Origin of the sequence: Shewanella sp. SM29 (genome assembly GCF_025654245.1) — a bacterium.
Lineage (GTDB): Bacteria > Pseudomonadota > Gammaproteobacteria > Enterobacterales > Shewanellaceae > Shewanella > Shewanella oncorhynchi.
The window spans coordinates 1-57,671 of sequence record NZ_JAKKRN010000024.1; the positions used below are offsets into that span (position 1 = coordinate 1).

Sequence of the window (57,671 nt, forward strand, 5' to 3'; positions counted from 1 at the left end):
GGTGTGCCACCCTGGCGTTCTAGTTTTAACTGTCTCACCCATTTATCCATAGTGGATTTACCTACGTTCATCGCCTTTGCAGCTTCGATGATGCTATGGTTTTTATCGAGGACTAATTGGGCAGCTTCAAGTTTGAATTCAGCACTAAATGTTTTTCTGGTTGTCGATCTCATGTGTTCACCTAAAGTCATCTACGAGGTAATAATATCACCTCTATTTAGGTGGCCAAAATTAGTGTGCCACTACAGATAAACCTAAGTCATACAGCGATGGAGATGGGTTGAGCATTCGTGTCTCTCCGTCAAAAACATCTTCTGTCAATAATTTACAGTGGCAGTTTCGCTATAGATTAGGTGGAAGGGAATCAAATCCATTGACCCTAGTCTTAGGGAGATATCCCGATTTGACTTTGGCAGCAGCAAGAAAAGATCGAGAACAATGCAGAAAGTGGCTTGCTGAAGGAAAAGATCCTAAAAATGAACGTAATCTAGAGCGCCAAGAGAGTTTGAAACCACTAACGGTTGAAGATGCGCTTTTACTATGGATTAATAACTACGCGGAAAAGAATCGGAAAAACTCAAAAACACATCTGCAACAATTTAACAAATGGATTATTCCTAATGTTGGCCAACTTCCGCTATCTCAGATAACTAAACATAACTGGATTAACTGTTTTGAAGCCAGAGCAAAAGTATATGGCGTAGCAGCTGGATATGTTTTGAGAAACGTCCAACAGGCATTGAAGTATGCTAGAAAAAGAGGGCACGAGGTCAATAGTGACATTTTCGAAATCGATTTTGAAAGTATCGGCGCGCGTGCGCAGTCTAAGAGGTCTAGGCGCCTAGTGAGTGATACTGGTTCAAAAGAACTAGTAGATCTGTTGTGCTGGCTAGAGGACGGGAAGTTACTGCCATACTATAAAGAGTTAATAACGTGTCTAATTATATTTGGTTGCCGAACTCAAGAAATTAGATTGTCTAGAATCAGCGAATGGGACTTTGAAAGAATGATTTGGACAGTCCCTCCTGAGAACAATAAAAATCGAATCAAAGACCAGCAAAATGGTTTGAGTGGTGAGATATTGCGACCTATTCCTGAGAGGCTCAAGCCATGGCTTATGGAGTTAGTATCGAATAGTCGAAATGGCTTCATGCTTGGAGAATTAAAGACTGATACTGCAGTGAGTCAATGGGGTGGGGGGATTCATCGAAAACTTGGCCACGAGAAGCAATGGGGATTACATGACCTACGACGTACCGTAGCCACTGGAATGAATGATTTGGGAGTGGCCCCTCATATTGTTGAATTGATGCTAGGGCACACAATACAAGGTGTTGGAGGCATTTATAATCGAAGTCAAAGATTACCCGAAAAGCTCCAAGCCCTCGAGTTGTGGTTAGACAGGTTGGAACTTTTACGTTCAGACTCAAGTAATGTTGTCATGTTAAAGCAAGCCAGAACAAAAGGTTTTTAATGAAAATCCCCTTGAAAGTTAAAATGAACCGTGTTGATGATATAAAGAGAATACTGTTACCAGAAATGGTGTCAGAGATGTTGAAATTGGTCGACGACACCTTTTCTGAAGAAGAACAACATCAATTGGACCTTATCAAAGGTAGTGACGCTCCGGGGATTGGGATTATTAAGTTAGTAGGAACCAGGGCCAATGAAGTGAGGTCAAGTGGCAATGAGCTCTATGCCGAGAGGGCATCTAAACATCAACCCTCGCAACTAGGGTTAGTCATCGACAACACAAACATTTTTATGAGGCAAGCGGAGACCTTACATCATCAGTTAACTGCAGTTATAAAAGAAGGTGGTGTAGAGGCGTTAAAGCAGGTAGATATAATTATTGAGACAGTCTTTCATATTGGCTACTACGCAGGTAGCAATGATTCATTAGCCATAACTGACCGATATACCAATGCTGGTTACACTACTAAAGTCACTCAACCGCAAAGAGGTGGTCAGTCAAAAGCTAAAGCCATTGACCCTGTCAAACAATTAGTTTGCGAAATGGCTAATCATATATATCAAAATCAATCATTGTCTAATACACCTAAATTAATGTTGGGAGGAGCTATTTATAGCTTATTAAGGGGGTTCTCCCAAAAAGGAGACAACAAAAACATCCCATCATTAATTAAATTTGCCAGTAGATCTCCCGAGCACGCGACTATCAATTCATGGCTTAAAGGTATTAAGAAGCCTTACAATCTTCTGCAACCACCGAAACCGAGTCTTTCTGCAGTACAGCAGGCTTTAAATGCAGCTTACACAATGCAAAAGATTAAAAGTGCGCTAATATGCAATATTAAATAAAAACAATGTATTAGAGCCGTTAAAAAGAGGCCCTGCTCAGTAGGACCTCTTTTTTTGCCAATTATTTTCTCCCACAATCACTTCCGAACAGACTTAAACGGGAGTGAGCATGAACTTATTAAATCAACTATCTACAGACCGCATCGTTCGTGAAGCGGAACGCAAATCAATCACCTCAATTTCACGTACTACTGCATGGTCACTTGAGCGTAGAGGCCTTTTCCCTAAACGCAGGCAGCTCTATCCACAGAGTACTTCTGTTGGCTGGCTTTTATCAGAGCTAACTGAGTGGGTCGCTTCTCGTCAAACAGTTAATGGCGGTGGAAAGTGCTAATGCAGAACCCAAACGACGATCACTTAGCGCTATTTATTGATGAGTATCGGATAGTCAAAAAACCTGAAATCCAGCGACTACTCGGCATCAGTCGGTCAACTTTAGGACGAAGAATTAAATCAGGGAGGTTTCCCAAACCGTCATTGATTGAGAATGGTCGCTCATGCTGGCTGTTCAAAAATGTGCGCGAATGGCTGTTGAAGTAAGTATGTTGTCTACCTACGGGATTAAAGCAGGCTTAGCCTGCTTTTTTACCAAACGAGATGACACAGTTTGACCCACTATTCGCGCTAATCAAAACCGACTAAAAAGCCTTAAAACCCCTTAGGGCTGCAAGAAACACCATAGATCAAACACGATAAAACGGCGGATATTAAATAATATATGGTCGCCTATTATTGGGATGTCAAAAATAGAAGGCAAAGCTATGTTCTGTATCAGTAAGCATAATTCAACATTAATGGCGTATAAGAATCATGCGTACCATGTCTATAAACCTAAATCTCAAGGGCTTAAGCCACAGCTGGTGAACAAAATCATCTCAAGTTGTGAAACGATGCTAAGTCACTACAGCAAAGTGATGGTTGTCAGAATTGATCTACATCCACAGCAGTTTTCTGCTGATAATAATCAAATTTCTCAGTTCCTTGATCTGCAGGTCGAAAAGCTATCAAAGCAATACAAATGCAAAGTGCAATACCTTTGTGCAAGAGAGCGACATCATTCAGAAACGCAACACTATCATGTTGCACTCATGCTTAGCGGACACAAGATCCATTATCCACACAAGCTGTTAAATCAGCTTAAATCACAATGGGAGCGTGCTGGTGGAACGGCTTCATTAGTTGATAGCCCTTTCAACATTATGCGCCGAGGAAATAAGCCATCACTCAAGAATGCCATTTACCGCCTTAGTTACTTTGCGAAAGCATTTACAAAGGAGCTCAATATCAAAGCGCGCACGTTTCTCAGCAATAAGCTCCAGCCATCAGCAACATTTGATGACACCAAAGACATTCTCTTGGTTAACCCTTTGATCACATTTGAAATAAATCAGCGCAAGAAGAAGCTAGAAAACACTGATAGCACAGTAAAGGCTATCAATAACAGAAGGTGGGCAACATTTGCTTGGTTTAACGAGCTAAGCCATGCCCAGCAACTCAAAGAATCCATTAGCTCGAGAACATCAAGTTTACATCACATAGTGGATCAGCTTTTGAGTGGATCACAGCTTCAGCACCCTATGAACCGATAAAAGTTCATGATCCATTTACGGAAGATGATCCACCAGCAGATTTGCTTAAAACAAACTAAAACGCACAAAAACCAATAGCTCACTGCTGTCAGAGGTATTTGACGATGTTATCCCAGCGCGTATTTGTTTGAAATGCAAAACAAAGCCCATGAACCGAAGCAGATCCAACAGTTGTAGATCCACTTTTGTTGATCCAAAGAGAAAAATATTAATGAGTAGATTTAATTTAGAAACGCTTCCCCGCTGCGGAGCAAAGACCCGAAGTGGCAACCCATGCCAGCGTTATGGCAACAAAACTAATGGGCGCTGCAAATTGCATGGTGGGCGCTCTACAGGTGCAAAAACTAAGGAAGGAAAGTTGGCGGTACGAGTTAACGCATTACTTAATCCATTCATGTGGCATTTTAATAAACGGTTCAATCTTGAAATAAAACAGGCATATATAGCAAACGCCTTAAGTGCTTACCTACGTTTAATTGAGCTAACTAAACTCCAGGCTCGTGGACTAGATGAGATCACAGAGATAGTCAGTCAATACAGATTTGAATTAGAAACCACAAAATATTACATCGCTGAATTTGATGGTTCTGAGGCGCTGCTCATTATCCAGTCCGCGCTGGATCATTATTATAAGGATACGGCGGCTGAGCACCTTAAATTCCACATCTACTCAGCAGTCTTCCCAACCCCTTATTTCAATCGATTAAGCGGCTCTAATGCAGAACTAACACATGAAATGAGGGTGTTTTCTAAAACTGAACGGAAAAAGGGTTTTGGTTACGTTGGCCGTATAACTATTGACCCTATACACAAAGCACTAAAAAGGCAGCTAAAGAAATCCAAAGCTTCCAGCTAGGTATAATCTAGTCGCTCTATCTAAGAGAAGTTGGCACCCACTTTTATGGTGCCAATGTCCGACTTGATTTAAACCAACAGCTTTATTCAAATTTTATTTTCAAATAATGGCGGTAACGTTCCGTTGAGGAAATTCGCGTGAGCGACTGGCACAGATCGTTCAACTTACTCGCGTAAACCGATCGGCTATAGCACCTTATATCTACTCAAGCCTTATATAAGGCATAGTAACCTTCCTGACCCTATTGAGCGTTTTCTGTAAGGAGCTAGGATCATTGTTCTCAATTTCTTGTATGTAATGATATTGAATGACGTTATCTCTGCTAGAGCTAGTATCATTTAAATGTTTAAAAAAATTAGGTATATCAAAAGCATGCAATGGTATGTCTGTAGTGTAAAATTCATTTAAGAACAGGAAGAACATATGCTCTTTTAGCTTTTCATTGTCATCTATCAACTCTGGAAAAAGGCCTTTTAATAGCGTTACTGAATTATGCAGTCTAATCAAAGTTCTAGGGGTTCCAACATTGAAAATTCCAGTGAGAAGAGTAAAGTATTCAACTTCAGCTAAGGTGCTTTTCAGATAGGTATTTGAAACCTCACTTACCTGTTCCTCTTCAGTTTCAGCTTCATCCCAATCGACTTTAAATTCATTGAAAGATTGCGCTTTAGCCTGTTTTTTTAGATGCTCGCTACGCTTGAATGAATCTACTACTTCCTCACCAACGTCAATCGAGTCGTAAAGTCGTTTTTGAATAAACTGAGATAACTTAGAAGGTGTTGGCTCATCTAACTCAATAACTAACTGAAATAACTTACCTAAAAAATCACGGGCTATCTGCTGAGACTGCTTCTGGTCTACAAAGCTGTTCAAGCTCTTTAGAGCAACGGCATTCAATAATTGTTCACCATCAACTGCAAATACCACAATGACATTATCTAGGTTTGCCAGGAGCCTTATCGCCTCTAAAGTATTAACAATGCGCTCAGGAGAGCAACGATCTAAATCCTCGATTACGAGTATGATTTTCCTTCCAATATTCTTCGTATTGTCAGGAGTCTCATTTTTTTTCGAGGCAAATAAAGAGTTAAACTTTGTTTCAAAGTAGCGTTGAGCTGAAAAGCAGTACGAATCGATTAAAGCCCGTATATCGTCTTTAAGATACTGAGCAACACCTAAGTGCTTAGAATAGTCAGGGGAGTTACTTATAGAGTTTATTTTTTTCAAAAAAGGGCTTGCCCAGAGATTTTTAGCTATCCCAATGATGGTTAGAGCGAAACCTGATACTACTCCAGAAACAATGATTGGTGATTTATCACTTTCGGCCAAAAAGCTGTCGATTAGGCCTGTACTGATTATCCCAAGGGCAGCAATTCCAATGAGCACCCACCAAATTAAGGCATTTCTTAGAGTGTCCTTCTGCAAGAAAACCCTATATTTACCAAGCATGTAAATTCGTTTTAAAAGGCTTTTTTGGGAGTAAAGATCCGTAGCTAAGTGATGTGCTAACGCACCCGCCATAAAATCGCAATGTTCATTTTCCCAGGCATTAAAAATGCTGAAGCGATAATTAGAATTTGCTTCAAAATCCTGCTTTAACAAATTGATGATCGTACTTTTTCCTGTCCCCCATTTACCAAATAGTCCTACAGTAAACGGTTTGAACTTAGAGTCCGATTCGATTATTCCCTTCAATACATGGACCAGTGTACCTCTACCCAGTAGATCCGTTTTATTCTCTTGATCCCCTTTAGGTTCTATCCGATAAGCTCTATTGGTAACGGATAGCTGAGAGTTCTCAAGATTGACCACTAAGCCTAAGCTAGGTTCACTCCAGTTGAACCCTGCATAATCCCAAATTGTTCCGAAGGATTTTCCTTTAGATGGTCTTGCAACTATACCTACTAATCGATGTGCTTGTGCTAGAGATAAGGGTCTAAAATTTACCAAATGAAGGACGTTTGGCGGAAAGCTCCCAGCCTCTAAAAGTAAGCTAACACTAAAAGCTATGTGAGCAGATTCGTCATTTTGGAAAGTATGAATAAGTTGTATGGGATCAGGACTATCAGAAGTAATCAATGAGGAGTTAATAGCAATCCCAGCTATGTCGGACAGTAAACGATTCAAGATTTGATAATAATCGCCAGCCTCCTTAATATTTCGGCAGAGGATAACTATCTTGTCTCCATCGTTTATTTTGACTTTGCTAAGCCAATGGCTTAACTGCACCTTGATTTGGCCTAGATATATACTCGGTGACGGGATATCAAAATCTATATTACTAGGTATTAGATCCAAAGAAGGTTGAATGACATTAACGGGTATGAGGTACCCGTCATTAATGGCTTGAGAAATTGAGTATTCATATATGATATTGCTATCAGCATATTCAACCAATTCTAATGAAGGACAAGGTGTTGCAATAATTATTTTAGCTGCTTCATTGCTACTTCTTATGAGTTCGCTTGCCGTAATGGATGCTTTGTTACCAAGGTCAATTAAGTAGTAAACATCTGAATTTGAATGTTTTTCTTGATTATCCAAGAAGCTTTTATAAGTGATAACATTAACAGAAGTGCTCAAGCCTCCTAAATCATTGAAAAGCAAACTAAACTGAGTCTGCAGCTCTCGAAGCTTTACTACAAGAGTGCTTTTACGAAAATTTGTATTAGATGTGATTGTTTGAGCTACCACTCGGCTTTGTCCTGTACCGATAGCCATACTCAATAACCCAATATTGGGCCCAGATTGCAAAGCTTTAGAGAGCGCATCAACGGCCGCTTGTTGGTGATCTAGGAGTCTAGTCATTTCACGGTATTGGCCATCTGCGTTGTCTGAGCTATGCATTTCAACTTCCATTTTGGTTAATTATTAGGTGTTGGGATTATCGATTACCACTTAAACTTTTAATATCTAAAACAGTGTTTTTGTATGAAGCTTGAAAAGCTTGCGCTACTTTTATCAACGGAGCAGAATTCTGATTACCGCAATATCTTGCCATTCGTTCCTCTTTAACCTATTTCAAACCTAAAGCGTTTAACCACACAAGCTTTAAATGAGCGCAGATTTAACTTTCAGTGCTCAATGTAGGTGTTAGCTCTCTTGGCATTTGGCTTCATTTTCAAGAATAAATAATTGGTTTATTAGTAAAAACTCTCTAATCGCATCATCTAGCGTTGTTACGTTTTCTTTGTGCGCACGGCTGTTGCGGTAAGCCATGTAAACACCGGTAAAAAGGGCGGCTCGGCCTCTTGCCTCTGCTTCGGGTAACTCAGGCCAGTACAGCGGTGCATCGTTGCTAAGGAATGATTGCGAAAATAACTTAGAGCCGCTTTCACCCTCCAAACCCGTTCTTCTTCGGATTATGTCTTCTAAACGGCGATAGCAAGTCATTAGATTGGCATCTGGGTTATTAATTAAATCAATGGCTAAATCCATAATGCGGTTATCAATGAGTGAAAAAGGAATGTTTTTAACAAAGAGCGCTTTGACTAGATTGTCATCGTAAGAGCGTTGTTCTTCTCTAAGCAGGATGTAGCCGTAATAGCGTACAGGTCTTATTGGCTGTAGTGTTTCGAACATAGCCAAATCGACTATTGTCAAACATGAGCTATCGGCTCTTTGGATAAAATCTGCATCGACTGCATATTCTTTAATTTCAATATTGTGGCGAATCAGAAGCTGCAGCGCACGGGATAGCCCTCTTGGGCCTTCTCCGCCATATCCAGATGAAAAACCAGATTTAATGACTATCGGGTCACTTGATTCTGGCCACAATAACAAGCAATGCGTGCCGCACTTGGAGTTGCTATCAACGTCGGAAAGCAAAAAGACTCTAGAGATGATGTCATCACTAGCTTGAATCAACATTGTCAAAGCTGTTAAACAACGGGCTGTTATCCCTGAGCTTCCGTAGTATTCAATACCGGCGAGTTCGTCGATTTTTAGTGTTTGGTTTCCCATTAATAATTCAACTCCCTGAAGCTATTCAAACCTTTCGCCTTCCATATACTTGTTCGACAGTCTCCAAATAAGCACCAAAATCATCGTCAGATTTACTTGCTATAGTCTCGAAGCACAAAGCCTTAAAATAAGCTTCTCTCTCATGTTTCATTGAAGCACGACAACGAGAAACTTCTTCACTTAGTTTGGCTCTAGCAGTATCAGCATCCTGCACTCTATTCAGCATCGGTGCTAACAACGAAGCATTAAAACCATTGAGTCGCTTGTTGATTCGCGACAAAACTTTGAAAGTACGATTCCATGTATCGGCTTTTTGATTTTGAAAATCATCAGCATCTGCGATATCAATCCGCATCACTAGAGTTCCATTATTAGGCTCATATGAAGCAGCAAGGGACACTGGTTCGAGATCAGTGAAAGGATTAAAAGCTAAAGTTCTAACATCATCACTATGTAAGACATCTTGCTCACCTTTAGCTTTCTCATTACATTTTTGACAGCTAGGGAAAAGATTATCAAAATCTACGGCTAAAAATGGATAGTGTTTTTTCGGTAAGTAATGATCATAAGATGCTCGCCATTGCTGCTCATCTGCAGTTGTTGCCCCTTCTTCCGGTTGAATTTCCCGCTCTTCCATCATTTCTTCTGTACCACAGAAACAGCAAACTACCCCATTATCATTTTTGAACTGCTCATAATGAGAATCCATGCTGTCAACAGGATTATGGCTGGCATTTTTATAGCAAACCAGATCTAAAGTTGTAGAGTAAAGGTACCCACCCAGTGATTTGACATCGTCCCAAATACCAGTCAACGCGGCACTAGGAAAAAATACAGCTCGCCCAGCATTATTTAAATACTGCAACCACTGCATGTGATTGTTAAATAAATTATTAAACTCGATTTTTAGTGGTTGAGATAACAGATGGTAATTATCATAAACCGTTTGGAATTTCACCCTTGTTTTAGCGCTTGCTTGCAGGACTGGACTGAAAGCTTGCGGAAAGCAGTTAGGAAATGCATTCCCCGCAAACATTAATCGATAAAAGTCTTTATGCACATTATCAAGCCAGTAAAGTGCCGATTTTGGTGGCTTAACAACAGACCACAACATTAATCTGTACCTCGAATTTTTGGTGTCGTTTTTCTGAGAATTTGGTTTCTTCTGAGGTTTAATTCAAACGAATCACCAAAGGGCTTAAGCCTTTGCAAAGTCTCGTTTTCATCCATTAGCCCCTCGTCGTATGCCCTCAAACCTGCCCTAATTTCGATAAGCGGTCTTTTTGAAATGAGCACATCTAAATCAAACACCGACGTTAGCAGTGAATCAAAAGACGCTCCGTACGTTTCAACTTCTAAGGGGATTATTGAAACATTGCCGACACCATCCTTTTCAAAATGCAGTACTCTCTCCGCTTTACATGCAGATAGCACAAATGGAGAGTGAGTTGAAATCATTAATTCAAGGTTGGAGAGATTGACATACTTACTAATGATATCGATAAACTCGATACGCCATTCAGGGTTAAAATGGCTTTCAGGCTCATCAAGTATGAACAATGTTTGTTGGTGGTCAAACAGCATTAAACTACCCAAAATCTGAATCAGCTGATGTTCACCATCACTAAGCCTGTCATATAAAGTAGTGACATTAGGACTTTTGAGTTTCACTTCAACGTTCAAGATCCGCATTGGCATTAAGCCACCGGAAACACTCGGCACATTTCGCTCATATTTACTGCTTTTTAACGTACGTTTTTCATCATGGCTCCACCTTCTGGCTGTTAAGTGGTGAAGAGTGAATAAGTGCTCCAAAAATACGGTTTCATCGAGATAGAGACGTTCCATTGCTTTTGAAAATGTTTCCCCCACCTTAAAGTGTAACTTCGGAGAGTAGTTAATTTCCTCATCAACACGAGGGTTAGAGATTCCTTGTGATTCACAACTTAACTCAGTAAGCCTTCTGACAATATTACCTATTGTTTCAAACTCTTTATATTCAGTAAGTCGTAAATCAATATCAAAACTACAAATATCATCAATGTTTACATTTTCAGATAAAAACTGTCTAAATGTCTCTGATTTAGCTTTATTTACACCGCGGCACGACATCAAATAAATAAAAAACACATTGCTTAACGAATGGTCAGTATATAAACCTATAGGGAGATTTGATTCATTAGCTTGAAGTGGCTCTTCAGGGAATCTAAAGTATGAATCGAGATCATCTTGATAAGCTCGCGGGACAGAAAATAAACTTTCATTTTGCTTATAAGTATTATTTACATATTTTGATAATACTTGCCACACATCATCATTTTCAGCATCCTGCTCCTCCATCACTTTGTCATACCGAGGTTTGTATTCACGATAAAAAACACCTTGTTTTCGAATTACATCAAAATACTGTAGTTCTGTTTTAGCAAAAACAGAGCTAAGCCCTTGGTTATGGCCAGATGAGTATGCGACTACATTTGCAGGTAAGAAATGACGGTGTTCTAGCTCAACTAAATTTAAACCTACCATCGCTTCACAACGATTTTCTTGCCTATTCCCAAACGATAAAAAGTCTATGTATTCGCTATTATCATAACAATACAGTTTCAGTTTAGAGGCGTTGGATGCGAGCTTGACGAAGACAGTCCGCCCTTCAAACATGATCTGATAATCTAAGATAAAATCGTAATCTAGATCTTTTTTGCATTTATATTGGGGATTAAAATATCTATCTGCATAGCCGAATATATCCGCAATTAATTCGATGAAATTAGACTTACCAGAACCATTTAAACCCACTAAACATAGCGGCGAGTCACTGCCTTCACTTTCTTTAAAGTGATAAATAAATGGCGATTCTAAAGTGCCTTTTATCGACTTATAATGACCAACCAGTTGTATCCTGCTTAGTCTCATTTTTTCTTGCCTTTGGGTTTAGGATGCTCTGCTTTTATGTTTTTTAATAATTTATCAGCAGATTCATCATTGGGATCTTGAGAAACAAGCTCTCCGCGGAAGGCTTTAGCTAGAATGGATTGCGTCAAACGGTCTAAACGAGCTTTAGCATCGAGGTATTGCTTTTCAATTTTGTTAGCACGAGAAAGAAGCTGTTCTATACGCGAGGATATTTCCGACTGTTCTACTATGCTTGGCAAATGAATCGGCAACTTTTCAAAAACGCCCTTTCCTAAAGTCGGAACACCTGTATTTGAATTCATTTCTTTTACAAGCCATTCTAGTGAACGCTCATCTTTCAAGTACCATAACAAATAGTCAGATTGCACTTTATCAGATGCACGTATAATAAAAACTGTATGGCTGAAAACGAACTCCATATTTGTGGGGGCGAACCGAGCTAAACCAAGCCGTCCCTTTCTAGCAAAAATAATATCGTTCTCAAAAAATCCCGTTTTCTCTTTCCTCTCCTCATAAAAATCACGGTTAACTAATTTAGCTTTATCTGTCGTCCACCCTGACTCACCTACAAATTGCTGAGTCGACAAAATCGGCACACCTGAGGTATCCGATTTAGGGTAACGATGTGAAGGATTTGGGTCGAGAGCAGTCGCGACTTTTGAAAGCGTAGTGTTAGCCCAATCATCTATTCTTAATCCTTCTTCCTCACGCCATTCTCTAGTTAACTCACCAGACGTAGCGGCGGCGAGGACGGATTGGCGGAAGCGCTTTAGGATATGGGGGATTTTTTCAAGGCGTGCTTGGGCTTGGTCGACTTTGGCTAAAATCGAATCGAGTTTGTCAGCGATGCGAATTTGTTCGTTTAGTGGGGCGAGCCAAAAATCAAAATTTGAAAGATCCGTTTTATTAAATCCATTCTGAGCAGAACGAGACAACATCGCTAAGGGGTTTTGAAATAATTCGGATTTCAAATAATATTTTAAGAATTTACTATCTATTCCTTTTGGAGTTACAACTTTCGCCAAAGCAACATTGAATGCACCTTCCATCCCAGTACAAATACGGCCTATAGATGCACCATATCGTCCAATTAAAATATCTTCTTGTGTACATTTTCTCAATTTATGAGTATCTGGAATATATGTAGGTACTGGTTTGCTCCCAAAATCTCTTATTTGTAATAATCTTATGTATCCTTCTTTAGGCTCAGCGATGAACTCACTCTTAGGTGGCTGAGTTCCGCCACTCACATCTAATACCTTTGTGAACTTAGTACTTGCCCAGCCTTTAGGTAACTCACTCACAGCATCACCTCATCTGATTCATCTGATTCATCTGATTCATCAGCAGAACCAAGCTCAACCAAAATGGCTTGTAATTCATGCATGGCACCAGCCATATCTTCTAAGGCTTGATGAATCAATACGTCGGGCTCTGGCAGGTTAGCACTATCCTCAGTGCTGTCGTCACGGATCCAGGCTAAATCGAGTGAATCGTCTTTTTTGGCGACTTCCTCACGGCTAAAACAACGTAAGCGGCAAGTATCAACGTTACCAATTTCACTGCCATGTTTATGGTTTTTAATAAAGGCATGCCGTGCTGCGTCATCGACTTGAGTCAGGTCGCTACCCACGGCTTGATAGAACTCATCAAAATGGGCTTTGGTTAATACCGTACGTTTACCAAATTGCGGCATGTTCGAGCGTAAGTCATACACCCAGACATTCTTGGTTTGGCCTTTGTCTTGTTTCGGGTCCTTTGATTTTGAGAAAAATAGCACATTGGTTTTCACCCCAGCGGCATAAAAGATACCGGTTGGCAGGCGCAAAATGGTGTGCAAGTTACACTTTTCCATTAGATCCCGGCGAATAGTTTGGCCGGTAGAGCCTTCAAACAACACGTTATCTGGCAATACTACGGCAGCACGACCACCGGGCTTTAACATGCGCAGGTACATTAAGTGTAAAAACGCCAACTGCTTGTTACTGGTGTAGATAACTAAGTCGTCGCGGGTGGGTATGCCACCGCCTTGCTTGGTACCAAATGGTGGGTTGGCCAGGATCAGGCTGGCAGGCGGTAAATCTTTGCCTTCGTTAGATAAGGTATCGCCAAACAGGATGCCGGAGTTTTCGTCGTCTACTGCTAAGTCGTGCAGCATTAGGTTCATCATGGCTAGGCGGCGAGTATCTGGCACTAACTCCATGCCGAAAAAGGTTTCATGCTGATATTTGTCGTAGGCAACAGGCTCTAAAGCATGTACGTCGTGATGCGCTGTAATGTAGTGATGTGCACTAATTAAGAAACCGCCGGTGCCAGCAGTGGGGTCGACAATGACGTCATCAAGGTTTGGCTTCATTAAGTCGACCATAGCGTTAATGAGCACGCGGGGGGTAAAGTATTGGCCAGCTCCTGATTTTTTCTCGCCAGCGTTGATCTCTAGTAACCCTTCATACATATCGCCCAAACCTTCAGTTTTGGCGTTGTACCAGTCTAGCTTATCAATTTCACTCACTAACTTGCTTAACGTGGCAGGTTTACGGATCACTGTGCTAGCGTTGGCATAAATAGCGTTGGTGATTTGTGAACCATGTGTACCTAAATGAATAAGCAATTTTTTATATTCTTCAAGGCGTGTGGCCGAATCGTACTTTTCTAAATCAGTCCAACGGTAACCTTTGGGAATATTATCTTCTCTGCCTGTCTCATCCACCATTTTAAGAAAGACTAAATAGGTCAATTCATTGATATATTCGTGATAGGTTACGCCGTCATCTCGGAGTAAGTTACATAGGTTCCAAAGTTTGGCGACCAGATCTTGAGTGCTCATGTTATTACCTAATTTTGCGCGTTTTATAGAATGAATGGCTAATGCAAATATCGCTACGCAGACTTACTCATATCAGCCCCCCAAAGGGCCTTATTAAACATGAGTAGCACATTGGATATGGGCTGTTCAAATAATTTATTGGCTCGTTTCGTGCCACCTTGATGCAAAAAGATGCCTTGGTCTAACGCTGCATCATCGACTATGGTTGTCGCTTTCATTTGCTTGGCTATGGTATTGAGCCATTGAATTTGCGGTGTTTTCCATTGTTGACTCGTCAGTATTTTGGCCAAAGCGTTGTCGACGCGTTGCTCAAATGGTATTAATGCCTCGCCAATGGCTGCCTGGCGAATGAAACCAATGATGCGTGCTGCTATATCTTCCTTTTTAACTTCGTGCCATGCAACTTGCAGATCTTGTTCTCTAAACTTATTTTGTTCAAGCACTAAAGCCAGTTCTTTTAAGCTTTGACGAGTTAATTCCCATGGCGCTTGTACAACTGTCTGAATTGCGAGCAAGCGGTTACTGTTAGCATTCACAAAGTCATTAAAAGAACGTAAATAGTCTTCAGGTTTTTGTCCCTCACCGTAACCCGTCGTGATATGAGTCACTTCATCGCCATGGTCTGAAATGTAAAGCGGGTTACCTCCACTGCCACCTTTGATTTTTTCATCAAGCAGTTCGCCTAAACCAGGGTGATTGGTAAACCACTCAGCCACTTTCTCGACTGACATGGCTTTCAGGTCTTTAAGGAATTGTGCTGGTGATTGACCGGTAAGCGTTTCAAACTTATCTTGTTGTTCTGGTGAAAGGTGACGTCGCTTTACTTGTAACTTAGCGATAAACTGATTTTTAGCCAGAGTTTGTAAGTCTTCATTTGTAGCATCAGCCATTTCACGCTCTAAATCAGTAAAGCTAATATCCACATTAGTGACTATGGGCTTCATGGTGTTTACGTTTTCTAGCTGCTTATAAATATCGACAGCATCAAAAATACGAAATGGTCCTTTACCTATCTCTGAACACAATCGAGTAGCTCGCCCAAGCATTTGCTCGAATAAAATCCGACTGTTCACCCTTCGTAAAAATACGAGATTACAAATTTTGGGTACATCGATACCCGTGGTGAGTAAATCCACCGTGACCGCGACATTTGGCAGACGATCATTTTTGTATAAACGAATTTTTTCTAGGGGTTTATCAGTCTTTCCCGTTATTTTTTGAATGGCATCGTCTTCAACTTCACCATGATAGTCTTCACACGCTTGCTTAAGCGCCTCAACAACTTCATCTGCATGCGTGTCTGTTACACAAAAAATGAGTGTTTTGGCTTCTGAGTAGGGATTAATAGAATCACTTTCTATCAACCATTTAGTGACTACTTTAGTAAAATTAGGTGCAATGACTTTTTTGTTAAATTCAGAGACATCAAAGTCTAGCTCATCAGGGGTGTTATAAATTTTGACGTTATTATTTGCAACATCATAAACCTTTACCTCTTCGTTCACGTCGTAATGTATACCTTGCTCGGCAAGCTTGGTATGAATTCGGACTGGTGGTAAATGATCATTCAAGTGTCCATCGAGTACCGCTTCGGTATAGCTATAACTGAATACGGGCTCGCCAAATATATCAACTGTGTGAAGTGCTGGCGTTGCCGTTAGACCTATCTTAAAGGCATCAAAGTAATCTATGACCGAACGGTACTTTGATTGATAATCTTTCTGGTCGCGAAATAGGATTTCAGTATCGCTGAGCTCACGATCTAGCAAGTAGCCACGATGGCACTCATCAACAACAATACAATCGTACTGTCCAACGCCCGGTTTAGTATCCTTATCGCTAGGATATAAAATACGTTGCACTAAACCTTGAACGGTTGCCACATGGACCTTTGTGCTGTCGTCCGGCTTTTTATCATCAAGTTCCATTAATTCAAATGTATCTGCAAAAGTTTGCAGGTGTTCCATTCGAACTTCTTTAAAATCGTTTGTTGCCTGCTCACCTAAAGCTGAACGGTCAACGAGAAAGAGTATTCGCCTAAATCGTTCAGCTTTAAGTAAACGATAAACTAATGCAATACAGGTTTTTGTTTTACCAGTCCCCGTTGCCATGGCAACTAAAGCACGATCTTTGCCATCTTTGATCGTTTGCTCTACCGCCTTAATTGCATCGACTTGATAGTCTCTAAGTTTAAGGTCGTAATCAAAAGCCATAGCATCGAGCTTGTGTTCTGCTTGCTCAGGCGTCTGCTTTAAAATCATCTTGATTTCAGCTGGTGAGTACCATCCTTTAAGTGCTTTGCGCCGATTAGCATTATCCCTGACGTCTAAGAACCAGATACCACTCTCTTGTTCAAGCTGCTTAAGATACGGACGACCGTTGGTGGCAAAAGTTAGCGGGACTTTAAATTCGCCCCATTTCAATTCTATTGTGAAGGCATTTTTAGCCTCAAGTCCTCTGGCGTAACGCTTTGCTTGATCGATGGAGCCATAGACATTTTTTGCAGACTTTTTAGCTTCGACTACGGCTACAGGGATTAACCCCATGAATAACACATAATCAGCGGGACCTGATTCAGTCGGCCATTCAGCAATAGCTCGGTTTTCATTCGCGACTGGTCGCACATTTTTAGAGTATCTGAAATTAACTGTATCCGCTTTCCATCCAGCATCATTTAGCTGTTTATCAATAATGATCCTGGTTTCTGCCTCATCCATATGAAAAGGTAATTTCTCAACTCGTTTAATTTCATTAGCTTGGGCTTTTTGGTCTTTAGCTTGAAAGCTTAAAACTAGTTCAAGGTTAGCCGCTTCCATCTTAGCTTTGTATTCATTGAGTTTTGATTCTTGCTCAATGGCGACGTCTTCCCATATTTTGCTTTCAGCAAGCATCTGTTCGGAGCGTTTACGTTCTGCCTCTGCTTTTTCTGCTTCGAGTTGCTTTAAAGACTCGGCAATTATAAGTCGCTCTGATGTCCGTTGTTGCTGACGTTCAAGCTCGACCATCTTTTCTTCGAGCATACGCACTTCATCAGATGGGTCTGTGGGCTTGATATAGGGGCCAGGTTTAAAACCTTTTGCTTTTTCACCGCCATATAGTTGGTGATACCAAACACTTAAGGCATAGCCTATCTGCAAAGATTGCAAAGCATCACGATGACTATTCGACGTGATATCGTGATTAGCGGCATTGCCGAGTTTTCTTATAGTATGAAAGGCATCTTTGATACGCTGTTCGAGCTTCAGTGAGTAATCAAGGTTGCGAAGTAAATCGACTTGATTGACTCCCAGGCCACTTGCAACACCAACACGAGCTGCTATGTTTTTTGCTAGCTCCTCACCTAGTTGGCGCATCTTTAGAAGTGTGGTGTTGGGATCGGGGGTAAAACACCATTCTGCTGTTTGTGCAAGACGCAGTAGCAGTTCATCGTGATGTTTAAGGAAATCGAAGTTACTAATATTGCTTCCCATCAATAGCGCCTTCTACAGATTACTTACATGAACCGTCCATTTGTACAAGATAACAATGTTTGGGATCGTAGGCTATAAAATCCAATTCTGTTATGGAGTTATGTTTTGAAATTGAGATGTACAGATAAACTCTGATGTCGATAATGTGGGATTTATTCGTTAATAAAATTAATGTCGCCAAAATGCAGGAAGCCTTTATGAGGTTCATTTTATAAAGTTAGTTTCGAAGGTTGTTCGGTAGTAAAAATCAAAACACTGGCAACTTTTACTCATCTATCGAAACTAAGGAAATGATCATGACAAAGAGCAACAGTGGTTTAAATGGTAAAGCTGGTGGTAAAAGCAGTAACGGACGAGGTCCATCAAGCCATCCAGGACCTGGCGGTAACTGGCCTAGTACTACACCTGGAGCATCAGGCGGCGGAAGAGGTAATGCAGTGCCCAAAGGCAAGTAATTAGTTAGCCACTATTAAGGCAGTATCTAGATGATACTGCCTTACCTATTACATCGTCATAAACATGGACAAATGATGAAACCACAGTATCCAACCCTTGGTGATATAGCAAAAGCCTTATTTGAACACACCGGAATATTGCCACAAAAGTATGACTGTTCAAGTATTATGAGCGACGAAACGATGAAAAAGTCGATTCAAACTCAGCTAAGACGGCTAGCTAAGGAAGATGGAGAATTAACGGCTAATTTTATGGCGTTAGTTGAGCTTCTTGCTTTTTCTATCTTAGAGGCAACTGGTAGCTTGAAGGTAATGTATGCATTTACTAATACGATAGACGATACACTTTTTCAATATAAGGACTTCTTGAGAGGAGACAGTACTTTCCTATCGAAGTCTGACTCGATTCAGTGGTTGCTGAAAAATAGATTGGTTGATCGGATGATTCTTTCGTATCAAAAAAATATTTTAAAACATAACGTTGCTACAGAATTGAATATTTCGCCTTCTGATAAGTATTGGTGGCTACCTGATGTGCAAGGTAAATCCATAACTTGGCCAATATCAACAGTATTTAATTGGATGTATGACGTCACCAAGACCAATCAAACTCGCTTTCATTTTCCCGATTATGGCTTCACTGACAATTATCGATTGTCACAAAACCTTGAAAATGCATCACGATGGTCAACAGCTAAAAATCTTCCTAGCTGGGCTAACTTGCTTCAGAATCTTAGCGATTCACTGTCTGCGATGGAACAAACGAAATCGATTGCTCATAAAAGAAGTATTGATACCAAAACTAGAAACTGCTTTAGAATTATCTTATTTTTAGCAAGATTTTCAACCTCAATATTTGTCGAGCTTGAAAAGCAGTATGGAGTTGAGTTTGTTTCTGATTTAGTTAATAAATTGAAAAAGCAAGACTACAGACTAAACAGGATCCACAGTAATTTTAAGAATATCGTTAAGGAGGAATTAAGCTTACATGATGTTATTGACCCAATGTCAATTGATCGTAGGTGGTTTGATGAAACTCAAGCATTTTGGGAACTAAAAGCTTTAGAGATTGAACATAACACCAGCTATATTTGCTCAACACTTACAGTAGAAAGTTCAAATACTTTCAGTTTTAATGATCTCAAGTCTTGCCTAACATACCTAGACGCATTTGCCTTATCGCCTTTGATAGCTCAAGCCAAAAGCGATGTAAGATCCCTAGCGCCACAGATGTATTTTGAACTTTTATCTAAGGGGTTGGCTCTCCGTAAAAACTCTGAGTTGTCTAAAGATCTGATTTCACAATTTATTAATGAAATCAAAGTAGCAGGACTAGACGGTAGTTTTTTATGGCTAACTAATTGGATGTGGGGTACTTATCATTATCGTCGAGCAGAGGACAACTTAGCATTTCCTTTTTATCTAGATGCTTTTGAAAATGGAAAGTACTCAGCTGGACATAATCAGTACTTGTTGGTTAATCAGTTTGTTGAATGCTGTGCGAAAAACAATAAATGGCGAGACTTTAAAAGGGGAATTGGTTGGGCAGACTATCTAGGAATAAAAGTGCGTTGGTATAGAGGTTTCGATAAATCAGAAAACCCTATTAAAAGTGCATTTGAAATGCTTAAAATTGGACGCTATGCAGTACTTTGACTGGTAATTAAATATAGTAAAGAATGTAGATAGGCTACATAGCAAGGGCCTTTGCATGGTTAGCTTTACTAATAAGGGTTTTAGATGGATCTCGACTGCATTCCCACGATTGAATCACTGCTGGAGCAAAACGCCATCTGCTTTACTGGGCGTCCAGATTTAATTGACCGTTATCTGGTTTTAATGGATTTAATAATACCAATAGAAACAATGGCACTGCTTGATGAGATAGGCAGCCCTTTCAAATCTTTTGAGTGGAATTCGTATCACATTTACGGCTCTGAAACTAAGAACAGCAACCCCCCTACACTCGATTGCGATGACCTTTCTCTAAATGAGTCGATTACGTTACCTAATAGACCACTTTATACCGTTCATCTTGATGCGGATTTCACCGTAACAGCACATGTCCGGTGTAATAATGGTTATTTTGATAAGCTAATCCACAAAAAAATTGGCGTGAACACTAAAAGGTTAACGCACAGTCTAAAAGCGGTAACGCGGGCAATAGACCAGTCACCAGCATTCTTTATCTGCACTAAGTGCAATAAATTAATTGATGCCAATTTTAAGTCTCAAGATGGAACGGCCACATGTGCCTACAGCGTTTGCGGCAGGTTTGTGGAACAACACTTTGATATTCTATCCGATAAAGTCACAAGCTCCTTATATAATAAAGATATAAGTGTCGATATATTTGACGATTACATAGCTATCTCCATTGGTTTAATCACTTGGCCGCATCCGCATGAACCGAGCTTTGAATGGGTTATTCAACGGAAAATGGCTCTTAGTTCTACACCGCGACAGGTTAAGTCTGCAGCAAAAGCTATCCACGATAGTAAGATTGCCCGTGGAAAGTGCAAGCACTGTAATGAGTCTATGAATGCAGGGCATATGTTCGATGATGATACCTGCCAAAGTTGTGCGACGGGCGTGTATGGAGTTGTTTATTGATTTTGGTGTCTAGATGGAGTCAAGTGCCTGGTATTGGGGAGGATCACCAGTTAACGTGAGATGAATGACAAACCAAGCATGATTTTGACTGTGTGTAACTATGTGTGTATTAAATAGCAAAAAAGCCTGAATTTCTTCAGGCTTTTTCTTTTTAATACAACAGTTTAATCCTTTCGGATTAGTTCATGCCGTATTTTTTCAATTTTTTACGCAGAGTACCACGGTTGATACCTAGCATGTTTGCTGCGCGGGTTTGGTTGCCACGAGTGTGTTGCATGATGATGTCAAGCAGAGGCGCTTCAACTTCGCTTAGCACCATTTCATAAACTTCTTGTGCTTCCTGACCGTCCAACTGTGCGAAGAAGTTAGTTACGGCACGCTTGACGGCGTCACGTAATAACTGGGGCTTGATAGTGCCGTTTGCGGTTTCGATTTTGCCAACGGTAAGCTGGTGAACTTCTGTGTTAGTTGTCTGATCAAACATTCTATTCTGCTCTTTATTAATTCTGTACTAATTCATCAAAATAACATTCCACGAGGGAATACTGTTCTGCAGCGGTTTCCAGCCGATTAAAGTCAGCCCTAAATTGGCGCTGAGCTTCTTGGTCTAGGTACCATCCCATATGTTTTCTGGCGAAGCGGATACCCTTGTATTCACCATATAAGTCATACAGTTTGGTGAGGTGTTCCAGCATCACTTGACGCTGTTCGGCAACCTCAATGGGCGCTAGCTTATTACCCGTTTCCAAGTAGTGCTGGATTTCTCTGAAAATCCAAGGCCGTCCTTGAGCACCCCGTCCTATCATCAAGGCATCGGCACCGGTGTATTCCAGCACAAAGCGGGCTTTCTCCGGACTGTCGATGTCCCCATTGGCGACAACAGGAATCGAGACATTCTGTTTAATTGCTTTGATAGTGTCGTACTCAGCGTCGCCTCTGTACATACATTGTCTCGTGCGGCCGTGAACGGCGAGCGAGGCTATGCCACAATCCTCTGCAATCTGGGCGATTTGAACACCATTCTTGTGCTCTGGCTCCCAGCCGGTGCGAATCTTTAACGTGACAGGCACGTTCACTGCGGCGACCACGGCTTGTAAAATCTCTTTTACCAGCGGTGGATTTTGCATTAGCGCCGAGCCTGCCAGCTTTTTATTCACTTTTTTCGCCGGGCAACCCATGTTGATATCAATGATGTGAGCACCTTGTTCGACATTGAACAAGGCGGCTTGCGCCATTAAATCAGGATCAGCCCCTGCAATTTGCACTGAGCGGATGCCTTCCTCGCCAGAATGCGTCATGCGCTGGCGGCTTTTATCTGTATCCCAAACCTCGGGATTGGATGAAAGCATCTCGGAAACCGCTAAGGCTGCGCCATAACGAAGACAAAGATTGCGGAAGGCTTGATCGGTGACACCTGCCATTGGTGCCACGATCAGCTGATTGTTCAGTTGATAGGGTCCAATCTGCATTTTATGTTTCACCTTAGCTCTTCAAAGGGGCGCTATAGTAGCCCTTTTTGTTGGCCGTGAAAAGGTCAATAAATGACCTAGAGGTAATTTTTTTTCTTGACTTTTAATTGACGAGAAGTCAGAGGCTAAATTGTTGGAAGCCAGCGGTGGCGCATGTTGCGCCACCCTTTAGCGCTATTTACGCTTACCTGTCAAGCGGCTCCAATCTTCTTTGTGAGCCGCTGCGTCCATATCGAACCATTGGCTATAAAAGTCAGAGATTTCTTGGGCTTGTTCTTTGAGGAGGCCGGAAAGGGCAAGTTTGCCACCGGTTTTTACGCGTTCTGCGATCAAAGGCGCTAATTCACGCAGAGGGCCTGCAAGAATGTTAGCGACCAGTACGTCGGCTTTGAGATCGGCGGGTTGGTCTTCTGGTAAGTACAACGCCAGCTTGTCAGCGACATCATTGCGCTCGGCGTTGGCACGGGAAGCGTCGATGGCTTGATAGTCGATATCGATACCTGTGACTTTTTTCGCGCCCAGTTTCAGTGCGGCTACGGCTAAGATGCCTGAACCACAGCCAAAATCGATCACTTCTTCATCGCTTAAATCTAAGCTGTCTAGCCACTCTAAACACAGTGCTGTCGTGGGATGAGTGCCAGTACCGAAGGCAAGACCCGGATCTAAGATCACATTAACCGCGGTTGGATCAGGGATTTCGCGCCAGCTTGGGCAGATCCATAAACGTGTGCCGAATTGGATGGGGTGGAAGTTATCCATCCATTCGCGTACCCAGTCTTTATCTTCAATTTGTTCGACTTTATGGCTGAAGTTCTCACCGAGGAAAGGCAAGGTTTTCAGCATGGCGATGGTTGGTGTCAGATCGGTTTCTGCATCGAATAAGGCCACTACCACGGTATCGCGCCACAGTGGGGTTTCGCCCAATTTAGGTTCAAAAATAGGGGTATCTTTACCGTCTTCGAAGGTGATAGAGACTGAACCTTCTTCCATGAGCAAGTCGCTGATGGTTTCAGCATCATCGCTATTGGTGTTTATACGGAGTTGGATCCAAGGCATGGGGGCATCCTGTGACTGAGTGTTCATAAACTAAGGGTTCAAAATATCGCGGTATTGTATACCCAAACTATCCCAAAATGCAGGATGTAGCGGGAATTTAAAGCACTTTAGGTAAGGTCGTTTGGTTATCACTAGGGTTTAGGTTCGACGACTGGCTATCCTGGTACTGCGCTTTTGTCTATACAGACAAGGGGTTAGCTGGCGGGTATGGATTAGTGTTAAAAAACGAATTGTCAGTTTTATTATTTGATATAACACTATGAAATATATTGGTTAATTGGTTTTACCTTTGTTTGGTTTTGATACGTTTTTTGTGATCATCTTCTAAGAGTTTAACTCCGTCAGGTGAGTTGGCTCACGCTTTAAATCTGTGACACTGAAGCCTGATTTGAGTTGCTGCTATGGTGTAGTTTGCCAAGAGGTGCCAACGATAAACGACATAGGTTAATTCAAGATGACAAGCATAACTCGAGTTCACAATAGGGTGAGTACACCGCTAGGTCATCCTTGGTCGGCTAAGGCTGATAGGCTGCAGAGTGCGACAGGGATTATGCTTGGCAGCTTTTTACTATTACACATGCATTTTGAATCGAGTATTTTGCTGGGTAAAGAGGCTTTTTATCGGGTCGTTCAGTTGCTTGAAGGTGGAATGTTTAGCAGCACAGGACATGGTTTTCCTATAGTCACTAAAGTGTTTTCAGTGCTTATGCTATTGGTGGTGATAGTACATGCCGCGGTGGCGCTACGGCGTTTTCCGGCGCAGCTAGGGCAATGGCGAGCCCTGCGTTCGCACATGGGGAATATCAAGCATAAGGATACCCATGCGTGGTTTTGGCAACTGATCACCGGCTTTATCTTATTTTTCCTCGTTCCTGTTCACCTCTTCACTATGATTTTGAATCCCGAAATTGGCCCGCATTTATCAGCTGAGCGGGTTTATCACGATAATGCTTGGTTGCTGTATGCGCTGTTACTTCCCGCTGTAGTGGTACACGCCATGATTGGTCTCTATCGCGTGGCGGTAAAGTGGGGCATAACCACTCAGCGCTCAGGCCTGCGAAAACTCGCTAAGGTGCTGATTATTTATTTGCTATGCCTTGGTACTGCGAGCCTTGTTTCATATCTATTTATCGGTAGCGAGCTCGATATTCCTGTGCAGCCCTTCGTACCTGAGTAGGCTTTAAGCTAGCAGCAGGATTTTGTTTCACTGCTATTATTAAGCATTAGGTTAATTATTCAGCACTCAATTGATCTGGCTCACGTTTTCGTGTGGATGTGTGAGCGATATTAGTTTGCGATAAGACTTAATGAGATTGGCTCGATAAGGTCAACGGCGTGAGGCGATAGGATGGCGATCAAATTAAATATTAAAAAATGGAGTGCTTGGCTGGATTTAAGCCAGAGTTTGTCAGGGGTAATACTCGCAGTCTTTTTGTGGACCCACTTAGTGTTAGTGTCATCGATTTTATTGGGTGCGGATGCCATGAGTTGGGTTGCTCGCACTATGGAGCTGAGTTTTCTGTCCGCTGATGGACACGGTTATCCTTGGGTAGTGACTTGTATTGCCATTGGTATTGCCATTTTGGCGTTAGTGCACGTGTTAGTGGCATTGCAAAAATTACCCATGAGTCTGCGTCAGCAAAGGGCTCTACGCCAACAAATGCAAGTGATCAACCACAGCGATACTCGCTTGTGGCGCTGGCAAGCCATTACCGGTGTAGTGATTCTACTGCTGTTGCCTGTGCATTTGTGGCTTATTGGCTCGGCTCCCGAAACCATTGGCCCTCAGGGAAGCGCCGATCGTATTTGGAATCAAGGTGTCTGGATGGTGTATCTGCCTTTACTGCTCACTGTGGAGTTACATGCAGCAATTGGCATTTACCGTGTGGCTTTGAAATGGGGCGCGGCGCGGGATCTCAACAACCGCAGTCGATTACGTAAGATCAAGACCATAGTGAGTGTGCTATTTGTCACTGTTGGCGTCGTCTCACTTCTGGCATTTTTACCCTACGCGAGTTAATTCCGCTTTTAATCAATGATTAAGTTAATCAGTGAATAGAATGTCGAACATAAAAAAACAGCACAAAACAATAGACCCCATTAAGGAGCAGGCGTGAAACTGATTTATACCGATTCATTGGTGGTAGGAGCTGGGCTCGCGGGCTTAAGGGTCGCTATCGCTTCGAAAGAGCGTGGGCTTGACACTTTAGTTTTGTCACTCATTCCTGCAAAACGTTCCCACTCTGCTGCCGCTCAAGGGGGTATGCAGGCGAGTTTAGGCAATGCAGTTAAGGGAATGGGCGATGATGAGGATGTGCATTTTCAAGATACGGTAAAAGGTTCCGACTGGGGCTGCGATCAAGATGTCGCACGGATGTTTGCCCATTGTGCACCTAAGGCAGTACGTGAGCTGGCCAATTGGGGCGTGCCTTGGTCTCGGGTGACTGCTGGCCCGAGGGAAGTGATAGTCAATGCGCAAAAAGTCACGCTACATGAGGCCCAAGAAGCCCATGGTCTTATCAACGCCCGTGATTTTGGCGGGACTAAAAAATGGCGCACTTGTTATACCGCCGACGGTACAGGTCATTCGCTGTTATACGCTATGGATAACAAAGCGATTTCCATGGATATTCCCGTCCATGAACGTATCGAAGCCTTGGCACTTATTCACGATGGTAAGCGTTGTCATGGCGTGATTGCTCGTTGTTTGATTACGGGTGAACTTAGAGCCTATGTGGCTAAGTCCACTACGATAGCCACTGGTGGTTATGGCCGAATTTATGAAGTGTCGACCAATGCGATCATCTGCGAAGGTATTGGCCAAGCGTTAGCATTGGAAACGGGCGTGGCAAGGCTTGGCAATATGGAGGCGGTACAATTCCATCCCACTGCCATTGTTCCCGTAGGCATTTTAACAACGGAAGGGTGCCGTGGTGATGGCGGCTTATTGCGCGATAAAGACGGTTATCGCTTTATGCCTGACTATGAACCCGATAAAAAGGAGTTGGCATCGCGGGATGTCGTATCGCGTCGCATGACTGAACATATACGTAAAGGTAAGGGCGTCGATAGCCCTTATGGCCCGCATTTGTGGCTAGATATTACCCTTTTAGGTCGCAAGCATATTGAAACGAATCTTAGGGAAGTGCAGGAAATTTGTGAGAATTTCCTCGGTATCGATCCCGCTAAGGATTGGATCCCTGTACGCCCAACTCAGCATTATTCTATGGGCGGTATTCGGACTAATGCCACAGGTGAAAGTCCGCAGCTTAAAGGCTTATTTAGCGTAGGTGAGGCGGCTTGTTGGGACATGCACGGCTTTAACCGTTTAGGCGGTAATTCGTTGGCCGAAACCGTGGTTGGCGGCATGATTATTGGTAAATATGTCGCCGATTTTTGTGAGAACAATAGCCTTGAGATCGACACTCAGCTTGCTGAACGGTTTATGCAGCAGGTGCAGAGTGAAATCGATGTGCTGGTCGAGGGTGATGGTCACGAGAGCGCCTTTGAACTCAAGCGCGAAATGCAGCGCATCATGATGGATTATGTGGGTATTTTCCGTAATGGCCCCGAGCTTGAAAAAGCGGTTGCCGAGCTAAAAGTGTTGCTCGAGCGTTCGCGTAAACTCGGGCTTAAGTGTAAAAAGCGTCACGCCAATCCTGAGTTAGTTGAAGCCCTGCGGGTCAAGCGTATGCTAAAAGTGGCGCTAACCGTAGCCTGCGGCGCTGCAGCGCGAACAGAGAGTCGTGGTGCCCATGCTCGTGAGGATTATCCGCAGCGAAATGATCGAGACTGGCTGAATCGCACCTTGGCCAGCTGGCCCGATCCCGATGCACTCGAACCTGTGCTTAACTACGAAGCACTCGATGTGATGAAGATGGAACTCCCGCCGGGTTATCGTGGTTATGGCATCAACAACGCCATAGTGCATCCCGATACCGAAAAGCGTGAACAGCAAATTGCCGAGATTTTAGCTGAGCTAGGTGATGATGCTGACCGTTATCAAAGGCAGCGGGCTCTTATGCCCTTTGAATTACCCGAGAGCTTACAACCTAATAACGAACGTTTAAGTGATACTTTAAAAAGTCCATCTGCCAATGCGTTAGGAGAAAAATCATAATGAGCCAAGGTCGCCAGTTAACCTTTAATATCTTTCGTTATGATCCGCAGGAGCCAAACGATAAGCCGAAAATGGTGCGTTATCAGCTTACCGAAACGCCGGGGATGACGGTATTTATCGCCCTTAATAAACTCAGGGAAGAACAAGATACTTCGCTACAATTCGATTTTGTTTGTCGTGCAGGTATCTGTGGTAGCTGCGCTATGGTGATCAACGGTTTCCCGACGCTAGCTTGCCGCACCTTAACGGCCAAATATCCTAAGGGCGAAATCACCTTAATGCCGCTGCCAGGTTTTGAGTTGATTGGTGATCTCTCGGTTAACACTGGTAAGTTTATGCGGGAACTGGCCGAACGCTTAAAGCTGTGGTTACACCCTAAGGCCAATGATATAAGCGTGCATCGGCTTGAAGATCCTATGGATCCAGATGAAGCTGCGCGTTTGTATGAGCTAGAGCGCTGCGTTGAATGTGGCGTATGTGTTTCTGCCTGTGCGACTAAACAAATGCGTGAAACTTTTGTCGGCGCTGTGGGCATGATGAAAATAGCTCGTTTTGAGATGGATAGCCGTGACGCTCGTACTGCCGAGGATTTTTACCATGTGATTGGCAATCAGGATGGCGTATTTGGTTGTATGACGTTACTCGGCTGTCAAGACAACTGTCCTAAGGATTTGCCACACATGCAGCAAATCGCGTATTTACGCCGCAAGATGGCCATGACTTTGATTTGATAAGTATAAATGATGAAAAGCGCCAACGTGTTTGGCGCTTTTTTGTTGATTAGCAGGCGTAGCTTTTGTGAATGTCAGCTTGATTGATTATGTCTGCGGTTTGAGCGACGAATGCTTGAAAGTGCGTACTCGCCATATGTTCATCCAGTGCGGCTTGGGATTGCCAAATTTCGTACATCCAGAAGATATTTTCATCATCTAATGAGTGATGCAGTTTGTATTCGATGCAGCCAGCCTCGGTATGAGTGTCTGTCACGAGTTGCTTGAGTATCTTAAATAGCGTATCGCTTTGGCCTTGATTCGCTATGATTTGAGCAAACACTGTTATTTTCATTGGTTAAAACCTTCTAAAACAATTTTACCGATCGCTTTGCCAGACTCTATCTGAGCGTGAGCTTTGATTAAGTTTTGGGCATTAATGGTGCCGTAGTGTTTACCGAACGTACTCTGTAACTCGCCTGTATCGATAAGGGCGCTTAAGCGGTTGAGTAAGTGATGTTGCGCAATCATATCCTCGGTCTGATAAAGGCTGCGGGTAAACATCAGTTCCCAGTGTAAGGATAAGCTTTTACGCTTAAGTTTCATCACATCTAATGGCCCCTTAGGATCATCGATTAATGCTAGTTTTCCTTGTGGCTTAAGCACTTGTACTATTTCATCAAAATGCTGATCGGTTTGGGTTAAGCTAATCACATGAGTCACATCAGTAATACCAATATTGGCAAGTTCCTGCGAAAGTGGCTTGGTGTGGTCGATGACAGCATCGGCACCAAGTTTGTGCACCCAAGCGGCGGATTCAGGACGAGATGCAGTGCCTATCACTTCTGCACCAGTGAGTTTTACTGCAAGCTGAGTGATGATTGAACCCACACCGCCGGCCGCACCGATAATTAAAATACGGGCGTCAGTTGCCGAACCATCTTGGGGTAAAGCTAAACGGTCGAATAAAATCTCCCATGCCGTAATCCCCGTTAAAGGTAATGCCGCGGCTTGGGTATAGGTTAAACTTTTAGGTTTATGGCCGACAATTCGCTCATCAACCAATTGATATTCTGCATAACTTCCACTGCGACTGATATCGCCCGCATACCACACTTCATCGCCAACGTTGAAAAGACTGGCTTTCTCACCAACGGCTTTGACGACACCGACCGCATCCCAGCCGATAATTTTGTATTCGCCTGCAGACGCTGAGCTAGATGCACGGATTTTTGTATCAACCGGATTGACAGAAATGGCTTTGATTTCCACTAAAAGGTCAAAACCTGTCGCAGTTGGCTCGGCTAGCGTGATGTTTTCTAATGCATTGGGCGCTGTGATTGCACCTGCTGTCTGGTAACCAATGGCTTTCATGTTTATTCCTCTGGGTGTACTTGCTGGAGTTTACTTGTTTGAGTGTACTTGTATCGTGTAGCCATTGTGTGGAATATTAGCCAAGAGATAAACAGGATAAAGTTTGTAATTTTTTCAAAGGATTTTTGATAATCATGCTAATTAATGATTTAGCTTTGTTCGTGCGAGTCGCTGATTGCGGCAATATATCTGCCGCAGCAGCCGAGATGGATATCTCGGCTGCTTCTGCCAGTGCAGCAATAAAACGGCTTGAGAAACAGCTCGATACTAGTTTATTTATCCGCACGACACGCAGCTTACGTTTGACTGTGCAAGGTGAGCGTTATCTTATTCATTGCCGACGTGCGCTAAGCGATTTAGCGCTTGGCGAACAGGCTATCGCCAGTGATAAAGGTAAAATATCTGGCACCTTAAGCCTGTCGGTTTCTTCAGACTTTGGCCGTAATCTGTTTGTGCCTTGGCTCGACGAGTTTTTGCTCGATTTCCCTCAACTGCAAGTGCGCTTGCACCTTGGCGACAATATCAGCAGTTTTTACCACGATAAAATTGATGTTGCCGTGCGCTATGGAAAACCGCAGGATTCTAACCAAGTGGCTTTCCCTATCTGCAGTGTTGATCGTGTCTTGTGCGCTTCACCTGAATATCTCGTCAAGTTTGGTGCGCTTGATTCATTAGAACAATTAGTTGAGCATAATTGCTTGTTTTATAAGTTAGATGATCGCACCCACGATCAATGGCTATTTAGGCGTGATGCTCAAGAATTCAAAGTGCGTGTCACGGGCAATCGTAGTGCTAATGATGCCGAGATTGCCCGCCGTTGGGCTGTGGCTGGCAAAGGGTTGGTATTTAAGTCGAGTCTAGATCTGGCCGATGACTTAATCTCAGGGCGATTAGTACGTTTGTTGCCTGAGTATCAGGGGGAGCCCGTCGATTTGTACTTAGTGTGCCCAGGACGTGAACATGTCACGCCTGTCGTGCTCTTACTACGGGAAATGCTCCGGCAGCGAACACAGGCTTTGAGTAAAAACTTGAGTAAAATATTAGCAGTGAAAAAATCTTAGATAACAAAAAAGCCGCATAATGCGGCTTTTAGTTTAGAGACTCACTGAGTGAGATTTAAGACTTAGTGCGTTTCATGGCGGTAAAGAACTCTTCGTTAGTCTTGGTCATCGCCAATTTATCGATTAAGAATTCCATTGCGCTGACTTCATCCATAGGATTGAGGATCTTACGCAGGATCCACATTTTTTGCAGTTCTTCTTGAGTCGTGAGTTTTTCTTCACGACGGGTACCGCTGCGGTTGAAGTCAATGGCTGGGAACACACGCTTTTCTGCCGCTTTACGTGACAAATGTAGCTCTTGGTTACCTGTACCTTTAAATTCTTCGTAGATTACTTCGTCCATCTTAGAACCCGTATCAACCAAGGCTGTGGCGATAATGGTCAAGCTGCCGCCGTGTTCGATGTTACGTGCCGCACCGAAGAAGCGTTTTGGACGGTGTAGAGCGTTTGCATCCACACCACCAGTTAACACTTTGCCCGATGACGGGATAACAGTGTTATAGGCACGGGCTAAACGGGTAATCGAATCGAGTAAGATAACGACGTCTTTCTTGTGCTCAACCAAACGTTTTGCTTTTTCAATCACCATTTCGGCAACTTGAACGTGACGGCTGGCTGGCTCATCGAAGGTTGATGCGATAACTTCGCCTTTAACGAGGCGCTGCATCTCTGTTACTTCTTCTGGGCGTTCGTCGATAAGCAATACCATCAACACCACTTCTGGGTTGTTGTAGCTGATGCTTTGAGCAATACCTTGAAGTAATAGCGTTTTACCGGCTTTTGGTGGTGCAACGATCAAACCACGTTGACCTTTACCAATCGGTGAGCATAAATCCAGAATACGCGCTGTAATATCTTCAGTTGAGCCGTTGCCGCGCTCCATACGCATACGTTCTTCTGCGTGGAGTGGAGTCAAGTTTTCAAAGAGGATTTTATTACGGGAGTTTTCTGGTTTATCGAAGTTAACTTCGTTGACTTTCAATAGAGCAAAATAACGCTCGCCTTCTTTTGGTGGGCGAATTTTACCAAAAATGGTATCACCCGTTCGCATGTTGAAGCGGCGAATTTGGCTTGGTGAGACATAGATGTCATCTGGACCAGCTAAATAAGAACCGTCTGAGCTGCGTAAGAAGCCGAAACCGTCTTGGAGTATTTCTAATACCCCACCACCGAAAATGTCTTCTCCACTTTTTGCGTGGGCTTTAAGGATTGAGAAAATAATGTCCTGCTTGCGAGCGCGGGCCATATTTTCGAGCTTCATATTTTCAGCTAGCGAGACTAGGTCAGAAATCGGCGTGTCTTTTAATTCAGTTAAGTTCATTTTGGGGGTCTTGTGTTACGCGACAAAGCTTACCGCGATCAATCAGTAAGGATGTAATTCAGGATAGTGATTGACGAGCGAGAAGAGGTTATTAGAAAGAATCTGGTTATTAAAGTAGCACTAACAAAGCGGGGCGTCCAGAAATTTAGGGAAATTCCGGCACAATTAATTTATAGCTTGTGCCGGAGGTCACTCATTACGACGTCAAATTAGATTTGAGCGTCGATAAACTCTTTCAATTGCGTTTTTGAGAGTGCGCCAACTTTAGTCGCGGCTAATTCGCCGTTCTTGAATAGCAGTAAAGTTGGGATGCCACGAACGCCATATTTCGCTGGAGAAACATTGTTTTGGTCAACGTTTAATTTAGCGATAGTCAAGCGACCTGCATATTCTTCAGACACATCGTCTAAAATTGGAGCGATCATTTTACAAGGACCACACCACTCGGCCCAGAAGTCTACCAATACTGGCAAATCAGACTTTAATACGTCGTTTTCGAAGCTGTCGTCACTCAGGTATATAATTTTATCGCTCATGATGTTCTCCAGTTTGGGTGCCATTGCTGGTTTGTTAATGGCTTACCATGTATATTGGGGCTGAAAAATAGCTTTTCAAGTTACCTTTTTACAATGTGGCTATTTCAAACGATCGAGTATCTTATTGCAACCTCAACAGGTAAGCTTGCGCTATGAGCGAAACACATCTATCTACCCAAAGGTTTGCCGACCTACCTCTACATCCTGAGGTTAAACAGGCCCTTGCCGAGAACGGCTTCGAATTTTGTACGCCGATCCAGGCGTTATCACTGCCTGTATTACTCCAATCAAAAGATATCGCAGGCCAAGCACAAACGGGCACTGGTAAGACAATGGCCTTTTTGGTCGCCACGTTTAATCATTTATTATCGACTCCCATACCTGAAGGTCGACTGATTAATCAGCCCCGCGCCATCATTATGGCCCCGACTCGCGAACTGGCGATTCAGATTGCCAAAGATGCGATTTTACTCGCTAAGCACACGCACTTAAAGGTGGGTATTGTTTATGGCGGTGAAAGTTACGATGTGCAGCGTAAAGTATTAGATCAAGGTGTTGATATCTTGATTGGTACAACGGGTCGAATTATCGACTACGTTCGCCAAGGTATTATTGGCTTGAATTCAATTCAGGCTGTGGTACTTGATGAAGCCGATCGTATGTTTGATCTTGGTTTTATTAAAGATATCCGCTTCTTATTTAGACGTATGCCTGAGGCAAATCAACGTCTTAATATGCTATTTTCGGCAACCTTGTCCATGAAAGTACAAGAGCTGGCTTATGATCATATGAATGAGCCCGTTAAAGTCGAAATCGCCCCCGAAGAAAAAACCTCCAAAAACATCAAAGAAGAAATCTTCTATCCTTCCCAAGAAGAGAAGATGCGTTTGCTGTTGACCTTGATTGAAGAAGATTGGCCAGAAAAAGCCATCGTTTTCTCCAACACTAAGCACAGTTGTGAAACGCTTTGGTCTTGGCTTGAAGGTGACGGACATCGCGTGGGTTTATTAACGGGTGATGTGCCACAGAAAAAGCGTATTCGTATCCTTGAGCAATTTACCAGTGGCCAGCTAGATATATTGGTTGCTACTGATGTTGCGGCTCGTGGTTTACATATTTCTGACGTTTCACACGTGTATAACTATGATTTACCTGATGATTGCGAAGACTATGTTCACCGAATCGGTCGTACGGGTCGTGCGGGTAACAAAGGCATGTCGATAAGCTTTGCCTGTGAAGAGTACGCATTGAACTTGCCTGCAATCGAAAGCTATATCAATCATTCGATTCCAGTAAGTAACTACGACAGTGAAGCTTTACTGGCCGATATTCCTACGCCAGCGAAGATCCACCGTAAACACCCTAGCGGCACTCGAAACTTGCGTGATCGTTCAGGGGCAAGCCGCCCAGGTGCTCAACGCAGTGGTGCTCGCCCTCCTCGTCATGATAGGACACGTAGACATTCGTAAATGCCAACACCCGCTTATGCCGCTATAACATTAGGCTCAAATAGTTTTAATATGCTGATCGCCAAAACGCGTGGTGGTCAGCCGCATATTATTGCGAAATATAAACGCAAGGTGAGGCTCGCCGAAGGCATAGGCAACGATGGCAAATTAAGCCCCGATGTCATGCAGCGCGGCCTCGACTGTTTGAGTATGTTTGCCCAGATGTTGGTGCAACATAAGATTGAAGCAAACCATGTTGCTGTGATTGCAACTGCAACTCTTCGCAGTATTAGCAATGCTGATGAGTTTAATCAGCGTGCATTGCCACTCTTAGGTCATCCGATCGAAATTATCTCTGGTATGCGTGAAGCAGAGCTTATCTATCAAGGTATGGTGGCGACCACTTGTGGTCAAGGCCGTCGCTTGGTTATTGATATCGGTGGGGCGAGTACAGAGTTTATCATTGGCGATGGGCATCAAGTGCTGTTCAAAACCAGTTTGCCCTTTGGTAGCGTGACTTATAATCGCCAATTTTTCAGAAGTTTGCCGCTGCAGCAGTTAGATTTCGATGATGCTAAGCAGCAAGTGCTAACCACATTAGCTGAGCATAGGCAAACCCTACGTGATCTAGGTTGGCATTGTGTCGTTGGTGCCTCCGGCGCTGTACAGTCCGTGGTAGAAGTGCTACTTCACCGAGGGTTATCTGAAACTATCACACTCGATGTGCTTACTCAGTTGAAGGCTGAGATCCTCGCTCAAGAAGATATTAGCTTAATGGGGATTGCAGGGCTTTGCAGTGAGCGAGCACCGACTTTTGCTGCGGGTGTCGCTATTTTATTGGCCTTGTTTGAGTTGCTGGGGATCGAGCATTTAGCCTTATCTGGCGGCGCGTTACGTGAAGGTGTTTTAGTGATGTTAGCTCAGCGGATTATTGACGAAGTCAGCTAATTTTTTATTGAAACATGATAAAAACCAAAGGCCGCGATGCGGCCTTTATTGTTTGTACTGTGGCGATTATTTCAATAAATCGGCGAGATCTTTTTCTAAGGAAACCGTTGGACGCTCTACGATGCGGCCAACTTCTTTACCTTGCTGCAGTACAATAAAGGTTGGAATGCGGGTAAAGTCGTATTTTGCGGCTAAGCCTTCGGGATCTTTTTTCGTTCGGTCGACACCAATATAGGTCACTTTAATATTGGGATTAGCGACTTCTTCCATAATACGGATAAAGCGTGGTGTTTCCCGGTGACAATCTGGGCACCAAGTACCAATGATCACTACAATTTCTGTAGGTTTAGTGATGCTTTTAAGTGGGGTGATTGCAGTGGTATCGACTTGATAGGTTTTATACCCTTCGGCAAACTCATTGAGATCTGTGACTAAATGTTGTGCTTCTACTATGCCAGTTAAAATCACTTCTTGTTTCTCCTCACTGCAGGTCGCAATTAAACCCTGTTGTTGTTCTTCAAATCCACAGCCACCATTGGCTAGTACCTGACAACTAAAAAATAAGGCGGTAGTGGCTAGGAATGCCTTAACGTTATTGTGCATGATGCGCCCTCGAAATCGAAGAGAAAGAATGAAATTCGATTCAAACATTATTCTGGATACGATTAAAGCGATTAATTGATTTGCTGCAAGCAAGATCACGCATTGCTAATATCTATACCCAAGCTACCTGAAGATACGAGTTTCAGAGCGCCTAGGGTGCTTCAATTCAAGGCGCATCAATGACAGAATGTCGGCCACCTTTTGAATTGATGCAACACGGAAGTGGAGTGCCCTAGGCGCTCCGTCTCGGCGTGTTTTAACGCACTTTATGCTGTGTTGATTATTTTTAACTTAGCCCGCTAGGTCTGCAAATAGCCGCCTTGCCTAAAGTGCGTAAAATTCCCGCTGAATCCTGCATCTTCAGGTGGTTTGGGTATGTAAGCTTAACGATCACAGAATTGCTTAGTTTGTGGAGTTAAGGCATTGAAAAATTTCATCCCCGAATCGCGATTCGGGGACAGAACACATTGAGAGGATAAGGTAAATTGCTGGATTACTGATCCAGAATTTTTTCAAGAATAGGCTTATTAGCTTCGGGGAAGTCGTAATTGGTTAAGTCGGTTTTAGTGACCCAAGCGATAAGCTGGCCTTCAAGGCCTTGGGCTGTGCCGTTAAATTCTGTGACTGAATGGATATCGAGTAGCACTTGTTTATCGGGATAGTCGAAACTCAACGCCATAAATGGCTGACTATCAGTGACATTGAGCGCGACTTCCTCTTTGAGTTCACGGATCAATGCCTGAGTGACAGTTTCGCCTGTCTCAACCTTACCACCAGGAAATTCCCATTTTCCACCTTGATGTAAATGATCTGGGCGTTTTGCCAACAGAATTTCACCGGCCGAGTTAGTAATAATGCCGACGGCAACATGGATTCGTTTAGTCATAATATTTATCGATTAATGAGTAGGAAAAAGTAAGTGCATTAAAGGCTTGAGCTGAGTGATTCGTGTGTAAACCCCAAATTACTCTTTAAAAAAATCGCCTTCATCGAGATCAAATTCATCAAATGCTTCTGGATCAAACTCGGCTTTGACTGGGATGACGTGTTTTTCTGACGCCCAATCACCGAGGTCGATCAACTTACAGCGCTCGCTGCAAAAAGGTTTAAATGCAGATTGTGGCACCCACTCGACAGGGGCTTTGCAAATAGGGCAGTTAACGGTCAATGGCATAATTGTTCTCTTGGTTAACGGCGATAAAGCGGCCGCTAATACTAATGTCTTTCAGGCCATTAGTGTAAAGGCTTCATGCACAGGTAGCCAGTAAGAAATCAATTGAACGGTCGGAGTGGCGTTGTTGTTCAAACTGCACAAAATGGATAGCGAAACGGTTTTTATGGCCGCTAATCGTAGGATAACACCCGTGGGAAGCATCGACTTTAACCCTTACCAAAGCAAGTGCTTGGGCACTGTCACCTTGATAAAAGCCAGCATGGGCAACGGCATTGTCGTAATGGGCTGTACTGCGGGTGAGTTGGAGTAATAGTGTGATGGGGGTGAGCAAAGGTTCGAAATGCGTTATCCAAGAGCGATAATCGTGCTGTTTTTCTTCCCAAGGTTTAGATAGCCAATAATGCAGTTGCGGTAGGTCGAAGTTACAGCAAGCACCTGGCATGCCGAAGCGTTGTCGTAGTGCGGAAATAAATTTGTCTTGTTTTAATTGGCTGCCGAAGCGTTCAGGCTTTTGTAACGGTTCGCGGGCTTGGGTGAGGGCGTTGATATAGATATTGATTTGCTGGTGGTCGACGTGATCTAATTCTTGCCATTTGTTCAGTTGCAGCAAGTGCCGCTCAATATCTTTTAATACTTCATTGCGATAATCGCAGCGTTCAGACAATTCACAGAGGGAAAACAGCGGATAAAAACATCTATGTTGGTGGTCATTGCTTAGGTTACTTTGCAGCTGTTTATCGAGGTATTCGAGCCGCAAGTAGCTGCGAATTTTCTCGTTTAGGGGCTGTTCGTAAACTAATTCAGTCATGGGCGTTATGAGTACCAGATAGTTGTAAATAGCGTTGGTGCAATGCTAGCACCTCTCGTTTTAAGGTTGATATCTCTCCCTGATTATCAATAATGTCGTCGGCTCGGGCGAGTTTTTCGCTGCGGCTCAATTGGCTGTTAATGATGTTATTTACTTGAGATGCATCAACATTGTCCCTTTTTATGGTGCGGCTGATTTGCAACTCAGGCGAAATATCCACCACTAAAGTCCGATTGACTAACCTATCTAACCCGTTCTCAAATAGCAAGGGCACGACCATAATTACATAGGTCGAGGTTGCTTTTTCTACCTGCGCTAGCATTTCTTGGCGGATCATGGGGTGCAATAGCTGGTTTAACCATTCACGTTCTTCAGGGTGGCTAAATATCCGTTGCCGCAGTTTGGCGCGATCGAGTTCACCTTCTGGCGTTAACATCTCAATGCCAAAATGGCTAACGATGGCCTCAAGCCCTTTTGAACCCTGAGCGACAACGTCGCGGGCAACGATATCGGCGTCGACTAAGGTAATGCCTTCTGCGGCGAATAAATTGGCAACAGTCGTTTTACCGCTACCAATCCCACCCGTTAAACCAACAATAAATTTAGACATAAAACTCTCTTAAAAGCTATGAAGGACGCTATGCTGCTAGGACGGACTTCGTCCTTACAGTCTACGGAACGGGCTTCGTCCTTACGGTAAGCGAAGCGTTCAGTGAGTGAGCTTGCGAACGTTCCGTTATCCTTAAGTGAAGCCTGTTCTATAACGTACTTAAGTACCAATCCACTATAGGTTGACCCCATATTAGGGCTATCCAGCCTGCGGCAGCAATATAAGGCCCAAATGGGATGGGATTACCTTGTTTGAGGCGTTTACTGACAATCATGGCGATGCCAACCACTGCGCCAACGAGGGACGAAAGTAAAATCACCAGCGGCAGCATTTGCCAGCCGAGCCAAGCACCGAAAACGGCGAGCAGTTTAAAGTCCCCATAGCCCATGCCTTCCTTGCCTGTGAGGATCTTAAATAGCCAAAAAATGGACCACAAGCTTAAATAGCCAGCTGCCGCACCGATAATGGCATCGGTTGGACTCGCAAAGGTATGATTTAGATTGATGATCAAGCCGAGCCAAAGTAACGGTAACGTCATTTGGTCGGGGAGCAGCATCTCATCAAGATCGATGCCAGTAAGTGCGATAAGTACAAATGTTAGTATGCTCGCAAAGACAAATTGCCAGCTTGGACCAAAGTGCCACGCTAAAGTCGCAACAAGTAGCCCTGTGATGAATTCAATTATTGGGTAGCGGGCGGAAATGGGGGCGTGACAAGCAGCGCATTTTCCCTTGAGCATTAACCAGCCGAATACAGGTAAATTATGCCAAGGTTTAATCGTCGTTTTGCACTTAGGGCAAGCAGAGCCCGGCACCACAAGATTATATTTTTCGGGGAAGCTATCTATAGGTTTATTGAGTTTATCAATACCGATTTGTGTGACTATCTCAGCGTGGTATTCCTGCAAATACTGATTACATTCTTGCTGCCACTCCCGTTTCATCATCACAGGAAATCTGTGGATCACTACGTTTAAAAAACTGCCTATGGTGGCGGCAAAAATAAAGCTTAGCGTAATAAAGAGCCAAGGACTCTGGTTTAGAGACTGGCCCAAAAGGGAGATAAATTCTGACATTTGATGTTCTTATTTATATTTTGAGGATGAGAAATTAAACTAGCCGCTAACAACTTTACCCATCTGGAAGATAGGTAAGTACATAGCAACAATTAACCCGCCAACGACAGTGCCGATTACCACCATCATAATCGGTTCTATCAGACTTGATAAGCCATCAACAGCATCGTCTACCTGCATTTCATAGATGGTTGAGACTTTATTAAGCATGTTATCTAGCGATCCGGATTCTTCGCCTATCATCACCATCTGCACTAACATATCGGGGAAGAGCCCTGTGGTTTGCATCGCGACATTCATTTGCATCCCCGCCATTACCTCTTGGCGAATATTCAATATTGCTTTGCGATAAACGGCATTACCCGATGCGCCAGCGGCAGACTCTAAGCCATCAATTAACGGCACACCCGCGGCGAAAGTAGTTGCTAAAGTACGGGCGAAACGTGCCATCGCCCCTTTGTGTAAAATTGGTCCAATGGCTGGGATTTTAAGTACGGCTTCGTCGACTCTATCTCTCACCATTTGCGAGTTTCGGTGCGCGCGTACAAACAAAAATATGCCGCCGACAATAGCGGCTAAAAAGATATACCAAGAGGATTGTAAGCCGCGGGAAATATGCAGTACCAGTTGCGTAAAGGCGGGCAGTTCTGCACCAAAGCCCTTAAAAATATCTTCAAACTGCGGCACCACAAAAAGAAGTAATAAAGCTGTAACTAAAATAGCAACGATTACAACCGCAGCAGGGTAAAACATAGCCTTCTTAATTTTTGATTTGAGTGCTTCTGATTTTTCTCTGTAGGTTGCGACGCGATCGAAAACCAAGTCGAGTGAACCTGAGTGCTCACCCGCGGCGACTAAGTCTACATATAGTTCGTCGAAGTAACGTCTATGGGGGCGCATGGCATCGGATAAGGGAATACCCGATTGAATGTCGGTTAAAATAGTACCCAGTAATTCCCGCATTTTAGCTTTTTCATGGCCACGGCCGAGTAGTTCAAATGTCGTTACCAAAGGAACGCCTGCTGCCAACATAGTCGCGACTTGACGGGTCATCATGGCTATATCCATAGGGGTGATGTTGGCTTCACCTAACTTAAATAGTGGAGATGACTGCTTACGAACGCTCTTAGGGTTTACTCCTTGGGATTTAAGCTGGCTACGGATTTCGGCTGCGGTTGCACCTCTAAGTTCGCCTGCCGTTTTTTTGCCGTCGCGATTTACGCCTTTCCATTCGAAGGTATAGATTTTGGGCTGGCTTTTTTGCTCGTTTTTCTTAGTTCGAGACTTTCTTGTTGTCGTTGCCGTAGCCATAAATTATCCCTGTAAATAAATCGTTCTAGATTTCTAGTTAACTGAACGCTGTGCTAGCGAAATAGTTTGGACTCTAAGATTCAAATATACGAGTAGTAATACGGTATTGCCTAAATTTTAGATATAAAAGATTGGATTTAGCCAAAACTGGTTACGCGATTGACTTCTGCAATACTAGTTACGCCATGAATTACTTTCAATAATCCTGACTGACGCAAATCCCGCATTCCTTGCGCTTTAGCTTGGGAGGCGATTTGTAAGGAGTTACCGCCTTCCATGATAGTACGCGCTATTTCATCGGACATCTTCATCACTTCGTAAATACCAACCCGGCCTTTATAGCCGCCGGAGCAATGCTCGCAGCCCACAGGTTTAAAAGTGGTAAAACCCTGTGTAATTTGTGCTTGGGCAAAACCTAAACGTAATAGTTCGTGCTCAGGGATGATTTCAGCCTGCTTACATTCGGGGCAAAGTCGACGTGCTAAACGTTGGGCAATAATCAGGTTAACTGAGCTGGCGATGTTATAACCAGGTACGCCCATATTGATTAAACGAGTCAAGGTTTCGGCTGCCGAATTAGTGTGCAAGGTCGATAGCACTAAATGACCCGTTTGTGCCGCTTTAATGGCAATTTCGGCGGTTTCAAGGTCGCGAATTTCACCCACCATCACTACATCGGGGTCTTGGCGCAGGAATGAGCGTAAAGCTGAGGCGAAAGTCAGGCCAGCTTTTAAATTAATGTGGACTTGGTTTACACCCTCAAGGTTTATTTCTACCGGATCTTCGGCAGTTGAAATATTGCGCTCTTCAGTATTGAGAATATTTAACCCTGTATAGAGGGAGACGGTTTTTCCTGAGCCTGTTGGGCCGGTCACTAAAATCATCCCTTGGGGTTTTGCTAACATCTCAAGGTAAAGTTTTTCTTGGTCGGGCTCGTAGCCGAGCTTTTCAATGCCCAATTGTGCGGAGGAAGAATCCAAGATCCGCATTACAATTTTTTCGCCCCATAAGGTCGGTAGAGTGCTGACCCGAAAGTCGATGGACTTAGTGCGGGAAAGTTTCATCTTGATTCGGCCGTCTTGTGGCACGCGGCGTTCGGCGATATCAAGTTTCGACATTACCTTTAGCCGCGCCGATAAACGATTTGCAAGGCTTATAGGGGGTTCGGAAACTTCGTGTAAAATACCGTCGATGCGAAAACGAATTCGGTAGCGCTTCTCATAGGGTTCAAAGTGTAAATCCGAGGCACCTTTACGGATAGCATCGGTTAGAATTTTATTGATATAGATAACAATAGGTGCATCATCGCTACTCTCACCTGCTGACTCTTCATTGCGTCTGTCGGTATCTGTTATTTCAATATTGGCTAGAGCTGCTTCATCCATACCGCCTAAATCTAGGCCGCTAATATCTACTTCGAGAATTTTTTCTAGTGCTTTGGCGAGTTTATCTTCTTCAACTAGAATCGCTTCGGCGTGCAAGCCTGCACTAAATTGGAAATCTTCTAGGGCGGCAATATTGGTCGGGTCGGATGTGCCTATATAGAGGCGATTTCCGCGTTTAAACAAGGGTAAGCAGCGATGTTTTTCAATCAGTTTCTTATTAAGGAAATCTTCTGGAATTGAAACAAGATCAAATTCATTGAGGTCGAGTAGTGGCGTGCCATATTCCTCGTAGCAGAGTTCGGCAATAGCACGTGCTGAAACCAGTTTACTTTGAACTAAAGTACTGACTAACGCTTGCTTATTTTGACGGGATTTTGTGATGGCGTTAGCCATCTGCTCTTCATTTAGCAGACCTTTGCGAATAAAAAGCGTCGACAGCCCTAAGTGAAGGCCTGTAGATGGCATAACACACTCCTATCTTGATACAGTAGTTCATAATAGCGCCAAAAAAAACATTTGTCATATATAATAAAGGCTCCATAATTGCAGAAAAATCATGTTCATCATAGAGATGCGGTTTAATGTATATGCTGTCGCGAGCGGATACCGTTAATTTCTATGATTGGATCTTCATTAGTATTTTTATTGGGTGCATTTAAACATCGATTTTTATTATTTTATATGAGTAAAGTCCTTTTTTAAAAATATATGTTCCTTTTAAAATCAATAATATTATTTTTAATAATCATTGCGATGTTATAAGTCGCCAATAAGGATGTTCAAGTTGATACTCTCTCACGCTTTTTCTCGAATAATACTTTTTTTATTTTTTGCCATCTTTTTTATGGGTTCTCTTCTTTCGGGCTATCTCAGTGGTTTCGCTGGACTGAGTAACACTTATGACCTGAAACGTATTTTAGTTATCGTATTTGTGATGGTTGCTATGGTGTTGCTTTCATACAGAAAATCTGTACCGATAGCTATACTTTCTCCTTACACATGTTGGGTTGTCTGTGTAATATTGATTTTGGGTTTTATTTCTGCATTAAATAGTAAACACACATTTTGGTCATTGATTGAGTTAGCCAATTTTTTATTGTTGTTCTGCTTGTTTTATATCGTCGGTGTACTGATTGCGGATATAGGAAAAACAGTTGTACTGCAATGTTTTTTTTGGTTTGCATTATTTTTTTCGGTTTGTTTTTCAGTTAAGTTTTTTTTGCTACTGCTTTTTCATGCCTTAGATGCTAATCGGCCCGATGTGCATTCTTTAGTTGCTGGCTTTATGAATGTCAGATTTTTCAATCAGTTGCAAGTTATGCTGATGCCACTATTGTGCTTATCTTTTTATATTGAACAACTCAAGAAATATAAGCAGGCAGCCATGTTGGCCTTTAGTGTGTTGTGGTTAATCTTGCTGCAATCAGAGGCTCGCGGGGCATTACTCGCAATGGTGGTGGCAGCTTTTGTTGTGTATAGCTTTTTACCTGTCGACCTGCGTAAAGCGTTTATTCGTCCAATTATCAAGGCTGTGGCTTTAGGCACGCTTTTGTGGTTAGTGTTGATCATTATTATTCCACTGTTTATTTTTGATAGCCAAATTTGGCAGCTAAGAACCAATAGCTCAGGTCGCATTGGCATGTGGATTTATATTTTGCAAACGATCCCCGAACATGTTTGGTTAGGTCACGGGCCAATGAGTTTTGCATGGGCAGAAGCAAGACCTTTGCCTAATGCCCATCCTCATAATGCCTTACTACAGGTTTTATATGAGTTTGGTGTATTTGCGTTTATCTTGCTGGTAAGTTGGTCGCTGATAAAATTATGGTCAATATTAAAGCGGCTTAAATTATTAGTGGCAGAGTCTAGTGAACATTTGGCCGAAAAACCACAAAGCTGCATTAACAAAATCCCCGACACAGACTCTGGCAGAGACACGGACACAACCGATATTGTGCTGGTGTTTGCACTGTGCGCGATATGGATTTATGCCATGTTTGATGGGGTAATTGTGATGCCATTATCCCAAGCATTGTTAGTCGCGTTATTGGCGCTTAATTGTCACCAATATCAACCGCGAGCAATAGCACTGCCATTAAAAGTTACTTTGGTGGCGACATTGATAACCTGTAGTGCACTGTTAATCACTAGCCTTGGTGATGAAGCCCTAGATAAGCAACTGTATCCGCGATTATGGTTAACTGGGATAATTAATTGATATAAATAAAAAAGCCCCAAAAAGGGGCTTTTAGAAATATGGTGAGATTTGATTAGCTGCCAGCTTTAGCGCCAGAACCCTTCTCGCAAAGCTCATTATCGGCAGTAGCTTTGCCTTTTGCTGTGTACTCAACGCTACCATCTACATCAATAATACCTGCAATTGTGCACTTATCACCAGCATAAGTAATTGTTGATTTAACTCCTTTTGTTACTGTGCCAGTAACTTTAGCACCTGCAGCGCCGATGTTTGTTGCCACGGTTGTACAACCAATATCAGAGGTAACACAAGCTGAAGCTGTTGATGCTAATCCACTCACGGCCTTCATACCAGCACCCGCATCTGCAGTTGTCACGTAGTCTTTGTATGCTGGTAATGCGATCGCAGCCAAAATACCGATAATGGCAACTACGATCATTAGTTCGATCAGGGTAAAACCCTGAGCTTTTTTATTTAATGCTTTGTTTAATCTTTTGTTTAAATGCATGGCCTTCATTTTTCTCTCCAGCTAACTATTTAGTGACTTACTGTGGTTGAATAGAGTGTTTAACCTAACCGCTGTTTTACTCTATAAATTGTTTTATCTCATCAAACTTTATTACTCATTTATGTCAATAAAATCATTTATATGATCTATGTAACATTAACAGTACACCGATGATCTTGAATGACCCATGTGTAATGACTCATGCTGATTTATCCAAGCTAGCTTTGCTAAATTAGCACTAAGTTAATGCTGGGTTAGCGCTTGTTTGAATAAATTGTTTCGGCAACCGCACCTTAGGCTAACGTTTTCAAAAATATGCCTCTCAAAAAACGTGAACTAGGCAATTTTAAAAAGAATCCCAGTGCTGACCTTAGGTGAGGTTGACCAAACGGCCATCTCGCCTTGGTAAAAGTTAGTACAAAGTTAGGTAAAAGGAAACAAAAATTAAGTATAAAGTACTAATAAAGTGTTGTTTTTGTATAAAAGTCTAACTTATCGACATGTTAGGTTATAACAACTTTTTGACAATATCAGTTTAGCTGGCGTGTCTTTCGATGTTGTCAAATTGGTGACATGAAATGGTGACGGGGTGGGGGAATCGTGAGGGTGAATGCTGAGTATGATAGTGCTGGCACGATTTCACATTTGGTTTGGAGGAGTCCTACAAAAAAATGCATTTCGCCTTAATATTTTATGAGTGGAATGTGCTTACGGTACTTTGCGAGAACATTCCACTACCAGCTAACATCCAGCGGTTTTAAGCTTTTAATCTGAGTGATAAATCTAAGGCGCGAACATGCTTAGTGAGTGCGCCAACTGAGATATAGTCCACCCCTGTTTTGGCGAATTCGGCTAAGGTATCTAAGGTGACATTACCAGAGACTTCGAGCTTAGCGCCGGCGCCTTTAGCTTTATATTGATTGTTCATTTCAACTGCTTCGACCATCTTAGTGATGTCGAAGTTATCTAACATTATGATATCTGTGCCAGAGTCGAGTGCTAAGGCGAGCTCTTCGAGTGACTCCACTTCGACTTCAACGGGTTTATTCGGGTACAAGCTGCGGGCGGTATCTACGGCTTGGCGAATACCGCCACAGGCCATAATGTGGTTTTCTTTAATCAAAAAAGCATCATATAAACCAATACGATGGTTTTTTCCGCCACCGCAGGTGACGGCATATTTTTGTGCCGTGCGTAGGCCTGGAATTGTCTTGCGAGTATCTAACAAACGAGTGTGAGTCCCCGCCAGTTTATCGACATAATGTTTGGTTAAGGTGGCAACACCAGAAAGTGTTTGGATAAAGTTCATTGCCGTGCGTTCGCCAGTGAGAATAGCGCGCGCAGGACCTGATAATTCACATAATAGCTGGTTGGGTAATACTAGATCGCCATCATCCACATGCCAATGCAGTGCGACTTCACCACCGAGTTGGTTAAAAACCTGCTCTGCCCATGCTTTACCACAAAAAACGCCTTCTTCACGGGTGATTAAAGTGGCTTCAGCGTACTTATCGGCGGGGATCAACATTGCTGTGATGTCGCCATAAGCGATGGCTTTGGTTTGATCGTTGATTTCGGTGCCACCTAAGTCTTCACTGAGGGCAGATTTTACTGATTGGCGGATATCGTTTTCTAACATAAGCGGAGTCCTTGCATTACGGCCTACTTGCATTTTAGGTTAAGATTACCACGGCCTTAGGTCTCACGGAACAGGTTGGAAGATTGAGCAAAAGGAGTAAGCTGCAGCCTTATTTAAATTGAGAGTGGATGGTTTGCTCCATGATCTCAATGTTAAAAGATAGCTCAGTCAGTAAGTTCCGTGCGCAGGGTTTCTTCTTTGCTTGGAGGAATACTGTTAGAGTAAGGCGGTATATGTGGCATAGAGGATAAGCTCATCATGCGGTTTGATTCGGGTTGGTGTGATAGTGCGAGGCGTTGTGAGTCGCCACATTTTAATCAACGTCCCTTGAATGAAGTGAGTTTGTTAGTGATCCACAATATTAGTCTGCCCGCAGGCTGCTTTGGATTACCTTACATTGATCAATTATTTCAAGGGTGTTTAGATACTAATGTCGATTCCAGCTTTGTACCGTTGCAGGGCTTGCAAGTGTCGGCGCACTTTTTGATCCGCCGCAATGGCGAGCGTGTCCAATATGTAAGCTGTAATGACAGGGCTTGGCATGCTGGGGTGTCTCGTTATGGTGAGAGAGAGAATTGTAATGATTTTTCCATTGGTATTGAACTGGAAGGCACAGATACTGAGCCTTACACTCCTGAGCAATATCAGTCACTCATCGAGTTAACACAAGCCCTACTGGTAGAATATCCATTGCTGAGTATTGAACGGATTGTGGGTCATTGTGATATTGCACCAATGCGGAAAACGGACCCAGGGCAAAGTTTTGATTGGGAAGGATATTTAGGCAAGTTAAAGGAATATACTCAGGCGTTGCGCCCTTAGTTAATCACTTAACTTTTTGGATTTTAGACGTATTCCATATAAACCTAGACTATTTATGGACAAATTATAGAGGTACAGCCCATGGCATTATTTTCACTCTTGGTCGCCATTTTAGTGGAGCGACTTAAATTTCTTCCTTCATCATGGCAATTTGATCGTTTACTGCAATCTTATCAGACAACATTTTTTGGTGATAAAGCGTCACTGACAAGCGTGATGATGGCGTTGGCGTTAGTGCTGCCAGCCTTGTTGGTATATGTTTTATCTTGGTTAGTGGCGGGAATGTTTTGGGGCTTATTAAGTTTAGCCCTATGGATTGTTGTGGCAGTGGTTTGTTTTAACCATCAGAAACAGCGTGATATTTTCAAAAAATATATGCAAGCGGCTTGTCGCTCAGATGTCCAAGCTTGTTACCATTATGCCGCCGAACTCGATTGTAGTGAGTGTTTAGATGCTGTATCCGAGAAAGACCTTGGTGCCAAAGTGGGTCAAAGTGTTGCTTGGATTAACTATCGTTATTATGGTGCCGTGGCGTTGTTTTTCATTTTTTTAGGTCCAGTCGGTGCTGTACTGTATTGCACTGTACGTTTTTATGCCGAAGAGAATGCCCGTAAATCCCTAGAGCTACCCTTAGTCAACGAAGTGATTACGCTACTGGATTGGTTACCGAGCCGGATTTTCGCCTTTGGTTATGCTTTAAGTGGTCAATTTAGTGAAGGTTTAGCGGCGTGGCGCCGTAATGGGTTGACCTTAAATGCGACCGCTCGCACTGTGGTTGCTGAAACGGCATTAGCGGCACAACCTTTACCTGAGGTCGCAAGTGCACCTATATGTGTACAATCAACCTTAGCATTATTAGTGCTCAGTAAACGTAACTTTACACTTATTGTTGCAATACTTTCATTACTGACCATTTTTGGATTGGTGAGTTAAAAGAAGGATGCTTCGTAGCTAGAATCGAGAACGCTTCGCTGCTAGGGCGTCGCTGTGCTCCTTCTAGTCTAGAACCTAGAATCTATCCGCTGCGCTTTTTGCAGCGCCTAGTAGGGCGAAGCCCGTGCTTTTGTCAAATGGTCTGACCCCATAAACATTTTTTTCCGCTATGCTCTCTCTTCGTGGGTGCTTTTGATCGAGATCGCTTTTAAGGAGTGATCTTCAATCTGGACATCAAAACGCTGATTTGATAAAGTGCTCTCACTCAAAAAAATTGGTAAGACCAATTTACAACGGAGCTGAGCGCCTGATGGCCTATAGTAAAATTAATCAGCCAAAAATTTCTGACGTGATCATGGCGCAATTAGAGCAAATGATCTTAGAGGGTAGTTTACAGCCCGGTCAGAAGTTACCGCCTGAACGCGAACTGGCGATCCAGTTTGAAGTGTCTCGACCTTCTTTGCGTGAAGCTATTCAAAAGCTTGAGGCAAAAGGACTGTTAATGCGCCGCCAAGGCGGTGGTACTTATGTCAAAGAACAACTCTGGCAGACCCTTGCTGATCCTATTGTTGAACTGATGAATTCAGATCCAGAGAGTCAGTACGACTTACTGGAGTTCCGCCATGCCACCGAAGGCATGATGGCCTATTTTGCGGCCCTGCGTGGTACCGACGCCGATATGCAGAATATCAAGCGTATGATCCTCGAGGTGGAAGCCGCCACCGATATCGAACAAAAAGCTGCTGCGATTGTGCGTTTTTATCGTGCTGTGGCGGAAGCGTCACATAACGTGGCTATGTTACACCTCGTTCTTAGTTTAACCCCTGTGCTGCATCAAAATGTGGCGCAAAACCTGGAGCTTTTAAGCCGCCGCGAAGAAGCTTCTACTATGGCTAACGATCACAGACGGGCCTTGCTCGCTGCCATCGTTCGTCGTGATCCCGATGCCGCCAGAGAAGCCTCGAATGAACACTTAAGTTACATCGAAGAGGTGATGTTATCTGTGCGGGAAGAAGATAGCCGGTTGCAGCGAAGCTTGCGCCGTTTAAAGAGTGGCGCTTAAGTTCTGTGATTTAGCTGCCAGCTAAATCGGAATATGCCGCAAACACCATTCATTATCATGTATATAGAGAAGGACAGTGTCATGTCTGAAGATATGCTACAAGACGTAGATCCGTTAGAGACTCAGGAATGGGTTGATGCCCTGCAAGCCGTGTTGGAACAGGAAGGCCCAGAGCGCGCGCATTTTTTACTAGAAAAGCTGATCGATAAAGCGCGTCGTAATGGCACTCACTTGCCTTATAACGCCACAACGGCTTACCTGAACACTATCCCTGCGGGTCAAGAGCCGCACATGCCTGGCAACCAAGAGATGGAACGTCGCATTCGCGCCATCATCCGTTGGAACGCTTTAGCTATGGTACTTCGTGGTTCTAAGAAAGATTTAGAATTAGGCGGCCATATTTCAAGCTTCGCCTCAAGCGCGACTATTTATGACGTATGTTTTAACCACTTCTTCCGCGCACCCAATGAAAAAGACGGTGGCGATTTAGTGTATTTCCAAGGCCATATCGCCCCTGGTATTTATGCGCGTTCATTCTTAGAAGGTCGCTTAAGCGAAGACCAACTGGCTAACTTCCGTCAAGAAGTGGATGGCAAGGGCCTGTCTTCATACCCACATCCAAAACTGATGCCGGATTACTGGCAATTCCCAACAGTTTCTATGGGCTTAGGTCCTATCCAAGCGATTTATCAGGCGCGTTTCCTGAAATATCTGACTGACCGTGGTCTGAAAGATTGTTCAGCACAAACCGTTTACTGTTTCTTAGGTGACGGTGAGTGTGATGAGCCAGAAGCTTTAGGTGCGATTGGTTTAGCGGCCCGTGAAGAATTAGATAACTTAGTCTTCATCGTTAACTGTAACTTACAGCGTCTTGATGGCCCTGTACGTGGTAACGGTAAGATCATCCAAGAACTTGAAGGCGAATTCCGCGGCGCAGGCTGGGAAGTCGTTAAAGTGATTTGGGGTCGTTACTGGGATCCATTATTGGCCCGTGACACTAGCGGTAAGTTACTGCAGTTAATGGAAGAAACCGTTGACGGTGAATACCAAAACTGTAAAGCCAAAGGTGGCGCTTATACTCGCGAACACTTCTTTGGTAAGTATCCTGAAACGGCCGAAATGGTGGCTAACATGTCAGATGATGACATTTGGCGCTTAAACCGTGGCGGTCATGATCCTGTGAAAGTGTACGCTGCCTTAGATCACGCACAAAAAACCAAAGGTCGCCCAACGGTGATTTTAGCCAAGACTGTAAAAGGTTACGGTTTAGGTGATGCGGGTGAAGGTAAAAACATCGCTCACAACGTGAAGAAAATGGGTATTGAGTCTATCCGTTACTTCCGCGATCGTTTCAATATTCCGATCCCAGATGACCAGTTAGAAGATCTGCCTTTCTATCACCCAGGTCCAGATTCTGAAGAAGTGAAGTACATGATGAGCCGTCGTGAAGCGCTGCATGGTAGCGTGCCACAACGTCGTCAAAAGTTCACCGAAGAGATGGAAGTGCCGTCACTGAAGATTTTCGATTCGATTTTACAGGGCTCTAACGGCCGTGAAATTTCATCGACTATGGCATTCGTTCGTGTTCTGACAGCTCTGCTGAAAGACAAGAAAATTGGCAAAAATATTGTGCCAATTATTCCTGACGAAGCTCGTACTTTCGGTATGGAAGGTTTGTTCCGTCAAGTGGGTATTTATGCTCACGAAGGCCAAAAATATATTCCGCAGGATTCTGACCAAGTTGCTTACTACCGTGAAGATAAAACCGGCCAAGTATTGCAAGAAGGGATTAACGAACTCGGCGCTATGTCTTCATGGGTATCAGCAGCGACGAGCTACTCAGTCAACGATACACCTATGATCCCGTTCTACATCTACTACTCAATGTTCGGTTTCCAACGTATTGGCGACATGGCTTGGGCTGCGGGTGATATGCGTGCTCGTGGTTTCTTAGTCGGTGGCACTTCAGGTCGTACAACGCTTAACGGCGAAGGTTTACAGCATCAAGACGGTCACAGCCACGTATTGGCGAACACTATCCCTAACTGTATTACTTACGATCCAACATACGGCTACGAAATCGCCGTTGTGGTACAAGATGGTATCCGTCGTATGTACGGCGAAAATCAAGAAGATATCTTCTACTACTTGACCACAATGAACGAAAACTATGAGCAACCAGCCATGCCAGAAGGCGCGGAAGTGGGCATAGTGAAAGGTATCTACAAGTTAGAAACGGTTGCGGGTTCAGGTAAAGGCAAAGTTCAGTTAATGAGCTGTGGCACTATCCTTGAACAAACTCGTAAAGCGGCGCAAGCACTGGCGAAAGACTTCGGTATTACTGCCGACGTATTTAGCGTAACTAGCTTCAACGAATTGACTCGCGATGGTCAAGCCGCTGAGCGTTGGAACATGCTGCACCCAACCGAAACGCCAAAACAAGCCTATATCAGCCAAGTGATTTCAAGTGATGCACCTGCAATCGTCGCGACTGACTATATGAAGATTTACGGCGAACAGTTACGTGCTTATATTCCTACCGATTACAAAGTGTTAGGTACTGACGGTTTCGGTCGTTCAGACAGCCGCGAGAATCTGCGTCACCACTTCGAAGTGGATGCTAAGTTCATCGTTATTGCGGCACTGAAATCACTGGTTGATCGCAAAGAGCTGCCTGTCGATGTGTTAGCAAAAGCCATTAAAGAATATGGTATCGACGCTGACAAGATCAATCCACAGTACGCGTAAGAGGCAATAAAAATGGCTGAATTAAAAGAAGTTTTTGTTCCTGATATCGGCGGCGATGAAGTGCAAGTGATCGAAATTTGTGTGGCTGTGGGTGATACCTTAGCTGCAGAAGAATCGATTCTTACCGTCGAAAGCGACAAGGCGACTATGGATATTCCAGCGCCTTTCGCCGGTGTTTTAGCCGAATTGAAAGTGGCTGTGGGCGATAAAGTATCTGAAGGTACTTTGATTGCTATGATGCAAGCGGCGGGCGCGGCAGCTGCCGCTCCGGCTCCAGTTGCAGCACCCGCTCAGGCGGCACCAGCATCTGCACCGGTTCAAGCGGCTCCAGCCCCTGTGGCTGCTGCTCCTGCGACGGGCGCAACCAAAGTGGTTGAAGTCACTGTACCTGATATCGGTGGCGACACTGATGTATCGGTTATCGAAGTCTTGGTTGCTGTCGGTGACAAGATTGAAGTTGATAGCGGTTTAATTACCCTAGAAACAGACAAAGCGACGATGGACGTGCCATCACCTTTCGCGGGTGTGGTTAAAGACGTTAAAGTTGCGGTTGGCGATAAAGTGTCGCAAGGCTCTTTAGTTATCATGCTTGAAGTGGGCGGCGCTGCACCTGCAGCAGCGCCAACCGTTGCTGCCCAAGCGGCTCCTGCCACTACGGTAGCGCCAGTCGCCGCAGCACCAGCTGCACCAGCGGCAAGTGTGGTTGCGGTAAAAGAAATTCAAGTGCCGGATATTGGCGATGCCAGCAATGTCGATGTGATTGAAGTGCTCGTGTCTGTCGGTGATGAAATCACTGCCGACCAAGGTTTGATCACCCTTGAAACTGACAAAGCCACCATGGAAGTGCCAGCGCCATTTGCCGGTAAACTGCTGTCTTTGACTGTTAAAGTGGGTGACAAGGTTTCTCAAGGTAGCGTCATTGCGACGATTGAGACTACTTCTGTTGCAACAGTAAGTGCGGGTGCAGCTCCAGCAGCGGTAGCTCAAGCTGCTGTTCCAGCTCCAGTGAGCGCTGCACCCGTTGCAGCCCCAACACCTGCAAGCCGTCCACCAGTACCCCATCACCCAAGCGCAGGTACACCTGTGTCTACTGGTGCGGTACATGCGTCTCCTGCGGTACGTCGTTTAGCCCGTGAGTTTGGTGTCGACTTGACCCAAGTGACAGGTTCTGGCCGTAAAGGTCGCATCATGAAAGAAGACGTACAGGCGTATGTGAAATACGAACTGTCGCGTCCGAAAGCGACTGCGGCAACTTCTGTTGGTTCAGGTAATGGCGGCGGTCTGCAAGTGATTGCAGCACCTAAAGTTGATTTCAGTAAGTTTGGTGAAGTGGAAGAGATTCCATTAAGCCGTATCCAGAAGATTTCTGGCCCTAACTTACACCGCAACTGGGTGACTATCCCTCACGTGACTCAGTTCGATGAAGCTGATATCACTGAAATGGAAGAGTTCCGCAAGCAGCAAAACGATGTAGCGGCGAAGAAAAAAGCCGATTACAAGATCACGCCTTTAGTGTTTATGCTGAAAGCTGTGGCTAAAACGTTGCAACAGTTCCCTGTGTTCAACTCGAGCTTAAGCTCTGATGGCGAATCACTGATCCAGAAAAAGTATTTCCACATCGGTGTGGCGGTTGATACGCCAAACGGTTTGGTTGTGCCAGTCGTGCGTGACGTGGATAAGAAAGGCATTATCGAGTTATCTCGTGAACTGGCTGATATCTCTATCCGTGCCCGTGATGGCAAGCTGAAATCTGCTGATATGCAAGGTAGCTGTTTCACCATTTCAAGTTTAGGTGGTATTGGCGGTACGGCGTTTACGCCTATCGTGAACTACCCAGACGTGGCGATTTTAGGTGTGTCTAAATCTGAAATTAAGCCTAAGTGGAATGGTAAAGAGTTCGAACCTAAATTGATGTTGCCGCTGTCACTGTCATACGATCACCGCGTGATCGATGGTGCCATGGCTGCACGTTTTAGCGTAACGCTGTCAGGAATTCTGTCCGATATTCGTACTTTGGTTCTGTAAGCATATAAGGCTGCTCATCTTGAGCAGCCTTTTGTTTATTGTGATCAGTATCAAACACAGGTTAAAATGCGCCCACCTTACGCGCTGGCGCATTTTCGGTTGGCAGGATAGCTCCTCCAACGGATTGAATGAGAATTAGAGGAAAACATGAGTAACGAAATCAAAACTCAGGTAGTGGTATTAGGTGCAGGTCCTGCAGGTTATTCTGCGGCTTTCCGTGCTGCTGACTTAGGTCTGGAAACCATCATAGTTGAACGTTTTAGCACTTTAGGTGGCGTGTGTCTTAACGTGGGTTGTATCCCATCTAAAGCCTTACTGCACGTTGCTAAAGTTATCGAAGAAGCCAAAGCGGTTGCCGCTCACGGCGTGGTCTTCGGCGAGCCAACTATCGATTTAGATAAGTTACGTGGCTTTAAAGAAAAAGTCATTGGCCAATTAACTGGCGGATTGGGCGGTATGTCCAAAATGCGTAAAGTTAACGTGGTTAACGGTTTTGGTAAATTCACTGGCCCTAACACGCTAGAAGTGGTTGCTGAAGATGGCACTGTGACTAAAGTGACTTTCGAGCAAGCGATCATTGCAGCGGGTTCTCGCCCAATCAAACTGCCATTTATTCCGCATGAAGATCCACGTATTTGGGATTCGACTGACGCATTAGAACTGAAAGAAGTTCCAGGCAAGTTGTTAGTGATGGGCGGCGGTATTATCGGTCTAGAAATGGGGACTGTGTACGCTTCTTTAGGCAGCCAAATCGACGTGGTTGAGATGTTCGACCAAGTGATCCCTGCGGCTGATAAAGATGTGGTTCGCGTATTTACTAAGCAAATCAAGAAGAAATTCAACCTGATCCTTGAAACTAAAGTCACAGCGGTCGAAGCCCGTGAAGACGGTATCTATGTTTCTATGGAAGGTAAGAGCGCGCCAACTGAAGCAGTTCGTTACGATGCCGTATTAGTGGCTATTGGCCGTGCACCTAATGGCAAGTCGTTAGATGCTGAAAAAGCAGGTGTTAACGTTGATGAGCGTGGCTTTATCAAGGTTGATAAGCAACTACGTACTAACGTACCGCACATCTATGCAATTGGTGACATCGTTGGTCAACCTATGTTGGCTCACAAAGGCGTGCACGAAGGCCATGTAGCGGCTGAAGTTATCGCTGGCATGAAGCACTACTTCGATCCAAAAGTCATCCCATCAATTGCTTACACTGACCCTGAAGTAGCTTGGGTTGGTCTGACTGAGAAAGAAGCGAAAGAGCAAGGTATTGCTTACGAAACCGCAACTTTCCCATGGGCTGCAAGTGGTCGTGCGATTGCGTCAGATTGCTCTGAGGGCATGACTAAGCTGATTTTCGACAAAGACACTCACCGCGTGATCGGTGGTGCTATTGTGGGTGTTAACGGCGGCGAGTTGTTGGGCGAAATCGGTCTAGCGATTGAAATGGGTTGTGATGCTGAAGATTTAGCATTAACCATTCACGCTCACCCAACACTGCACGAATCAGTAGGCTTAGCGGCTGAAATGTACGAAGGTTCTATTACTGATTTGCCAAACCCAAAGGCAAAGAAAAAGTAATTTAGCTGTCGATTAAAAAAGCGCTCACTTGAGCGCTTTTTTATTGCCTGTATTTTTTTGTAACTTTTATGTAAACAAGCGGATGAATTGAAGGGATTGAGCTGCTACAGTACAACTATGGTATGCGGTAAGTTGTCACATGCAAACAAAAATAATTAGAACAATTCTGACATGTTTCATCCTTTCACTGATTAGCGTCCATTCGGCTTGGGCGGGCGGCTTCGTGCAGCGTGTTTTTACCGATAGAGACGGTTTAGCTGTCACCAGCATCCGAGGTTTAGCCTTAGATGACTACGGTTTTGTATGGGCAGCTACTGAGCAGGGCTTGTATCGGGTCAGTAATTCTAAGGTGCGGCGCATTGATAAAATTGGCACGGAATCACGGCTTGCGGATGACTTTTTAACGACAGTGGTGAACATCGACCGAGACAAGTTATTGGTCAGTACCAATGCCGCGATTTACCTTTACGATATAGTACAAAATCAATTTACCGCGTTTGGTTCTCCCTATCTATTCCCGCAGTTTCCAGGTGGTGCGCTGATATCGGCAGCCCGCAAGAATAGCAAAACATGGCGATTATTAATTGATAATGGTCAGATCTATGAGTTTTCCCCTTCAAAGTCAGAACTTCGCCTTATCACTCAATTAGCTGTTAATCGCGACCTTCCTTGGCGCAAGTTATTGCTTATGCCCAATGGACACATGTTGGTTGCGGGGCAGTTGCAACTAGAGCTCCTCGACAACAAGGGCGAACGGCTATTTCAATACCCTTGGACCGAATCTATGGGCAGTATTCTCGATATGTTGGAGGATACTCAACATAGGATCTGGATTGCGACAGGGCGTGGTGTTTATCAATTAGATCAAATCGCTCATCAAATTACACCTGTGCCAGAATTACCCGATTGGAGCACAGCGATCATTGAAGATGCTAAAGGGTATTTGTGGTTTGCCAGTCGTATTGGCTTGTTAAAATGGTCGCCTGAGACGCGGTTGATTGAGAATTATCAGCAAGAGTTGAAGGCTGAGGCCAACATGGAAACGCTGAAAGCCATGTTGTTTGATGATGCAGGCTTGATGTGGGTTGGAGGCTCTGGTGATGGATTGGCATTGTTAGCGTCACCGCCTGATTTCATTCTTGATACTTATGCGGCAGATGAACCCTATCAGCTGAGCGATGCCATGACCTGGTCTGTACATGCCAGTGATGAAGGGGTTTGGCTCGGTTCTTCCAGTGTAGATTTTGTTGCTAAGGGCAGTAAAAAAGCGGTTAACATTCCGATTGAGGGGTTTAATCCCCACGAAAGTATTTATGATATTAGTGAGTTTGAGGACCATTATTTACTGATCTCAACAACCAGTGGTCTTTTTGTTATTGATAAAGAGACCTTGCAAGGAAGCAGTTTTTCTAAATGGACTCACGGTCAGGATGACTTTAAAAATAAGCTCATATATAAAACTTATCGGGATCCCAAACTGAAAGGACGCGTCTGGATTGCGACTACCACGGGACTCTATTTTTGGGAAATGGGACTCTATGAGCCCCAGCCATTTGATATTGATAAGTCATCGAACGAATTTGATGGCCCCAAGCGGCCTGTGATCCGCACTATTTATCGCAGCTCTGACGGTCGTCTTTGGGTTGGCGGTAAAAAAGTCTTTGGTTACATAGACAGTCAAAACGAGTTTCATGATCAACGGCACTTATTTAATGCTTTTGCGGCACAACCAACGATTAGCCATATTGAAGAAATGTCCCCGGGAATTATCTGGTTTGGTTCCTATGAAAAAGGTTTGTTTGAATATCAGCAGCAGACGGAATCGTTAGTTTCACTGACTTCCGAATGGCAATTAAATTGTAGTTCAGTGTTTTTTATTCAAAAGACCCCTAAGTCAAATCTTGTGGGTTGTGCTGATTCTTTGATTCGTCAGGATATTCAAACGGGCAATATCGCCATGTTTAATCAACTCGATGGTTTGATTTCCGATGAAATGAACGAGGGCGCTTATTTTTATTCGCCAAAAACAGGCTTTTACTTAGGAACACCTGAAGGTGTGATGCGACTCGATGTCAATAGGCTGGTCAATCGTATAACCGATGACCATGTGATGCTTGAATCTGTCTCTGTGTACTATAACAACA

General features: G+C 43.7%; 49 protein-coding genes and 1 pseudogene (1 of these 50 running past the window's edge). 25 read left to right on the forward strand and 25 right to left on the reverse strand.

What is annotated here, in order from left to right; all coding sequences use genetic code 11:
• The coding region (locus tag L5L77_RS15730; protein WP_263148818.1) for a transposase at positions 1 to 173 on the reverse strand (173 nt) is incomplete at its 3' end.
• A 92-nt stretch (positions 174 to 265) separates the two neighbouring features.
• Between L5L77_RS15730 and L5L77_RS15735 the strand changes: the two are divergent.
• From L5L77_RS15735 to L5L77_RS15760, 7 genes and pseudogenes are all read left to right on the forward strand, one after another.
• Positions 266 to 475, forward strand: a pseudogene (locus L5L77_RS15735) (Arm DNA-binding domain-containing protein); the annotation flags it as partial.
• A 30-nt stretch (positions 476 to 505) separates the two neighbouring features.
• Complete coding sequence (locus tag L5L77_RS15740; protein ID WP_411569237.1) at positions 506 to 1,474, forward strand: site-specific integrase; 969 nt, start codon at positions 506 to 508, stop codon at positions 1,472 to 1,474.
• On the forward strand, positions 1,474 to 2,322 hold the full coding sequence (locus L5L77_RS15745) for a hypothetical protein (RefSeq protein WP_263223058.1): 849 nt from the start codon (positions 1,474 to 1,476) through the stop codon (positions 2,320 to 2,322). The genes L5L77_RS15740 and L5L77_RS15745 overlap by 1 nt, the downstream gene beginning before the upstream one ends.
• 109 nt (positions 2,323 to 2,431) lie before the next feature.
• A complete protein-coding gene (locus L5L77_RS15750; protein WP_259482919.1) occupies positions 2,432 to 2,656 on the forward strand; it encodes a helix-turn-helix transcriptional regulator in 225 nt (74 codons plus the stop codon).
• Complete coding sequence (locus L5L77_RS22810) at positions 2,656 to 2,862, forward strand: helix-turn-helix transcriptional regulator (RefSeq protein WP_071940406.1); 207 nt, start codon at positions 2,656 to 2,658, stop codon at positions 2,860 to 2,862. The genes L5L77_RS15750 and L5L77_RS22810 overlap by 1 nt, the downstream gene beginning before the upstream one ends.
• Positions 2,863 to 3,059: 197 nt before the next feature.
• On the forward strand, positions 3,060 to 3,911 hold the full coding sequence (locus L5L77_RS15755; protein WP_263223060.1) for an inovirus Gp2 family protein: 852 nt from the start codon (positions 3,060 to 3,062) through the stop codon (positions 3,909 to 3,911).
• A gap of 211 nt (positions 3,912 to 4,122) precedes the next feature.
• Positions 4,123 to 4,767 carry an HGGxSTG domain-containing protein gene (locus L5L77_RS15760; RefSeq protein ID WP_263223062.1) on the forward strand — a complete coding sequence of 215 codons (645 nt, stop codon included), beginning with the start codon at positions 4,123 to 4,125 and terminating at the stop codon, positions 4,765 to 4,767.
• Between the two features lie 201 nt (positions 4,768 to 4,968).
• Here L5L77_RS15760 and L5L77_RS15765 read toward each other — a convergent pair whose 3' ends face one another.
• The 7 genes from L5L77_RS15765 to hsdR all read right to left on the reverse strand — a co-directional run bounded on the left by L5L77_RS15765 (position 4,969) and on the right by hsdR (position 17,940).
• On the reverse strand, positions 4,969 to 7,614 hold the full coding sequence (locus tag L5L77_RS15765; protein WP_263223064.1) for a P-loop NTPase fold protein: 2,646 nt from the start codon (positions 7,612 to 7,614) through the stop codon (positions 4,969 to 4,971).
• Between the two features lie 246 nt (positions 7,615 to 7,860).
• Positions 7,861 to 8,730, reverse strand: coding sequence for a TIGR02391 family protein (locus L5L77_RS15770; protein WP_263223065.1), 870 nt, complete (start codon positions 8,728 to 8,730; stop codon positions 7,861 to 7,863).
• 25 nt (positions 8,731 to 8,755) lie between these two features.
• A complete protein-coding gene (locus L5L77_RS15775; RefSeq protein ID WP_263223066.1) occupies positions 8,756 to 9,844 on the reverse strand; it encodes a hypothetical protein in 1,089 nt (362 codons plus the stop codon).
• A complete protein-coding gene (locus tag L5L77_RS15780) occupies positions 9,844 to 11,643 on the reverse strand; it encodes an AAA family ATPase (protein WP_263223067.1) in 1,800 nt (599 codons plus the stop codon). The genes L5L77_RS15775 and L5L77_RS15780 overlap by 1 nt, the downstream gene beginning before the upstream one ends.
• Complete coding sequence (locus L5L77_RS15785; protein ID WP_263223069.1) at positions 11,640 to 12,947, reverse strand: restriction endonuclease subunit S; 1,308 nt, start codon at positions 12,945 to 12,947, stop codon at positions 11,640 to 11,642. Before L5L77_RS15785 ends, L5L77_RS15780 begins: the two co-directional genes overlap by 4 nt.
• The gene (locus tag L5L77_RS15790; protein ID WP_263223071.1) at positions 12,944 to 14,470 is read right to left on the reverse strand and encodes a type I restriction-modification system subunit M; all 1,527 of its coding nucleotides are present in this window, start codon (positions 14,468 to 14,470) and stop codon (positions 12,944 to 12,946) included. Before L5L77_RS15790 ends, L5L77_RS15785 begins: the two co-directional genes overlap by 4 nt.
• 53 nt (positions 14,471 to 14,523) lie before the next feature.
• Positions 14,524 to 17,940: a type I restriction-modification system endonuclease gene (gene hsdR, locus L5L77_RS15795; RefSeq protein ID WP_263223072.1), complete on the reverse strand. Its 3,417-nt coding sequence runs from the start codon at positions 17,938 to 17,940 to the stop codon at positions 14,524 to 14,526.
• A gap of 296 nt (positions 17,941 to 18,236) precedes the next feature.
• Here hsdR and L5L77_RS15800 point away from each other — a divergent pair, with 296 nt between their 5' ends.
• From L5L77_RS15800 to L5L77_RS15810, 3 genes are all read left to right on the forward strand, one after another.
• Entirely contained in the window at positions 18,237 to 18,395 is a 159-nt protein-coding gene (locus L5L77_RS15800) for a hypothetical protein (RefSeq protein WP_263223074.1), read from the forward strand.
• Positions 18,396 to 18,470: 75 nt separating this feature from the next.
• Complete coding sequence (locus L5L77_RS15805; protein ID WP_263223076.1) at positions 18,471 to 20,051, forward strand: hypothetical protein; 1,581 nt, start codon at positions 18,471 to 18,473, stop codon at positions 20,049 to 20,051.
• Between the two features lie 84 nt (positions 20,052 to 20,135).
• Positions 20,136 to 21,008: a hypothetical protein gene (locus tag L5L77_RS15810; RefSeq protein WP_263223078.1), complete on the forward strand. Its 873-nt coding sequence runs from the start codon at positions 20,136 to 20,138 to the stop codon at positions 21,006 to 21,008.
• Positions 21,009 to 21,186: 178 nt separating this feature from the next.
• Here L5L77_RS15810 and fis read toward each other — a convergent pair whose 3' ends face one another.
• The 3 genes from fis to prmA all read right to left on the reverse strand — a co-directional run bounded on the left by fis (position 21,187) and on the right by prmA (position 23,533).
• Positions 21,187 to 21,492 (reverse strand): DNA-binding transcriptional regulator Fis, encoded by a 306-nt coding sequence (gene fis / locus L5L77_RS15815; protein ID WP_006083371.1) that lies wholly within the window; start codon positions 21,490 to 21,492, stop codon positions 21,187 to 21,189.
• Between the two features lie 16 nt (positions 21,493 to 21,508).
• Entirely contained in the window at positions 21,509 to 22,477 is a 969-nt protein-coding gene (dusB, locus tag L5L77_RS15820; protein ID WP_106649201.1) for a tRNA dihydrouridine synthase DusB, read from the reverse strand.
• A gap of 174 nt (positions 22,478 to 22,651) precedes the next feature.
• Positions 22,652 to 23,533 (reverse strand): 50S ribosomal protein L11 methyltransferase, encoded by an 882-nt coding sequence (gene prmA, locus L5L77_RS15825; RefSeq protein ID WP_105250427.1) that lies wholly within the window; start codon positions 23,531 to 23,533, stop codon positions 22,652 to 22,654.
• 454 nt (positions 23,534 to 23,987) lie between these two features.
• Between prmA and L5L77_RS15830 the strand changes: the two genes are divergently transcribed.
• The 4 genes from L5L77_RS15830 (at position 23,988) to L5L77_RS15845 (ending at position 28,384) form a co-directional block, all read left to right on the forward strand.
• On the forward strand, positions 23,988 to 24,710 hold the full coding sequence (locus tag L5L77_RS15830; RefSeq protein WP_263142959.1) for a fumarate reductase cytochrome b subunit: 723 nt from the start codon (positions 23,988 to 23,990) through the stop codon (positions 24,708 to 24,710).
• Positions 24,711 to 24,881: 171 nt separating this feature from the next.
• Positions 24,882 to 25,553 (forward strand): fumarate reductase cytochrome b subunit, encoded by a 672-nt coding sequence (locus L5L77_RS15835; RefSeq protein WP_263186439.1) that lies wholly within the window; start codon positions 24,882 to 24,884, stop codon positions 25,551 to 25,553.
• 93 nt (positions 25,554 to 25,646) lie between these two features.
• Positions 25,647 to 27,653 (forward strand): fumarate reductase flavoprotein subunit, encoded by a 2,007-nt coding sequence (locus L5L77_RS15840; RefSeq protein ID WP_198573106.1) that lies wholly within the window; start codon positions 25,647 to 25,649, stop codon positions 27,651 to 27,653.
• Positions 27,653 to 28,384: a fumarate reductase iron-sulfur subunit gene (locus tag L5L77_RS15845; protein WP_113940800.1), complete on the forward strand. Its 732-nt coding sequence runs from the start codon at positions 27,653 to 27,655 to the stop codon at positions 28,382 to 28,384. Before L5L77_RS15840 ends, L5L77_RS15845 begins: the two co-directional genes overlap by 1 nt.
• A 49-nt stretch (positions 28,385 to 28,433) precedes the next feature.
• Here the strand turns inward: L5L77_RS15845 and L5L77_RS15850 are convergent, their stop codons facing one another.
• Positions 28,434 to 28,718 carry a putative quinol monooxygenase gene (locus L5L77_RS15850; RefSeq protein WP_263176918.1) on the reverse strand — a complete coding sequence of 95 codons (285 nt, stop codon included), beginning with the start codon at positions 28,716 to 28,718 and terminating at the stop codon, positions 28,434 to 28,436.
• The gene (locus L5L77_RS15855; protein WP_263176919.1) at positions 28,715 to 29,737 is read right to left on the reverse strand and encodes a zinc-binding alcohol dehydrogenase family protein; all 1,023 of its coding nucleotides are present in this window, start codon (positions 29,735 to 29,737) and stop codon (positions 28,715 to 28,717) included. The genes L5L77_RS15850 and L5L77_RS15855 overlap by 4 nt, the downstream gene beginning before the upstream one ends.
• A gap of 134 nt (positions 29,738 to 29,871) precedes the next feature.
• Between L5L77_RS15855 and L5L77_RS15860 the strand changes: the two genes are divergently transcribed.
• Positions 29,872 to 30,798, forward strand: a complete 927-nt coding sequence (locus L5L77_RS15860) for a LysR family transcriptional regulator (RefSeq protein ID WP_263176920.1) — start codon at positions 29,872 to 29,874, stop codon at positions 30,796 to 30,798.
• A gap of 55 nt (positions 30,799 to 30,853) precedes the next feature.
• Here the strand turns inward: L5L77_RS15860 and rho are convergent, their stop codons facing one another.
• Together rho and trxA are read right to left on the reverse strand one after the other, a co-directional pair.
• Positions 30,854 to 32,119, reverse strand: coding sequence for a transcription termination factor Rho (gene rho / locus L5L77_RS15865; RefSeq protein ID WP_011787892.1), 1,266 nt, complete (start codon positions 32,117 to 32,119; stop codon positions 30,854 to 30,856).
• 209 nt (positions 32,120 to 32,328) lie between these two features.
• Positions 32,329 to 32,655, reverse strand: a complete 327-nt coding sequence (gene trxA, locus L5L77_RS15870) for a thioredoxin TrxA (RefSeq protein ID WP_105250415.1) — start codon at positions 32,653 to 32,655, stop codon at positions 32,329 to 32,331.
• Positions 32,656 to 32,807: 152 nt separating this feature from the next.
• Here trxA and rhlB point away from each other — a divergent pair, with 152 nt between their 5' ends.
• Together rhlB and L5L77_RS15880 are read left to right on the forward strand one after the other, a co-directional pair.
• The gene (gene rhlB / locus L5L77_RS15875; protein WP_063884693.1) at positions 32,808 to 34,124 is read left to right on the forward strand and encodes an ATP-dependent RNA helicase RhlB; all 1,317 of its coding nucleotides are present in this window, start codon (positions 32,808 to 32,810) and stop codon (positions 34,122 to 34,124) included.
• Positions 34,125 to 35,051, forward strand: coding sequence for an exopolyphosphatase (locus L5L77_RS15880; RefSeq protein ID WP_263223080.1), 927 nt, complete (start codon positions 34,125 to 34,127; stop codon positions 35,049 to 35,051).
• 66 nt (positions 35,052 to 35,117) lie between these two features.
• On the opposite strand, the gene L5L77_RS15885 is transcribed toward L5L77_RS15880, so the two are convergent.
• From L5L77_RS15885 to pilB, 8 genes are all read right to left on the reverse strand, one after another.
• A complete protein-coding gene (locus L5L77_RS15885) occupies positions 35,118 to 35,654 on the reverse strand; it encodes a thioredoxin family protein (RefSeq protein ID WP_263223081.1) in 537 nt (178 codons plus the stop codon).
• Between the two features lie 493 nt (positions 35,655 to 36,147).
• Positions 36,148 to 36,540: an 8-oxo-dGTP diphosphatase MutT gene (mutT, locus tag L5L77_RS15890; RefSeq protein ID WP_198573100.1), complete on the reverse strand. Its 393-nt coding sequence runs from the start codon at positions 36,538 to 36,540 to the stop codon at positions 36,148 to 36,150.
• 78 nt (positions 36,541 to 36,618) lie between these two features.
• Positions 36,619 to 36,828, reverse strand: a complete 210-nt coding sequence (yacG, locus tag L5L77_RS15895; protein WP_006083355.1) for a DNA gyrase inhibitor YacG — start codon at positions 36,826 to 36,828, stop codon at positions 36,619 to 36,621.
• A 73-nt stretch (positions 36,829 to 36,901) separates the two neighbouring features.
• Positions 36,902 to 37,636 (reverse strand): cell division protein ZapD, encoded by a 735-nt coding sequence (zapD, locus tag L5L77_RS15900; protein WP_263142932.1) that lies wholly within the window; start codon positions 37,634 to 37,636, stop codon positions 36,902 to 36,904.
• Positions 37,629 to 38,246: a dephospho-CoA kinase gene (gene coaE / locus L5L77_RS15905; protein WP_263223082.1), complete on the reverse strand. Its 618-nt coding sequence runs from the start codon at positions 38,244 to 38,246 to the stop codon at positions 37,629 to 37,631. Before coaE ends, zapD begins: the two co-directional genes overlap by 8 nt.
• Before the next feature lie 148 nt (positions 38,247 to 38,394).
• Positions 38,395 to 39,321: a prepilin peptidase gene (locus L5L77_RS15910; protein WP_263223084.1), complete on the reverse strand. Its 927-nt coding sequence runs from the start codon at positions 39,319 to 39,321 to the stop codon at positions 38,395 to 38,397.
• 39 nt (positions 39,322 to 39,360) lie between these two features.
• Positions 39,361 to 40,632 carry a type II secretion system F family protein gene (locus L5L77_RS15915; RefSeq protein ID WP_263223085.1) on the reverse strand — a complete coding sequence of 424 codons (1,272 nt, stop codon included), beginning with the start codon at positions 40,630 to 40,632 and terminating at the stop codon, positions 39,361 to 39,363.
• A gap of 137 nt (positions 40,633 to 40,769) precedes the next feature.
• Positions 40,770 to 42,482 (reverse strand): type IV-A pilus assembly ATPase PilB, encoded by a 1,713-nt coding sequence (gene pilB, locus L5L77_RS15920; RefSeq protein ID WP_263223087.1) that lies wholly within the window; start codon positions 42,480 to 42,482, stop codon positions 40,770 to 40,772.
• An 820-nt stretch (positions 42,483 to 43,302) separates the two neighbouring features.
• On the opposite strand from pilB, the gene L5L77_RS15925 reads away from it, so the two are divergent.
• Positions 43,303 to 44,235 carry an O-antigen ligase family protein gene (locus L5L77_RS15925; RefSeq protein ID WP_263223089.1) on the forward strand — a complete coding sequence of 311 codons (933 nt, stop codon included), beginning with the start codon at positions 43,303 to 43,305 and terminating at the stop codon, positions 44,233 to 44,235.
• A 52-nt stretch (positions 44,236 to 44,287) separates the two neighbouring features.
• On the opposite strand, the gene L5L77_RS22725 is transcribed toward L5L77_RS15925, so the two are convergent.
• Positions 44,288 to 44,731, reverse strand: coding sequence for a prepilin-type N-terminal cleavage/methylation domain-containing protein (locus L5L77_RS22725; protein ID WP_317629714.1), 444 nt, complete (start codon positions 44,729 to 44,731; stop codon positions 44,288 to 44,290).
• A gap of 748 nt (positions 44,732 to 45,479) precedes the next feature.
• Entirely contained in the window at positions 45,480 to 46,361 is an 882-nt protein-coding gene (gene nadC, locus L5L77_RS15935) for a carboxylating nicotinate-nucleotide diphosphorylase (RefSeq protein WP_105250404.1), read from the reverse strand.
• A gap of 258 nt (positions 46,362 to 46,619) precedes the next feature.
• Here nadC and ampD point away from each other — a divergent pair, with 258 nt between their 5' ends.
• From ampD to L5L77_RS15970, 7 genes are all read left to right on the forward strand, one after another.
• Positions 46,620 to 47,183 (forward strand): 1,6-anhydro-N-acetylmuramyl-L-alanine amidase AmpD, encoded by a 564-nt coding sequence (gene ampD, locus L5L77_RS15940; RefSeq protein WP_263223091.1) that lies wholly within the window; start codon positions 46,620 to 46,622, stop codon positions 47,181 to 47,183.
• 81 nt (positions 47,184 to 47,264) lie between these two features.
• On the forward strand, positions 47,265 to 48,116 hold the full coding sequence (gene ampE, locus L5L77_RS15945; protein WP_263169634.1) for a beta-lactamase regulator AmpE: 852 nt from the start codon (positions 47,265 to 47,267) through the stop codon (positions 48,114 to 48,116).
• Positions 48,117 to 48,426: 310 nt separating this feature from the next.
• Positions 48,427 to 49,179 (forward strand): pyruvate dehydrogenase complex transcriptional repressor PdhR, encoded by a 753-nt coding sequence (gene pdhR, locus L5L77_RS15950; protein ID WP_105250401.1) that lies wholly within the window; start codon positions 48,427 to 48,429, stop codon positions 49,177 to 49,179.
• 81 nt (positions 49,180 to 49,260) lie between these two features.
• Positions 49,261 to 51,927: a pyruvate dehydrogenase (acetyl-transferring), homodimeric type gene (gene aceE / locus L5L77_RS15955; RefSeq protein ID WP_105250400.1), complete on the forward strand. Its 2,667-nt coding sequence runs from the start codon at positions 49,261 to 49,263 to the stop codon at positions 51,925 to 51,927.
• Between the two features lie 12 nt (positions 51,928 to 51,939).
• On the forward strand, positions 51,940 to 53,952 hold the full coding sequence (aceF, locus tag L5L77_RS15960; RefSeq protein ID WP_263223093.1) for a dihydrolipoyllysine-residue acetyltransferase: 2,013 nt from the start codon (positions 51,940 to 51,942) through the stop codon (positions 53,950 to 53,952).
• Between the two features lie 147 nt (positions 53,953 to 54,099).
• Positions 54,100 to 55,527 (forward strand): dihydrolipoyl dehydrogenase, encoded by a 1,428-nt coding sequence (gene lpdA / locus L5L77_RS15965; RefSeq protein ID WP_263223094.1) that lies wholly within the window; start codon positions 54,100 to 54,102, stop codon positions 55,525 to 55,527.
• Between the two features lie 139 nt (positions 55,528 to 55,666).
• Positions 55,667 to 57,671, forward strand: the 5' end (the start) of a protein-coding gene (locus L5L77_RS15970) for an EAL domain-containing protein (RefSeq protein ID WP_263223096.1). It continues 2,468 nt past the right edge of the window; the window shows 2,005 of its 4,473 coding nt (coding positions 1-2,005); the start codon lies at positions 55,667 to 55,669; the stop codon falls past the right edge of the window.

What these genes read in the sequence shown, in the direction of transcription:
- rhlB (WP_063884693.1), top strand. Translation starts at nt 32,808, where the DNA reads ATGAGCGAAACACATCTATCTACCCAAAGGTTTGCCGACCTACCTCTA.
- L5L77_RS15830 (WP_263142959.1), top strand. Translation starts at nt 23,988, where the DNA reads ATGACAAGCATAACTCGAGTTCACAATAGGGTGAGTACACCGCTAGGT.
- zapD (WP_263142932.1), bottom strand. Translation starts at nt 37,636, where the DNA reads ATGACTGAATTAGTTTACGAACAGCCCCTAAACGAGAAAATTCGCAGC.
- L5L77_RS22725 (WP_317629714.1), bottom strand. Translation starts at nt 44,731, where the DNA reads ATGAAGGCCATGCATTTAAACAAAAGATTAAACAAAGCATTAAATAAA.
- aceE (WP_105250400.1), top strand. Translation starts at nt 49,261, where the DNA reads ATGTCTGAAGATATGCTACAAGACGTAGATCCGTTAGAGACTCAGGAA.
- mutT (WP_198573100.1), bottom strand. Translation starts at nt 36,540, where the DNA reads ATGACTAAACGAATCCATGTTGCCGTCGGCATTATTACTAACTCGGCC.
- L5L77_RS15885 (WP_263223081.1), bottom strand. Translation starts at nt 35,654, where the DNA reads ATGCACAATAACGTTAAGGCATTCCTAGCCACTACCGCCTTATTTTTT.
- L5L77_RS15915 (WP_263223085.1), bottom strand. Translation starts at nt 40,632, where the DNA reads ATGGCTACGGCAACGACAACAAGAAAGTCTCGAACTAAGAAAAACGAG.
- L5L77_RS15750 (WP_259482919.1), top strand. Translation starts at nt 2,432, where the DNA reads ATGAACTTATTAAATCAACTATCTACAGACCGCATCGTTCGTGAAGCG.
- L5L77_RS15745 (WP_263223058.1), top strand. Translation starts at nt 1,474, where the DNA reads ATGAAAATCCCCTTGAAAGTTAAAATGAACCGTGTTGATGATATAAAG.
- L5L77_RS15765 (WP_263223064.1), bottom strand. Translation starts at nt 7,614, where the DNA reads ATGCATAGCTCAGACAACGCAGATGGCCAATACCGTGAAATGACTAGA.
- L5L77_RS15850 (WP_263176918.1), bottom strand. Translation starts at nt 28,718, where the DNA reads ATGAAAATAACAGTGTTTGCTCAAATCATAGCGAATCAAGGCCAAAGC.
- L5L77_RS15805 (WP_263223076.1), top strand. Translation starts at nt 18,471, where the DNA reads ATGAAACCACAGTATCCAACCCTTGGTGATATAGCAAAAGCCTTATTT.
- ampD (WP_263223091.1), top strand. Translation starts at nt 46,620, where the DNA reads ATGCGGTTTGATTCGGGTTGGTGTGATAGTGCGAGGCGTTGTGAGTCG.
- prmA (WP_105250427.1), bottom strand. Translation starts at nt 23,533, where the DNA reads ATGCCTTGGATCCAACTCCGTATAAACACCAATAGCGATGATGCTGAA.
- rho (WP_011787892.1), bottom strand. Translation starts at nt 32,119, where the DNA reads ATGAACTTAACTGAATTAAAAGACACGCCGATTTCTGACCTAGTCTCG.
- L5L77_RS15790 (WP_263223071.1), bottom strand. Translation starts at nt 14,470, where the DNA reads ATGAGCACTCAAGATCTGGTCGCCAAACTTTGGAACCTATGTAACTTA.
- L5L77_RS15910 (WP_263223084.1), bottom strand. Translation starts at nt 39,321, where the DNA reads ATGTCAGAATTTATCTCCCTTTTGGGCCAGTCTCTAAACCAGAGTCCT.
- nadC (WP_105250404.1), bottom strand. Translation starts at nt 46,361, where the DNA reads ATGTTAGAAAACGATATCCGCCAATCAGTAAAATCTGCCCTCAGTGAA.
- ampE (WP_263169634.1), top strand. Translation starts at nt 47,265, where the DNA reads ATGGCATTATTTTCACTCTTGGTCGCCATTTTAGTGGAGCGACTTAAA.
- L5L77_RS15770 (WP_263223065.1), bottom strand. Translation starts at nt 8,730, where the DNA reads ATGGGAAACCAAACACTAAAAATCGACGAACTCGCCGGTATTGAATAC.
- pdhR (WP_105250401.1), top strand. Translation starts at nt 48,427, where the DNA reads ATGGCCTATAGTAAAATTAATCAGCCAAAAATTTCTGACGTGATCATG.
- fis (WP_006083371.1), bottom strand. Translation starts at nt 21,492, where the DNA reads ATGTTTGATCAGACAACTAACACAGAAGTTCACCAGCTTACCGTTGGC.
- L5L77_RS15800 (WP_263223074.1), top strand. Translation starts at nt 18,237, where the DNA reads ATGACAAAGAGCAACAGTGGTTTAAATGGTAAAGCTGGTGGTAAAAGC.
- L5L77_RS15855 (WP_263176919.1), bottom strand. Translation starts at nt 29,737, where the DNA reads ATGAAAGCCATTGGTTACCAGACAGCAGGTGCAATCACAGCGCCCAAT.
- L5L77_RS22810 (WP_071940406.1), top strand. Translation starts at nt 2,656, where the DNA reads ATGCAGAACCCAAACGACGATCACTTAGCGCTATTTATTGATGAGTAT.
- yacG (WP_006083355.1), bottom strand. Translation starts at nt 36,828, where the DNA reads ATGCCATTGACCGTTAACTGCCCTATTTGCAAAGCCCCTGTCGAGTGG.
- L5L77_RS15860 (WP_263176920.1), top strand. Translation starts at nt 29,872, where the DNA reads ATGCTAATTAATGATTTAGCTTTGTTCGTGCGAGTCGCTGATTGCGGC.
- coaE (WP_263223082.1), bottom strand. Translation starts at nt 38,246, where the DNA reads ATGTCTAAATTTATTGTTGGTTTAACGGGTGGGATTGGTAGCGGTAAA.
- aceF (WP_263223093.1), top strand. Translation starts at nt 51,940, where the DNA reads ATGGCTGAATTAAAAGAAGTTTTTGTTCCTGATATCGGCGGCGATGAA.
- L5L77_RS15880 (WP_263223080.1), top strand. Translation starts at nt 34,125, where the DNA reads ATGCCAACACCCGCTTATGCCGCTATAACATTAGGCTCAAATAGTTTT.
- L5L77_RS15760 (WP_263223062.1), top strand. Translation starts at nt 4,123, where the DNA reads ATGAGTAGATTTAATTTAGAAACGCTTCCCCGCTGCGGAGCAAAGACC.
- L5L77_RS15835 (WP_263186439.1), top strand. Translation starts at nt 24,882, where the DNA reads ATGGCGATCAAATTAAATATTAAAAAATGGAGTGCTTGGCTGGATTTA.
- L5L77_RS15755 (WP_263223060.1), top strand. Translation starts at nt 3,060, where the DNA reads ATGTCAAAAATAGAAGGCAAAGCTATGTTCTGTATCAGTAAGCATAAT.
- trxA (WP_105250415.1), bottom strand. Translation starts at nt 32,655, where the DNA reads ATGAGCGATAAAATTATATACCTGAGTGACGACAGCTTCGAAAACGAC.
- lpdA (WP_263223094.1), top strand. Translation starts at nt 54,100, where the DNA reads ATGAGTAACGAAATCAAAACTCAGGTAGTGGTATTAGGTGCAGGTCCT.
- dusB (WP_106649201.1), bottom strand. Translation starts at nt 22,477, where the DNA reads ATGCAGATTGGACCCTATCAACTGAACAATCAGCTGATCGTGGCACCA.
- hsdR (WP_263223072.1), bottom strand. Translation starts at nt 17,940, where the DNA reads ATGGGAAGCAATATTAGTAACTTCGATTTCCTTAAACATCACGATGAA.
- L5L77_RS15775 (WP_263223066.1), bottom strand. Translation starts at nt 9,844, where the DNA reads ATGTTGTGGTCTGTTGTTAAGCCACCAAAATCGGCACTTTACTGGCTT.
- L5L77_RS15780 (WP_263223067.1), bottom strand. Translation starts at nt 11,643, where the DNA reads ATGAGACTAAGCAGGATACAACTGGTTGGTCATTATAAGTCGATAAAA.
- L5L77_RS15925 (WP_263223089.1), top strand. Translation starts at nt 43,303, where the DNA reads ATGAATGTCAGATTTTTCAATCAGTTGCAAGTTATGCTGATGCCACTA.
- pilB (WP_263223087.1), bottom strand. Translation starts at nt 42,482, where the DNA reads ATGCCATCTACAGGCCTTCACTTAGGGCTGTCGACGCTTTTTATTCGC.
- L5L77_RS15810 (WP_263223078.1), top strand. Translation starts at nt 20,136, where the DNA reads ATGGATCTCGACTGCATTCCCACGATTGAATCACTGCTGGAGCAAAAC.
- L5L77_RS15845 (WP_113940800.1), top strand. Translation starts at nt 27,653, where the DNA reads ATGAGCCAAGGTCGCCAGTTAACCTTTAATATCTTTCGTTATGATCCG.